55 protein-coding genes, 1 rRNA gene and 1 pseudogene (2 of these 57 only partly in view) are annotated in these 57,671 nt (G+C 54.8%); 45 read left to right on the top strand and 12 right to left on the bottom strand.

Annotation, left to right across the window (positions count from 1 at the left end):
- Window positions 1-2,242 carry the 3' portion of a S41 family peptidase gene (locus OLTU_RS29300; protein WP_141736274.1) on the top strand. The gene continues 314 nt to the left of window position 1, outside the view, so 2,242 of the gene's 2,556 nt are visible here — the last part of the coding sequence; its start codon lies beyond the left edge, outside the window; the stop codon is at window positions 2,240-2,242.
- Window positions 2,227-4,038 (top strand): glycosyltransferase, encoded by a 1,812-nt coding sequence (locus tag OLTU_RS29295; protein WP_141736273.1) that lies wholly within the window; start codon window positions 2,227-2,229, stop codon window positions 4,036-4,038. Before OLTU_RS29300 ends, OLTU_RS29295 begins: the two co-directional genes overlap by 16 nt.
- On the opposite strand, the gene dut is transcribed toward OLTU_RS29295, so the two are convergent.
- The 3 genes from dut to rpsO form a co-directional block, all read right to left on the bottom strand.
- Entirely contained in the window at window positions 4,024-4,449 is a 426-nt protein-coding gene (gene dut, locus OLTU_RS29290; RefSeq protein ID WP_141736272.1) for a dUTP diphosphatase, read from the bottom strand. The two genes, OLTU_RS29295 and dut, sit on opposite strands and share 15 nt — an antisense overlap.
- A gap of 12 nt (window positions 4,450-4,461) precedes the next feature.
- A complete protein-coding gene (pnp, locus tag OLTU_RS29285) occupies window positions 4,462-6,537 on the bottom strand; it encodes a polyribonucleotide nucleotidyltransferase (RefSeq protein WP_439956700.1) in 2,076 nt (691 codons plus the stop codon).
- Between the two features lie 124 nt (window positions 6,538-6,661).
- Window positions 6,662-6,931 (bottom strand): 30S ribosomal protein S15, encoded by a 270-nt coding sequence (gene rpsO, locus OLTU_RS29280; protein WP_141736270.1) that lies wholly within the window; start codon window positions 6,929-6,931, stop codon window positions 6,662-6,664.
- Between the two features lie 333 nt (window positions 6,932-7,264).
- On the opposite strand from rpsO, the gene OLTU_RS29275 reads away from it, so the two are divergent.
- The 16 genes from OLTU_RS29275 to fliW all read left to right on the top strand — a co-directional run bounded on the left by OLTU_RS29275 (window position 7,265) and on the right by fliW (window position 20,324).
- Complete coding sequence (locus OLTU_RS29275) at window positions 7,265-7,762, top strand: CarD family transcriptional regulator (protein ID WP_141736269.1); 498 nt, start codon at window positions 7,265-7,267, stop codon at window positions 7,760-7,762.
- 68 nt (window positions 7,763-7,830) lie between these two features.
- A complete protein-coding gene (locus OLTU_RS29270) occupies window positions 7,831-8,463 on the top strand; it encodes a RibD family protein (protein ID WP_141736268.1) in 633 nt (210 codons plus the stop codon).
- 37 nt (window positions 8,464-8,500) lie between these two features.
- Complete coding sequence (locus OLTU_RS29265) at window positions 8,501-9,433, top strand: flagellin N-terminal helical domain-containing protein (protein WP_141736267.1); 933 nt, start codon at window positions 8,501-8,503, stop codon at window positions 9,431-9,433.
- 98 nt (window positions 9,434-9,531) lie between these two features.
- Window positions 9,532-10,701, top strand: a complete 1,170-nt coding sequence (locus tag OLTU_RS29260) for a beta-ketoacyl synthase N-terminal-like domain-containing protein (RefSeq protein ID WP_141736266.1) — start codon at window positions 9,532-9,534, stop codon at window positions 10,699-10,701.
- Window positions 10,702-10,912: 211 nt separating this feature from the next.
- Complete coding sequence (locus tag OLTU_RS29255; RefSeq protein WP_141736265.1) at window positions 10,913-11,704, top strand: flagellar hook-basal body protein; 792 nt, start codon at window positions 10,913-10,915, stop codon at window positions 11,702-11,704.
- A 21-nt stretch (window positions 11,705-11,725) separates the two neighbouring features.
- Window positions 11,726-12,511, top strand: a complete 786-nt coding sequence (gene flgG / locus OLTU_RS29250) for a flagellar basal-body rod protein FlgG (protein WP_141736264.1) — start codon at window positions 11,726-11,728, stop codon at window positions 12,509-12,511.
- Between the two features lie 12 nt (window positions 12,512-12,523).
- Complete coding sequence (gene flgA, locus OLTU_RS29245; RefSeq protein ID WP_141736263.1) at window positions 12,524-13,561, top strand: flagellar basal body P-ring formation chaperone FlgA; 1,038 nt, start codon at window positions 12,524-12,526, stop codon at window positions 13,559-13,561.
- Between the two features lie 257 nt (window positions 13,562-13,818).
- The gene (locus OLTU_RS29240) at window positions 13,819-14,604 is read left to right on the top strand and encodes a hypothetical protein (protein WP_141736262.1); all 786 of its coding nucleotides are present in this window, start codon (window positions 13,819-13,821) and stop codon (window positions 14,602-14,604) included.
- Complete coding sequence (locus tag OLTU_RS29235) at window positions 14,601-15,614, top strand: flagellar basal body P-ring protein FlgI (RefSeq protein ID WP_141736261.1); 1,014 nt, start codon at window positions 14,601-14,603, stop codon at window positions 15,612-15,614. The genes OLTU_RS29240 and OLTU_RS29235 overlap by 4 nt, the downstream gene beginning before the upstream one ends.
- Window positions 15,615-15,621: 7 nt before the next feature.
- Complete coding sequence (locus OLTU_RS29230; RefSeq protein WP_141736260.1) at window positions 15,622-16,002, top strand: rod-binding protein; 381 nt, start codon at window positions 15,622-15,624, stop codon at window positions 16,000-16,002.
- 15 nt (window positions 16,003-16,017) lie between these two features.
- Window positions 16,018-16,371 carry a flagellar biosynthesis anti-sigma factor FlgM gene (gene flgM, locus OLTU_RS29225; RefSeq protein WP_141736259.1) on the top strand — a complete coding sequence of 118 codons (354 nt, stop codon included), beginning with the start codon at window positions 16,018-16,020 and terminating at the stop codon, window positions 16,369-16,371.
- 106 nt (window positions 16,372-16,477) lie between these two features.
- Window positions 16,478-17,020, top strand: a complete 543-nt coding sequence (gene flgN, locus OLTU_RS29220) for a flagellar export chaperone FlgN (RefSeq protein ID WP_141736258.1) — start codon at window positions 16,478-16,480, stop codon at window positions 17,018-17,020.
- A 2-nt stretch (window positions 17,021-17,022) separates the two neighbouring features.
- Window positions 17,023-18,447, top strand: coding sequence for a flagellar hook-associated protein FlgK (gene flgK / locus OLTU_RS29215; RefSeq protein ID WP_141736257.1), 1,425 nt, complete (start codon window positions 17,023-17,025; stop codon window positions 18,445-18,447).
- A gap of 10 nt (window positions 18,448-18,457) precedes the next feature.
- The gene (flgL, locus tag OLTU_RS29210) at window positions 18,458-19,357 is read left to right on the top strand and encodes a flagellar hook-associated protein FlgL (protein WP_141736256.1); all 900 of its coding nucleotides are present in this window, start codon (window positions 18,458-18,460) and stop codon (window positions 19,355-19,357) included.
- Window positions 19,358-19,400: 43 nt separating this feature from the next.
- Window positions 19,401-19,703: a carbon storage regulator CsrA gene (gene csrA / locus OLTU_RS33010; RefSeq protein ID WP_141736255.1), complete on the top strand. Its 303-nt coding sequence runs from the start codon at window positions 19,401-19,403 to the stop codon at window positions 19,701-19,703.
- Window positions 19,704-19,790: 87 nt separating this feature from the next.
- Window positions 19,791-20,324, top strand: coding sequence for a flagellar assembly protein FliW (gene fliW, locus OLTU_RS29200; protein ID WP_218110347.1), 534 nt, complete (start codon window positions 19,791-19,793; stop codon window positions 20,322-20,324).
- A gap of 3 nt (window positions 20,325-20,327) precedes the next feature.
- Here the strand turns inward: fliW and OLTU_RS29195 are convergent, their stop codons facing one another.
- Complete coding sequence (locus tag OLTU_RS29195; RefSeq protein ID WP_141736254.1) at window positions 20,328-21,224, bottom strand: aminotransferase class IV; 897 nt, start codon at window positions 21,222-21,224, stop codon at window positions 20,328-20,330.
- Window positions 21,225-21,322: 98 nt separating this feature from the next.
- Between OLTU_RS29195 and rimO the strand changes: the two genes are divergently transcribed.
- Together rimO and OLTU_RS29185 are read left to right on the top strand one after the other, a co-directional pair.
- Window positions 21,323-22,666, top strand: coding sequence for a 30S ribosomal protein S12 methylthiotransferase RimO (gene rimO, locus OLTU_RS29190; protein WP_141736253.1), 1,344 nt, complete (start codon window positions 21,323-21,325; stop codon window positions 22,664-22,666).
- 45 nt (window positions 22,667-22,711) lie between these two features.
- Entirely contained in the window at window positions 22,712-23,080 is a 369-nt protein-coding gene (locus OLTU_RS29185; protein WP_176737155.1) for a carboxymuconolactone decarboxylase family protein, read from the top strand.
- Here the strand turns inward: OLTU_RS29185 and OLTU_RS29180 are convergent, their stop codons facing one another.
- Window positions 23,081-23,464 (bottom strand): hypothetical protein, encoded by a 384-nt coding sequence (locus tag OLTU_RS29180; RefSeq protein WP_141736251.1) that lies wholly within the window; start codon window positions 23,462-23,464, stop codon window positions 23,081-23,083.
- A gap of 505 nt (window positions 23,465-23,969) precedes the next feature.
- Here OLTU_RS29180 and rho point away from each other — a divergent pair.
- The 5 genes from rho (at window position 23,970) to OLTU_RS29155 (ending at window position 28,679) form a co-directional block, all read left to right on the top strand.
- Window positions 23,970-25,217 carry a transcription termination factor Rho gene (gene rho / locus OLTU_RS29175; RefSeq protein WP_141736896.1) on the top strand — a complete coding sequence of 416 codons (1,248 nt, stop codon included), beginning with the start codon at window positions 23,970-23,972 and terminating at the stop codon, window positions 25,215-25,217.
- 73 nt (window positions 25,218-25,290) lie between these two features.
- Entirely contained in the window at window positions 25,291-25,491 is a 201-nt protein-coding gene (gene rpmE / locus OLTU_RS29170; RefSeq protein WP_141736250.1) for a 50S ribosomal protein L31, read from the top strand.
- A 112-nt stretch (window positions 25,492-25,603) separates the two neighbouring features.
- A complete protein-coding gene (gene prfA / locus OLTU_RS29165; RefSeq protein ID WP_141736249.1) occupies window positions 25,604-26,689 on the top strand; it encodes a peptide chain release factor 1 in 1,086 nt (361 codons plus the stop codon).
- Entirely contained in the window at window positions 26,686-27,558 is an 873-nt protein-coding gene (prmC, locus tag OLTU_RS29160) for a peptide chain release factor N(5)-glutamine methyltransferase (RefSeq protein ID WP_141736248.1), read from the top strand. Before prfA ends, prmC begins: the two co-directional genes overlap by 4 nt.
- A 29-nt stretch (window positions 27,559-27,587) precedes the next feature.
- Entirely contained in the window at window positions 27,588-28,679 is a 1,092-nt protein-coding gene (locus OLTU_RS29155; RefSeq protein WP_176737068.1) for an AI-2E family transporter, read from the top strand.
- Between the two features lie 70 nt (window positions 28,680-28,749).
- Here OLTU_RS29155 and OLTU_RS32795 read toward each other — a convergent pair.
- A pseudogene (locus tag OLTU_RS32795) lies at window positions 28,750-29,331 on the bottom strand (SAM-dependent methyltransferase); the annotation flags it as partial.
- Between the two features lie 193 nt (window positions 29,332-29,524).
- Between OLTU_RS32795 and uppS the strand changes: the two are divergent.
- The 11 genes from uppS (at window position 29,525) to murG (ending at window position 40,296) form a co-directional block, all read left to right on the top strand.
- Entirely contained in the window at window positions 29,525-30,262 is a 738-nt protein-coding gene (uppS, locus tag OLTU_RS29145) for an undecaprenyl pyrophosphate synthase (RefSeq protein ID WP_141736245.1), read from the top strand.
- Window positions 30,256-31,092 carry a phosphatidate cytidylyltransferase gene (locus OLTU_RS29140; RefSeq protein ID WP_141736244.1) on the top strand — a complete coding sequence of 279 codons (837 nt, stop codon included), beginning with the start codon at window positions 30,256-30,258 and terminating at the stop codon, window positions 31,090-31,092. The genes uppS and OLTU_RS29140 overlap by 7 nt, the downstream gene beginning before the upstream one ends.
- A gap of 17 nt (window positions 31,093-31,109) precedes the next feature.
- Window positions 31,110-32,792 (top strand): site-2 protease family protein, encoded by a 1,683-nt coding sequence (locus OLTU_RS29135; protein WP_141736243.1) that lies wholly within the window; start codon window positions 31,110-31,112, stop codon window positions 32,790-32,792.
- Between the two features lie 11 nt (window positions 32,793-32,803).
- Window positions 32,804-33,493 (top strand): tRNA threonylcarbamoyladenosine biosynthesis protein TsaB, encoded by a 690-nt coding sequence (locus tag OLTU_RS29130; RefSeq protein ID WP_176737067.1) that lies wholly within the window; start codon window positions 32,804-32,806, stop codon window positions 33,491-33,493.
- A 59-nt stretch (window positions 33,494-33,552) separates the two neighbouring features.
- On the top strand, window positions 33,553-34,380 hold the full coding sequence (gene pssA, locus OLTU_RS29125) for a CDP-diacylglycerol--serine O-phosphatidyltransferase (protein WP_141736241.1): 828 nt from the start codon (window positions 33,553-33,555) through the stop codon (window positions 34,378-34,380).
- A 14-nt stretch (window positions 34,381-34,394) separates the two neighbouring features.
- A complete protein-coding gene (locus tag OLTU_RS29120) occupies window positions 34,395-35,345 on the top strand; it encodes a hypothetical protein (protein WP_141736240.1) in 951 nt (316 codons plus the stop codon).
- A complete protein-coding gene (gene truA, locus OLTU_RS29115; RefSeq protein ID WP_141736239.1) occupies window positions 35,311-36,189 on the top strand; it encodes a tRNA pseudouridine(38-40) synthase TruA in 879 nt (292 codons plus the stop codon). The genes OLTU_RS29120 and truA overlap by 35 nt, the downstream gene beginning before the upstream one ends.
- A gap of 109 nt (window positions 36,190-36,298) precedes the next feature.
- On the top strand, window positions 36,299-38,074 hold the full coding sequence (locus OLTU_RS29110) for a tetratricopeptide repeat protein (RefSeq protein ID WP_141736238.1): 1,776 nt from the start codon (window positions 36,299-36,301) through the stop codon (window positions 38,072-38,074).
- On the top strand, window positions 38,052-38,762 hold the full coding sequence (locus OLTU_RS29105; protein WP_141736237.1) for a hypothetical protein: 711 nt from the start codon (window positions 38,052-38,054) through the stop codon (window positions 38,760-38,762). Before OLTU_RS29110 ends, OLTU_RS29105 begins: the two co-directional genes overlap by 23 nt.
- A 2-nt stretch (window positions 38,763-38,764) precedes the next feature.
- Window positions 38,765-39,220, top strand: coding sequence for a GspE/PulE/PilB domain-containing protein (locus OLTU_RS29100; protein WP_176737066.1), 456 nt, complete (start codon window positions 38,765-38,767; stop codon window positions 39,218-39,220).
- A gap of 14 nt (window positions 39,221-39,234) precedes the next feature.
- Window positions 39,235-40,296 (top strand): undecaprenyldiphospho-muramoylpentapeptide beta-N-acetylglucosaminyltransferase, encoded by a 1,062-nt coding sequence (murG, locus tag OLTU_RS29095; protein ID WP_141736235.1) that lies wholly within the window; start codon window positions 39,235-39,237, stop codon window positions 40,294-40,296.
- Here the strand turns inward: murG and OLTU_RS29090 are convergent.
- Window positions 40,288-41,091, bottom strand: coding sequence for an N-acetylmuramoyl-L-alanine amidase-like domain-containing protein (locus OLTU_RS29090; protein WP_141736234.1), 804 nt, complete (start codon window positions 41,089-41,091; stop codon window positions 40,288-40,290). The genes murG and OLTU_RS29090 overlap by 9 nt on opposite strands.
- 114 nt (window positions 41,092-41,205) lie before the next feature.
- Window positions 41,206-41,625: a hypothetical protein gene (locus tag OLTU_RS29085; protein WP_141736233.1), complete on the bottom strand. Its 420-nt coding sequence runs from the start codon at window positions 41,623-41,625 to the stop codon at window positions 41,206-41,208.
- 201 nt (window positions 41,626-41,826) lie between these two features.
- Between OLTU_RS29085 and OLTU_RS29080 the strand changes: the two genes are divergently transcribed.
- Window positions 41,827-42,915 carry a hemerythrin domain-containing protein gene (locus OLTU_RS29080; RefSeq protein ID WP_176737065.1) on the top strand — a complete coding sequence of 363 codons (1,089 nt, stop codon included), beginning with the start codon at window positions 41,827-41,829 and terminating at the stop codon, window positions 42,913-42,915.
- Window positions 42,916-42,960: 45 nt separating this feature from the next.
- Here the strand turns inward: OLTU_RS29080 and OLTU_RS29075 are convergent, their stop codons facing one another.
- Window positions 42,961-43,419, bottom strand: a complete 459-nt coding sequence (locus tag OLTU_RS29075; protein WP_141736231.1) for a hypothetical protein — start codon at window positions 43,417-43,419, stop codon at window positions 42,961-42,963.
- A 282-nt stretch (window positions 43,420-43,701) separates the two neighbouring features.
- Between OLTU_RS29075 and OLTU_RS29070 the strand changes: the two genes are divergently transcribed.
- Window positions 43,702-44,520, top strand: a complete 819-nt coding sequence (locus OLTU_RS29070; RefSeq protein WP_141736230.1) for a cyanophycinase — start codon at window positions 43,702-43,704, stop codon at window positions 44,518-44,520.
- An 18-nt stretch (window positions 44,521-44,538) separates the two neighbouring features.
- Window positions 44,539-47,229: a cyanophycin synthetase gene (gene cphA / locus OLTU_RS29065; RefSeq protein ID WP_141736229.1), complete on the top strand. Its 2,691-nt coding sequence runs from the start codon at window positions 44,539-44,541 to the stop codon at window positions 47,227-47,229.
- On the opposite strand, the gene OLTU_RS29060 is transcribed toward cphA, so the two are convergent.
- Complete coding sequence (locus OLTU_RS29060; protein ID WP_218110346.1) at window positions 47,226-47,984, bottom strand: hypothetical protein; 759 nt, start codon at window positions 47,982-47,984, stop codon at window positions 47,226-47,228. The two genes, cphA and OLTU_RS29060, sit on opposite strands and share 4 nt — an antisense overlap.
- Between OLTU_RS29060 and OLTU_RS29055 the strand changes: the two genes are divergently transcribed.
- Complete coding sequence (locus OLTU_RS29055; protein ID WP_176737063.1) at window positions 47,961-48,557, top strand: aminodeoxychorismate/anthranilate synthase component II; 597 nt, start codon at window positions 47,961-47,963, stop codon at window positions 48,555-48,557. The genes OLTU_RS29060 and OLTU_RS29055 overlap by 24 nt on opposite strands.
- 4 nt (window positions 48,558-48,561) lie before the next feature.
- On the opposite strand, the gene OLTU_RS29050 is transcribed toward OLTU_RS29055, so the two are convergent.
- On the bottom strand, window positions 48,562-49,506 hold the full coding sequence (locus OLTU_RS29050; RefSeq protein WP_141736226.1) for a 6-pyruvoyl trahydropterin synthase family protein: 945 nt from the start codon (window positions 49,504-49,506) through the stop codon (window positions 48,562-48,564).
- Window positions 49,507-49,675: 169 nt separating this feature from the next.
- On the opposite strand from OLTU_RS29050, the gene gltX reads away from it, so the two are divergent.
- Complete coding sequence (gltX, locus tag OLTU_RS29045; RefSeq protein ID WP_141736225.1) at window positions 49,676-51,109, top strand: glutamate--tRNA ligase; 1,434 nt, start codon at window positions 49,676-49,678, stop codon at window positions 51,107-51,109.
- Window positions 51,110-51,328: 219 nt separating this feature from the next.
- On the opposite strand, the gene OLTU_RS29040 is transcribed toward gltX, so the two are convergent.
- Entirely contained in the window at window positions 51,329-54,136 is a 2,808-nt protein-coding gene (locus tag OLTU_RS29040) for a DEAD/DEAH box helicase (protein WP_176737062.1), read from the bottom strand.
- 226 nt (window positions 54,137-54,362) lie between these two features.
- On the opposite strand from OLTU_RS29040, the gene OLTU_RS29035 reads away from it, so the two are divergent.
- The 4 genes from OLTU_RS29035 to OLTU_RS29020 form a co-directional block, all read left to right on the top strand.
- The gene (locus OLTU_RS29035) at window positions 54,363-55,016 is read left to right on the top strand and encodes a hypothetical protein (protein ID WP_141736223.1); all 654 of its coding nucleotides are present in this window, start codon (window positions 54,363-54,365) and stop codon (window positions 55,014-55,016) included.
- A gap of 24 nt (window positions 55,017-55,040) precedes the next feature.
- Window positions 55,041-55,403 (top strand): response regulator, encoded by a 363-nt coding sequence (locus OLTU_RS29030; protein WP_141736222.1) that lies wholly within the window; start codon window positions 55,041-55,043, stop codon window positions 55,401-55,403.
- A 16-nt stretch (window positions 55,404-55,419) separates the two neighbouring features.
- Window positions 55,420-56,097: a hypothetical protein gene (locus OLTU_RS29025; protein ID WP_141736221.1), complete on the top strand. Its 678-nt coding sequence runs from the start codon at window positions 55,420-55,422 to the stop codon at window positions 56,095-56,097.
- 372 nt (window positions 56,098-56,469) lie between these two features.
- Window positions 56,470-57,671 (top strand): 16S ribosomal RNA (locus OLTU_RS29020) (it continues 331 nt past the right edge of the window).

Genomic DNA, 57,671 nt, shown 5'->3' with positions numbered 1-57,671 from the left:
CCTGCATGAAAACGATGTCGCCGCTCTCAGTGCTTCCAGCGATCGTTCGCTGCGTCTGACCAAAGGTTCCGATTCCATCGCCTTCCGCTTCAGCATGCGCTATACGTATGATGACCTGATGCGGGATGCGCTGCGCACGAGTCAGTTTTTGGAACGGCATCGTTCCCGCGAGAAAGGCCGCAAATCGCCTTCCGGTGCCTTTCAATTCCTTTCCGCCATGCTCGCAAGTCTTGATCCGCACAGCAATCTCTTAACGCCGGATGAATACCGCGATCTGCGCCAGGGAACGGAAGGGTCCTTCGGTGGACTCGGTGTGGTGGTCGGCATTCAGGATGATGTTCTGACCGTGATCAAACCCCTGCCGAAGAGCCCTGCGGCCCGGGCGGGTGTTTCCAAGTTTGACCGCATCATGCAGATCGATGGCAAAAGCACCTTTGGAACCACGCTGGATGACCTCGTTCAATACATGCGCGGCGAACCAGGCACCAAGGTGAACCTTTTCGTGCTCCGCGAGGGCGATTTTGCTCCGCGCCGTCTGTCCTTAACCCGCGAGATCATTCAGGTGGATTCTGTGGAATCCAAACTCCTGCCCACCGACCAGGGCAAGATTCTCTACTCCTATATTGATAGCTTTTCCTCGCGCACGGCCGTCGAGCTGCGTGATGCCATGATCAAGGCGCAAAGGGATGCCGATCCCTTGGCTGGCGTAATCCTGGATATGCGCGGCAATCCTGGAGGACTGCTCGATCAGGCGGTGAAGGTTGCCGACCTTTTTATCGATGAAGGTCGCATCCTGTCCACTCAGGGTCGGACCCGTGAATATGAAATGGCACGCCACAACCTTTATCGCTTTGACTATCCGCTGGTGATACTGACCAACGGCGATACCGCATCGGCCAGCGAGATCGTGGCCGGAGCTTTGCGTGATCATGGGCGGGCTCTTGTGATCGGTGAGCCGAGCTTCGGCAAGGGATCGGTCCAGACCGTTTTTGAACTGCCGGGTGAGCAGGCGCTCAAGCTCACCATCGCCCGTTATTTCACACCCAAGGGCATTTCCATTCAAAACACCGGCATCATGCCTGATATCTGGCTCCAGCCCGTGCACAAGACCAAGGAAAACTGGAACCTGCTCGGCGACTATCGCTATAAGAGCGAGCGTTATCTCGATCACAGCCTTGATCCCGGTCGGGCGCGTGTGGCCAATCAGCATGAGGAGTTGAAGGCGTTTTACCTTCTGCCGGAAGTCAACCCGACCAACAGCAAGGTGCCGCCCAAGGATATCCCGCTCGATTTCGCCCAAAAGCTTTTGTCGGAACTCGCCAATCGCGACGGTGTGCCCATGCCCAAGGGACGAATGCGTTCCAGCTACTGGAAGGCGAGTGCCTCGCAGTTCCTGCGGGAAAATCTGGAACGACTCGACAGCAGCACTCAGCAGTGGCTGGAATCACGTTCCAATGTCGATTGGTCCGAAACGGCGAGGGAGCGCACAGCCTTTGATCCACGCCGTTTGAAATTTGCCATTGATCTGGATGAACGCTTTGAAATTCGGGAAGGTCAGCCGGCCCTTATTCCCTGGCGGGTCAAAAACGTGGGCAGGGAGGCCATCACACGCCTGTCCGTGTTTGTGACGAGCAATCGGAATAACCTGGGCACGTCTGAGGTTCTCATTGGCAAGGTGGAGCCGGGCCAGGAGCTGCGTGGTGTCATTCGTTATGAAATCAAAACCACTGCGAAGGATGGTCCTGTGCGTATCCGTGTGGGCCTCGCCCGCAGCGGCGGTCCTTTGCCCAGCCTCGAGCGGCCCATGATCGTCGAAATCAAGGAAGGGGAGGTGCCCCGTTTTGATATCGCCATGAAGCTGAGCCAGGAAACCGGCGGCCAGGCCATAGGTGTGCTGGAAGCGGGTGAGCAGGCACGCCTGGAAGTGACGATTCGCAACGATTCCCAGGTCACAGCCAGCATGGTCGAGGCTCGCGTGGCCAACCTTGCCGGCAAGCAGATCCGGGTGGATGAAAGAAAATTGAAAGTGGGTCAGGTGGAGCCAGGAGAGACACGTGTCATTCGCGTGCCGATTCATGCTTCCCTGGATCTGACGTCCGATCAATTGCAGGTCGGTGTTTCGGTGGTGAGTCGCGAGCAGATGGACGCGAGCAAGTCTCACTTCTTTATTAGTGGCAGCCCCGCGCCGCGGGTCTCCAAGTCGAACGTGAATACAGGAAGAAGTCCATGGACGGAAAATTGAACATTCTGCTGGTCATCGGCAAGAGTCAGAATCTGCGAGCCTTTGACCTCCTGGAGCCTCTGGCAGAAGTTCATAATATTCGTGCCGCCACCTTCCTTCATGCCCTGCGCAAGCCCATCTATACCTCAAAACTGGCCCTTCAAAGCTTTCTCGAGGATCAGCATCTTCCCGGTTATATGCTTGGGCTCGAGGATGAGCTGGCCCGGGCGGATCTGGTGATCGCCTCGGGATTTATCGATCAGTCCACGCAGCAGGCGCTGCGTTACTGCCATCAGCATCAGAAGGCGCTGCTGGTTTTTTCGAGCGATCCGATGGACCTGAAGTGGGCCATGGAGCATGATCAACCGGCGCTCGATGATCTTTTGAAGTTTGCCGCCGGCTTTCTTGTTTATGGCGAGGAGGCGGGCGAGTCGCTGCGTTTTGTGGGTGTTGAGAGTGAACGTATTCTTGAGCTCGCGCCACGCATTCACACGCGTCGCATGGATTTTCAGCCCCAGAATCGGGTGCGGTTCCGCTCGTATATCAAGATGCCGGATGAGATTTTTTTGGTGAGCTGCTGTGATCCGCTTGCGCATGACAGCGGGGCAAGGAATCTGCTGTTTGCCTTGAAGTATTTAACTGACCATAACCAGGACGTTGCCGGACAGATGCGGCTTCTCTTTACAGGGAGCGGCGAAAACAAGGAGGCGCTGAAATACCTGGCTGTGGATCTGGGGCTGGCGCGTCAGCTGCTCTTCATCTCCCAGGATATCAGTCCGTTCCAAAAGGATCTTTATAGCGCCTCGGATCTGGCGATTTCCTGGATTCATCAGTCGGATATGGAAAACGCCCATGCCTCCTTCTGGATTCTCGAAGCGATGGCCTGCGGCGCCCGGCCTTTGGTCAGTGCCCATCATCCTTTGGCGGAGGCTCTGGCTCCGGTTTTTACCGTCGAGCAGAACGATTATGTGACGCTGGCGCGGGAACTGCAGAAAGTCCATGAGGAACGCGATCTGCCGGCCTATGGCCGTCAGGCTCTGGTGGAACAGTGCCGTTATCAATTCGATGCCGCGGATACAGCGCCCCTGGTGGATGCCTTTATCGGCAGACTGGCCGCAAAAACCCCGCAGGGAACCTTTGGTGGCCTGAACCAGGACTTCTTTGTTCTGCTGGAACGCCTGAAGCGGGAAGCCAGCGACGTGCCGCTGGAGGAGCTTGTGCCGGTGATTGATGAGGGGCTGCAAACCTGGTCCTGGCATCCGGAATTCCGCTCGCAGCTGCAGCTTTTCAAAGGCCATCTTCTGCTTCGGAACAACGATCTCGATGGCGCCATGAACTGCTTTGAACTTTGCACCGCGGATGAATGCGTGCATCGGGAAGCCTATCTCGGACTGGCCCGCATTGCCTATCTCACCTATGCCACGGAAGAGGCGCTGTCCTTTTATCGGAAAGCCCTGGCGATCAAGCCCAACGATCCGGAATCCATGGCCGGTCTGGGTCAGGTCTACCGGAAATCGGGAATGCCGGACGACGCAGTCTACTGGCTCGGACGCAGTCTCAGTGTCGACATAGAAAATCAATCCACGCTCTATGCGTTGACGCAGGCCTGTCTGGAATGTGTGGACATGGATCGCGCCATCGACGTGCTGGAGCAGCTCATTGTCATAATGGGCGAAAAAGGACCGGTGGTGATGGCTTTGGGTCAGCTTTACTACAAGGTCGGGGAGTGTGAGAAGGGTCGGCTTCTGGTCGATCAGGCACTTCTGCTCAGCGATCAAAAGCCGTTCAAAACAGTGAAGGTCTCAAACGCTGGTTGAACCGAATCCACCCTGGCGTTGACCGCCGACGGAAAGATCCAGACGTCCCACCAGATTCAAAGCCATCTGAGCGATGCGATCGCCCTTTTGAATGACAAAGGGTTCGCGGCCAAGATTCAGCAGCAAAACTCCGATTTCCTCTCGATAATCCGCATCAATCGTGCCCACGCCGTTAGCGAGCGTGATGGAATGTTTGCGAGCCAGACCGGAACGCGCCCGAATCTGCAGCTCAGGAATAGAGCCCGCAGGAACCTTGGACCATTCCACTTCGGAGATCCAGACTCCGGTCGGGACACAGGCGACCGTCCCTGGTTCAATCACCAGACCTTCACGCGCCACCAGGTCGGCGGCAGCGCTGTGTTCGGTCATGTAACGCGGTGTGCAATCGTCATGAAAGCGAAACTGGAACATCAAACTTCACCCTTACACGGTGGGACGTTTGCCCAATGCATCCTTGCGACTCAGCTTGATCTTGCCCTGGCGATCGACGTCGATCACCTTCACAAGAACCTGCTCGCCTTCGTTCACGATATCGGTCACGCGATCAACCTTGCGGTTTTCCAGCTGCGAGATGTGCAGAAGACCTTCGAGACCTGGGCGCAACTCAACAAAGGCACCGAAGTCGACGACTTTCTTGATCGTACCGAGATAGATCGCGCCCACTTCCGGATCGGCCGTAATCGCCCGAATCGCTTGCTTGGCACGCTCTGCAGAAGCTCCATCGGGAGCCATGATGTTGACGATACCGTTGTCGCTGATATCGATCTTGACCTGCAGGTCCGCCACCAGTTTCTTGATGGTTTTGCCGCCGGGGCCGATGAGATCGCGGATCTTGTCTTCCTTGATCTTGATTTCGAAGATCTGCGGTGCGAACTGGCTCAGTTCAGCCGGTTCATTGATCGTCGCCACCAGTTTTTTCAGGATGAACTGACGACCTTCTTTCGCCTGGGCCAGAGCTTCGGCGAGGATCTTCTTGTTCAGACCCGAGATCTTGATATCCATCTGCAGCGCGGTGATACCTTCCTCGCCACCTGTGACTTTAAAGTCCATGTCGCCAAGGTGATCTTCGTCGCCGAGAATATCGGAAAGAACCGCGTATTTATCGCCTTCCATCACGAGGCCCATGGCAATACCCGCCACAGGTTGCTTGATGGGAACACCAGCGTCGAGCAGAGCCATGGTGCCCGCGCAAACAGTGGCCATGGAGGACGAACCGTTGGATTCCAGAACTTCGGAAACCAGACGGATGGTGTAATTAAACTTATTGGATTCGGGCAGAATGGCTTCCAGAGCTTTATAAGCCAAGGCACCATGACCAACTTCGCGGCGACCGGGGGCGCGCAAAGGCTTGGCTTCACCCACCGAGTAAGGCGGGAAGTTATAGTGCAGCATGAAGCTTTTCTTGAAGTTGGCTTGCAGAATGGAATCCATCCGCTGCTCATCATCAGCCGAGCCCAGCGTGACCGTCGCCAAAGCCTGGGTTTCACCGCGGGTGAAGAGAGCCGAACCGTGCGTTCTTTTCAGAAGCTTGGTTTCGCAGGTGATCTGGCGAATGTCGGTGAAGGAACGGCCATCGATCCGCTTGCGATCTTCCAAAATCATCTGCCGCATGGAAACGTAAATCAATTTCTCGTAGGCAGCGGCCAAAGCCTTGGCGCGTGCACTGTCGCCGTCAGGGTTGAGATCGGAAATGATCTTCTCTTTCAGCGCTCTCAGGCCTTTGACGCGGGCTTGTTTTTCACGAACCTGCAGAGCGTCGCGCGCGAGGCCTTCGAGATGCTGCACTTCGGAATAAACTGTATCGGCGAGCGAATGGCCGGTCAGAGTGCGTTTGGTCTTGCCGATTTCCTTCTGCACTTCCAACTGCATGTCGAAGAGCGGCTTCATGGCATCATGAGCGAACGTGATCGCTTCGATCATCTCGTCTTCGGACAGGAAATTGGCAGCGGCTTCCACCATCAAAACAGCGTCCGGGTTGGCGGCGATGTTCAGATCGAGGTCACCCTCTTCACCCAGAACAGGATCGATGACGAGTTGGCCGTCTTTTTTGCCAATGCGAATGGAAGCCACAGGACCATTAAAAGGAATATCGCTGATCATCAACGCTGTACTGGCACCGACCAACGCCAAAGGCGCAGGATGATGCAGAGGATCCACGGACATCACCGTGCAGACAACTTGAGTTTCGCAGAGATATTCTTCGGGAAAGCTGGGGCGGAGGGGGCGGTCGATCACGCGGGCTGTCAGGACTTCGGCTTCACTGGGCTTCGTTTCCCTTTTGACAAACCCGCCGGGAATTCGTCCGGCCGCATAAAACTTTTCAATATAGTCGACGCTTAGCGGGAAGAAGTCCTGTCCTTCCTTGGGAGTCTCTGAAGCGCATACGGTCACCAGGACCTGGGTGTCGCCACAGCTGACCATGACGGAGCCATTGGCTTGTTTCGCAAACTTTTGGAATTCGAAACATATGGTTTTGTCGCCGACTTTGGCTTCCTTAATTAGGGACATCTTAAACTAACTCCGAAAAAGATTGGCAGCCCGCCAAAATTAAAAACGTCTTTACACTTGCCAACAGTATCAAGTTACTGGCGAGAGATAAAGACGCTTTGTGATTTGATATGTATTATTTACGCAGGCCAAGTTCAGAAATGAGATTCTTGTAAGCGCTGGTATCTTTGTTCTTGAGATACGTGAGCAAACGTTTACGCTGACCAACAAGTTTCATCAAGCCCAGCCGGGAGTGATGATCCTTATCATGTACGCGGAAATGGTTATTAAGGACTTGCAGACGGCGGGTCAGCAAAGCGATTTGCACTTCTGGGGAAGCGGTATCGCCGGGTTTCTTGGCGAATTTTTGAACGATTTCAGAGGTTTCAGCTTTGCTCAAAGCCATGTCATATCCTTCCTAACTGAGAGCTTATACGCGGTAGATCAGCATAGCCCCGGTTTTCGGGCGATGTAAGCAGGCAAACTACCTATAATGTGCGCACATTGCAAGCTTCGTCTTATTAAGGGGGTCGGTTTTTCCAATTTCCTGACGATTGTAAGCGTATTTTTAATGATTTCTCACGAAATTCCGATACTATTTTAGGAATTGACAAAACTCCGTTGTTTTGTCATAAAACGCCACTGCTACACGGTAATGATGACTTCCTATTGATAAGCTGTTGTTCCCCGCTGCGCTGGTACCCTGACAAAATTTCTCGGTTTCGAGAAGGAGACGGTGATGACCTTTCCAGCCGGCTACAAAGTAGTCCACAAAACTCACGGGGTAGGCGAAATTCAAGGAGTCGAAAGTCTTTCCCTGGGTGGCCAATCGCAGGATTATTACATCTTGAAGATATTGGCTACGGGTATGATGGTACGATTTCCGAAGATCAATTCCGCCCATGTGATCCGCGAACTCGTGAGTGATGACGATATCGCCCGCATTTTCGCCATTCTCGGCCAACCGCCGAAGACGTATTCTGCTATCTGGAATCGCCGCAAGAAGGAATTTACCGACAAGATTCGTTCGGGTTCCCTCTTTGAAATTGCGGAAGTTCTGCGTGATCTCTCCGGCAAGGACCGTTTGCGCCAGCCTTCCTACGGGGAAAAGGAAATGATCGACCGCGCCAAGGCTCGGCTCGTCAGTGAAATCTCCGCCGCCAAGAGTCGCGTTCCGGATGATGTCGAGCACGAACTCGACGAGGCCCTGGAATCGAAATCCCGAGCAAGTTCTTGATACCTAGCCACCAACCGTAGTATTCCAAAAGCATGTCCGGAATGCTCGATCAGGTTGGGCCTTAAATTATGCAGATCATCAATGTGATGGCTTCCAGTCTCGACGGCCGTATCGGCCTTCACGATCGTGAGGGTGATGCGGAACGTCAGTCCGTGGGTCTTTCCGGTAACGCGGATCAGAAGCATCTGCGGGCGCAGATCGAAGCCGCTGACGCCATCATCGTCGGAGCAACCAGCATCCGGGCCAATGGTGAATGTCTCGATCATCCGGGACACCTGGGCCAGCCACCGGCCTGGTATATTTTCGCCCGGCATCCCTTGCCACTCGATATCGGCTTTTGGCAGCAGACGCATATCCCCCGTTTTTTGATTTCACCCACCGCTTTGCCTCTGGTTCCAGGCAGCGGCGTGCAGAATTTGATTTACGGCGCAGCGGATCCTGCTGTGTTTTTGCACCAGCACCTTTCCGCACAAAAATACGGGCAATGTCTCCTCTTTGGTGGCGGTATTATCAACAATTGGTTTTATCATCAAAATCTCGTGGATGAACTGCGCCTGACCCTGGCTCCGATTTTTATCGGGCAATCCGCAGCCCCTTTCCTTGTTGCGCCCGAGCTTCCACACAGGGTCAATTTTTCCCTGCTTGCTTCCCACAGCGAAGAAAGTTTTGTATTCTTAAGGTATAAAGTCACCTCATCCTGACTAAATTTTCGTTCTGTTGCGTCATGAAGGAGTCCTAATGGGCCTCAGGATTCGCACCAACGTCCAATCTCTGACTGCGCAAAGACATATGGGGCTTTCCAATCAAAAGGTGAGCAGCCATATGGAAAAACTCTCGTCAGGTTATCGCATCAACAAGGCTGCCGATGATGCTGCGGGTCTTGCGATTTCGGATGGTTTGAATGCGGACATTCGATCCCTGGCTCAGGCACGGCGCAACGCAAATGATGCCGTCTCGATGCTGCAGGTGGCGGAAGGCAGCCTGGAGGAAGTGACCGGTATCGTCACGCGTCTCAAGGAACTGTCCGTGCAGGCCGCCTCGGATACTGTCGGTGGCCAGGAGCGTGAATACCTGAACCGCGAATTCATGCAGCTGAAAGACGAGGTGGATCGTATCGTTCTTTCCACCGAATTCAACGGCACAAGGCTTTTGATCGGCAATGGCGATGTGGATCCCGCGCTGCTCGAAAGCCAAAACCAGTTTCCTTTGGAAATGCAGATTGGCAAGGACTACCTCACGCCACCTGACTCCCTGGAGAGCCGCAATCCTGTCAACATCATCCGCCTTGACTTCAGCAAAATGAACGCCGCCACCGAAGGGGAAAACTCCCTCGATCTCGGGAGCGCGGCCAATGAAGCCGGAACGCGGATTGATACGAAAGTTGATGCGCAACATTCAATGGCCAGGGTTGATGCGGCCCTCAACAAGGTCGCCGATTATCGTGCCACGATCGGTGCGGCTCAAAACCGCCTGGGATCGACGGAAAGAAACCTCGGTGTCGCCATCGAAAACCTGTCGGCTGCAAGGTCCCGAATCCGCGATGCGGACTTCGCCTATGAAACCGCGGAATTCACCCAGGGGAATATCCTGCTCCAGGCTGGTTCCTCGGTGCTTGCCCAGGCCAACAAACTGCCTCAGGTGGCCCTCGGTCTTCTGCAGAGCATGGGTTAATTCAACCTCCGGGTGGCTCTCATGGCCTGCCCGGGTCTCCCTTTTCTTGCGTCCTTCCCGGCCCCTGGTGTATAGGGCCAGTCAGGGAGGAAGCACCTATGGTCAAACCACGCCTCTATATCACAGCTGCCGATCTCATCAGCCCTGCCGGCTGGGGTCCTCACGTTCATTTGGACGGACTCCTCAGCGATCGCTGCTTTCTGCAAAATGAAGGCGGCTTCGTGCAGGGTCGGCTGCCGGCCAAGGTGCGCGAAGTCCTGGAGCAATCGGCTGCGGAAAAGACCCTGAAACATCAGGATCCCCTCACGCGTCTGGCCGTACTCCTGGTGCGTTCCCTTGCGGAAAAGAGTCGTGTGGCACCGGAGTTTGGTGTGATCTTCGGCTCCTCGCGTGGGCCCACCCACCTTCTCGAATCCAGTATCATCGACCATCATCAGGGCAAACGACTGCCGCCGCTGACCAGCCCAACCTCGACCGCCAGTTCCCTGCCCGCGGCTGTGGCGCGCGAGCTGGGTTTGGAAGGTCCCTCGCTCTCTGTGTCAGCAGCCTGTTCCACGGGACTTCATGCTGTGATTCAGGCGGCAGGTTCGGTTCAAATGGGATTGGCCAAGGGCATGGTCGCCGGTGGGGCCGAATATTCGAATACGCCCTACGTTCTGGAAATGTTGCAAGCCGCCAAGGTTTATGCCGACGCGGAGGGCTGCGAATACCCCTGCCGGCCGGGTGCGGAGGATCGCAGCGGAATGGTCCTGAGTGAAGGGGCTGCCGCTCTGGTGATCGATTCGGATCCGTGGTTTCCGCCTCTCGGTGAACTCGTCGGCTGGGGCGCGGCCACGGAAAAATCCACGCTCACCGGAATTTCCGCGGATGGTGCGGTGCTGGTCAAGGCGATGCAGAACGCCATGGATGTGGCCGGATTAAAGCCGGAGGACGTTGATCTCGTCGTCGGGCATGGCGCCGGCACCAAAAAAGGCGATGCGTCCGAACTTGCGGCCTACCGGCAGATGTTTTCCCATGATGTGCCCATCGTTTTTCATAAGTGGATGTTCGGACATATGCTCGGGGCCTCTGCCTGCGCGAGCCTGATTCTCGGCATGCATCATCTGATTCAGGGTCTTGTTCCTCCGCATCCCTATCGCGGTTTCGGCGAGCCCGAACGCAACGAACGCCGTTTGCCTCAGCAGCGTCATCTGCTCGTCACAGCCCTCGGTTTTGGCGGCAATGCTGCGGCCGTTATCGTCAAAAATCCTGCACTGAGTCAGGTTTAAGACGGCAAGGCTCTGACGCTGGGAAGTCAGGGCCTTGACAGCCGGCAAATTCAGCCCTGTGGAAGCGCTGACACAACGTTTGGTGCTTTTGACGAAGAACGGCTGAATTCCAAATTCTTCCTGTCACCCAGCGAAATCCTTAACTTCTGCGTCATTCCTGGTCCGGTTATTGCTTTTCACTCCCTGAGTGCAAAGTGCGAGGTGGACCGTTATGCTGAAGAACATTTACACGCCATTGGCCGGAGCGATCTCGCAGGAGCGTGCCCTCGAAATGATCGCCAACAACCTGGCGAACGTGAACACGGTTGGCTTTAAAGGTGACAACGTTACCTTTACACTCCAGGAACCGGAGCCCTTCAAAAACTATCCCAGTCCTTTGCCACCAGCCAATTTCAAACAGGATCTTGGTGATATTTTTCCCCTGCGCGGCAACGATATGTCGTATGTGGGCGTGGCTGCGATGCATAAGGATATGACCCAGGGTCCGGCGATCAACACCCAAAACCCCTATGATCTGATGATCGAAGGGCAGGGCTTTCTCACCGCGCAAACTTCGGAAGGTCCGCGCTACACCCGCGCCGGAAACCTGACCGTTTCCCAGGATGGTGTGCTCGTGACCAAACAGGGTGATCCTGTGCTGGGGGAAAAGGGCCTGATCTATATCCGCGGCACTCAGTTCGAAGTGAACAACCGCGGGGAGATTTTTCAGGACGGACAGATGCTCGACCGTCTGAAGCTCGTGAACTTTTCCAACCCGACGGACAACCTCGAACGCGTCGGGAACAACTACTACCACTATGCAGGCCGCGCTGAGGACATCCAGCCGGCCGGCTCGGCCAGTATCCGTCAGGGTTTTTTGGAAGGTTCGAATGTGAACGCCATCAAGAACCTGACCGGCATGATCATCGCGCACCGTTCCTATGAAGCCTATCAGAAGGCGGTGTCGAACTATGATCAGATCATGGAAAAATCATCCAACGCCATTGGCGACGTTAGAGCCTGATCCAGGCAAGGAGTATGAATCATGATGCGTTCCCTTTTCACAGCCGCCACGGGTATGGAATCCCAGCAGGTAACCATCGATACCATTTCCAACAACCTGGCCAACGTCAACACCACGGCGTTCAAACGTTCGCGTGCGAACTTTCATGATCTTCTGTATCAAACATTGAAAGCTCCCGGCCAGAACTCAACCGCGGGCACGGTGGTTCCTACGGGTATTCAAATCGGTGCCGGTTCCCGCATTTCGTCGGTGGAAAAAATGTTCAATGAAGGCGCCATCCGCGTCACGAACAAGACCACCGACCTTATGATCGAAGGGCAGGGTTTTTTCCGCGTGCAGAAGGATGATGGCACGGTCGCCTTCACCCGTGACGGCAGTTTCAAGATCGATAACACCGGCCGCCTTGTGACCTCGGAAGGTTTCCCACTGATTCCCGAGATCGTGGTTCCCGAAAACGTGACGAGCGACAAACTCCACGTGGGCCTCGATGGAACGGTGACTGTTCGCGTCGGCAACGAGTCACAGGATATTGGCCAGATCGTGCTGGCGAACTTTGTCAACCCAACCGGTCTCGAATCGCTGGGGCGCAATCTTTACGCCAACACCCCGGCCAGCGGCGAACCCCTGCAGGGTCAACCGAATACCCAGGGCTTTGGCCGCATCGGTCAGGGGGAACTCGAAGCCTCGAACGTGAACATCGTCGAGGAAATGGTCAACATGATCTCCGGTCAGCGCGCCTATGAAATCAATTCCAAGGTGATTCAGACCGGTGATCAGATGCTGCAGCAAACCAATAACATTCGCTGATACTGGATCGTCATGAGAGTGAGTCTTGCCATTTTACTTCTGACCTTCGCCTCAGCTGTCTGGGGCGCCGAACCCGTTGCGGTTTCGCAGCTTTATGGTCAGGAGTCCGCCGCGCCGCAGCCGACGCTGCCGCTCACCCTCGAAAGCACCCTGATCATGCGCGAGCAGACCGAAATCAGGCGTGCCCGTATCTATATGCAGGACATCGCCAGCTGCCAGGGCTCTGTGCTTCTGTGCCGCGATATCCTCGCCATCGATCTCGGCCCCAGTCCCAAGGCCGGTCACGAGAAATCCCTGACCGAAGCCGACCTGCGGAAAGCCCTCGATTTGGAGCTGCCGCAGCAAAAGGTGCTGATTCAGGCGCCATCCCGCATGCGTCTGATCGCGACCGCCCTGCCGGTGGACGCGGCGCGCATTCGCCAGCTGGTAGAGGCCCGGCTGCCCGAACTCGACGGTCCCTATCGCTTTACGCTGAACACCGTGCGCGTTCCTGTGGGCCTTCGTTTGCGGCACGGCAACTATCGTATCGAATTTCCCAGCTGGGAGCAGGATTTCAGTTTTATTCGGCAGAATCCACGCCGTTCCCTCGTGAATCTGATGGTCCGACTCATCGATCAGGAAGCGGGCAGCAGCGAACACTATGATCTGACGGTCCAGGTGGTTTTGCGCGCGGAAGTGAAGGCCGCTGTGGTCGTCCAGGCCATGGAACGCGGTCAATTATTGAATCCTGAGGCGGTGGACTTTCAGTGGGTGCCCTATCAGGAGAATGTGGTGCGTGACGCCAGCGCGCTCGAGAAACAGATTCTCCGCCTCACGGCGCGTCCCGGCCAGGTTCTGCGTAATTATGATTTGGTGCGCGATCCCGATGTGAAACGCGGCGAGCGTGTGGAAGCTTATGTTGTTTCAAACGGTGTCAAAATGAATAGCGCTGCCCAGGCGATGGAATCCGCCGCGATCGGACAGCGCATTCGCGTGAAGCTCGCTACGACTAAACGTCAGGTCATGGCCACTGTCACAGGCCCTTCAAAGGTCGAGGTACACATGCCATGAGAAGTTTGTGTATGATATTTCTTACAAGTTTATTGGGTGCCTGCCAGACAGGTGTGTTCCCGATCTCGCAAAGGGAGTATCTCAGTGAGAAGGAAGGAAAATCTCCCCATCTGGGTCATCGACGACCTGTTGAAGAGAAATCAGAATCAAGCCCAGAAATCTACATTAAAAGAGAAAGCCTTGCAGTTGTTCCTAAAGAGACCCAAAACTTCACAGGTTCTCTCTTATCACTGAATCGAGCTGAAAATTCTCTATTCATGGAGCCGCCGCGTGGCGCTGTCGGCGAGACTTTGGATGTTATTGTCAAAGTCAATCGCAGTGAAGGTGCGGCCACGCCCGCGCCTGCTGCACCTGCGGCCGGTGCGCCTGCCGGTGCTGCCGCCAAAGGTCCCCAGGATGAGTTGATCGCAGCCCTGCCGAAACTGGAACCCGACGATAAAACGCCGAAGGTTCCCTCGGTCATCAAGATGCGTGTTCTGCGCAAACTTGAAAATGGTGATGTCATTGTCGAAGCGACGCGTGCCAGTACGAACGAGTGGGATGCCAATTCCATTCGAGCGGTTTCCCGTATTCCGCGCGCCCGTCTCGCCACCAATCAACCGCTCACCACTTTGGATCTGGTGGATGTGGATTGGTATGAGCAGCAGGGTGCGAACACGATTGAACGCGAGTCGTCGGGCTGGGAGGACGAGTACACGCTGCGCTGGGCCGGCTTCGAAGAGGCGCGCTCCAAAACAGCCATCGAGCTTGAAAACAAGCGCAAGGATCTGCAGAAGGTCAAGGATCGCCTGCAGGATCGTATTGTCAACATGAGCAAGGAACGCGGACAGATTGCTCAGGAGCGCGAGCGTGTTCGGAAATTGCGTGAGGAAGCCGAACAGAAACTGAATGAACTCAATCGCAAGGTTTCAGAACAAAACGGTCTGATCGAGCAGCAGAAGGACACCATCCTCAAACAGCAGGCGCTCCTGAATGAAGTTGCCGGCAATCCGGAGAAGGCCAAACCGGGCAACACCACGCCGCCAGCGGAGGGTGACCAATGAAGAAAATGTTGCTGTTTCTGCAGCTTGTGATGCTCGCTGTCACCATGCCCGTAGCCATGGGTCAGGCGGTTCGTATCAAGGATCTCGCCAATCTTCGTGGGGATCGGACCAACAGTTTGATCGGCTTTGGCCTTGTGGTGGGTTTGAATCAAACCGGCGATTCGCCGGAATCTCTCACCACCAACAAGGCGATGGTGACACTTTTGAGTCGCCTCGGCATGACGCCGGATAATCCCCAAGTGGCCACGCAATCCGCGGCCGCGGTCATCGTCACGGCTGAGTTGCCTGCCTTTGCCAACATCGGTGATCGCATCGACGTCCGCTTGTCCACGGTTGCGGACGCCACGAGCCTCGCCGGTGGCACACTGCTCATGACCCATTTGCGAGCCGGTGATGGCGAAGTTTACGTCGTCGCGGAAGGGGCGATCGTGGTGGGCCAGGCGAGCGGCGAAGGTGCCAGAATTTTGACAGTGGCGCGCATTGCGGACGGTGGTACGATCGAGAAGGAATTCGCCCCGGCGTTGGTGAAGAACAATGCGATTGATCTGAATTTGCGCCAGCCTGATTTTACGACCAGTGCTCGGGTGAGCCACACGATCAATCAACACTTCCGCATGTTCATCGCCAAATCCGTGAATGCCGCGCACGTCACGGTCCAGGTGCCGGACGAATATCAAACGAAACTCACCTCATTCATCGCCGAGATCGAAGGCTTGACGGTGGAACCGGATCAGAAAGCGATCGTCATCGTCAACGAACGCACGGGAACGGTGGTCATGGGGGGGGATGTTAAAATCAGTGATGTTGTGGTATCCCATAATGGGCTGAGCATTGAAGTGGGGTCCGGGAAAAACGCCAAGAAGGAAAGCGTGGTTCCTGTTCAAGGCACAACCATCGCGGATTTGGTGAAGAGTTTGAACCAGATGGGTGTGAAGCCGGAGGATCTGGTGAGCATCCTGCAGTCGCTGCATGCGTCGGGCGCACTGAAAGCGGACATCAAACTGCTGTGAGGCAACGATGACGGCTATCGACAAGGCTGCCAGTTATGCGATGGAATCGGCTAATTTCGATCGATTTTCCCAGGTTAACCAGAAAAGCCCGGAAAACATCGAAGCCATCAAAAAATTAGCGGATGAGTTTGAAGGTATTTTTCTCGAAATCGTGTTAAAATCGATGCGGGAGACGGTCGACAAATCGCAGTTTATCGATGGCGGAAACGGCGAGCAGATCTTTCAATCGATGCTCGACTCAGAATATGCCAAGAATCTTGCGAGTCAAAGGACCACGGGGCTTGCGGCTTCCATTGAACAGCATCTCTTGGGGATGATGGGAGAAACCAAAGTCTCGGATGTCATGCAGAAAGCTGCAGGCATGGCCCAGTATCATAAGGCCAAGTAACGGGGAGGGAGTTTTATGGACAGTACAAAAGTCGGCCCAGGGATCGCTTCCGGTTTGACGAACAATGCTCCCGTACAGAAGTCCAAAGGGGTTCAGAAGGACCTCGATAAACTGGTCCAGAACAAGGAAGGCCAGGGCACGGCCGACTTCAATGTGAACGTTTCCGCCAAGGCCAAGGAAATGGCCGAAGCGCGGAAAAAAGCCATGGATATTGCCCGCAATACCTCGGATATTCGCGAAGACAAAGTCGCTGATCTTAAGGCCCGCATCGCCTCGGGTGAATATAAAGTGGATGCCGGCAATATCGCTGACGGCATGATGCGCGAAGCCATTCGCGATGAGCTTGCCAAAAATCCCCCGGAATTGTGAAATTTAATCGGAATGACGCCATAGGCTTGGCATGAGCGCCGGGCTACTTCGGTCAGAGTTCGCCGTTCATGGAGGATGTCCGGAACGCGGATGAATTGAGGGTGACATGACCCCGGACATTCTCGTCAAAAAAATGGAAGCGCTGGGGCGACTCTGCCTGCAGCTGCAGTCAGTTCTTTCCGCCTTTGATACCGTCCTCGATCGGGAAAACAGCGCGATCGCCCGTTCGGATATCCATGAGCTTGAAGCCATCACCCAGGAAAAGCTGGCCTTCGGCGCAGGCGTCGAAGACAAGGCCCAGAAGATTCGCAGGGCGATCGAGGACCTGGCCAGCCATCTGCAGCTTGAGCCTCAGAGCGAGCCCTTGCAGCTGGAAGCGATGCTCGATCAGCTGCAGAAAAATCTGCCCGGAGAACTGGATGAACCCCTCAGTAAGCTAGGGCATCAGATCAAGGCCCTGGCTGCCGAGCGACAGCACATCTTTCCCAAAATTGAATCCAATGCCTATCTGGTGAAGAAACTTCTGCAGTATCACCGTGAAACCTATGTGTTCTGGCAGGCTGTGGCCAGCGAATCGGAAGCCGTTTACGGCAAATCCGGCAAGGCCGTGACCGCTCCGAAAAAGTCCATCCTCACCGTAAGGACCTGACCATGGGCGGACTCTTTCACACTCTGAACCTGGGAGCGGAATCGCTCTATGCCAGCCGCCAGGGTGTGGACACGGCCGGTCATAACATTGCCAATGCACAGACGGAAGGTTTCTCGCGGCAAAGGGTGAACCTGGAGCAAAGGCAACCTTCGGAAACGCGCGGGGTTATGATCGGGAACGGGGTGTTTGTGAAAAACATCACCCGCGCCCATGATATGTATTTGGAAAAGCAGATCAACGACACCAACCAGAACCTTGGCCAGAGCCAGGCGCGCTTTGAGGCCATGAAACCGCTCGAAGGCATTTATAGCCCTGAGTTGAATAATACTCTGTCCAGTGAAATGGATCGTTTTTTCAACTCGCTCCAGGATCTCAGCAACTTCCCGGAAGAAATGACCGTCCGCACCTCGGTCCGCGAGACCGCTCAAAACCTCGTGAACTCCTTCCGTCGCATTGATTCCAGTTTGAAAATGCAACGCGATGATGTCAACCTAAGGATAGGCGGTGAAGTCGGCGAGGTTTCCACCATGCTCCAGGAAATCGCCAGACTCAACATCGCCATCAAGACTGCGGAAACGATCAACACTCCCGAAGTTCCCGATCTTATGGATCAGCAGGATCGCATGCTGCGGGATCTGACCAAGCGCATCGACATCAACTACTATCGCGGGGAGCACGGCATGGTCGTGGTCCGCGGACCCCAGGAAACCCTGCTCGTGGATCGCGGTCATCCGGCCCGTTTTGAAGTCGTCACCCGCGGAGATGGAACCAATCTTTATGATGTGGTCGTCATCGATGGATCCTCCCATCAGCCGACGGTCATCACGGAAGTCAATAAAAGAGGGCGTCTCGCCGGCCTCGTTCAGGTCCGCGATCATGTGATTCCTGATATGCTGGAACACAACAACGAAATGGCCCGTACCCTGGTCGATCACATGAATGCCATCCATCAGCAGGGTTTTGGTATCAAAGATTTTAAGGAAACAACCGGACGTAATTTCTTTGACTTGGGCGGCGATCGCAGGAATGCTGCCGCAAACATCCGTTTGGATGGTATGATCGAAGAGAGCACTGATGCGATTTCCGTTGCCTCCTCACCCAATGCGCCGGGTGATAACGTGATGGTCAACCACATGCTCCGCCTGAAGGAAAAAAAGCTGATGGGCGACGGCCGTTCCACGATGCAGGACTATTACGCAAGTTATGTCGGTGGTTTCGGTCTGGATCTGGTCCGCTCCGAGCAGATACAAAAGGCGGATGAAACGCTGACCCTGAATCTGAATTCACGCCGCGAAGCGATTTCCGGCGTGTCGATGGACGAGGAAGCCACCAACCTCCTCAAGTGGCAGGCAAACTTCACCGCCTCGTCCAAGGTGATTACCACGATTGATGAAATGCTGGATACCGTCTTGCAAATGAAACGCTAGGGTATAAACCATGCGTATTTCGGATCGACAGCGCTATGAGTTGGCCAACGCTCGCGTGGGAGTCGCGAAGAGCGATAATGCGTCCATGCTCGAACAGCTGTCGACGCAAAAACGGATCAACCGCGTTTCTGACGATCCGATCGGCATGGGCCAGGCGCTCAAGCGTAAGTCGCAGATCTCCAACTACGATCAGTTCATCAAAAATATCGAGTTCTCCAAAGGCTTTTTGGAACGCACCGAGGCGGCCCTGCAGGGCATTACGGAAAACCTGATGCGCGCCAAGGAACTGTCCGTCTCGCTCGCCAACGCCACCTATGGTCCGGCGAGTCGCGAGGCAGGGGCTTTGGAGGTTCGGGAAATGATCGAAGGGGTGGTTTCGCTGGCCAACTCCGCCTATGGCAACCGCTATCTTTTTGGGGGCTTCCGCACCCAGACTCCTCCCGTCACTCGCGAGGGCGGTTTCACGGGGGATGACGGGGCCATCTTTCTGCAGGTCGATGATGGGACCTTCCGGCAAATCAACCTCCAGGCCCGCAATCTGTTCGAGCCCAGTGCGGATGAACGTGAGGATGGCCACTTCGGAATGGTGCATACCCTTCAGATCCTGACCGATGCCCTGCAGACCAATGATATTCAGGGTATCCAGAAGGCGATGGCGGAGCTGGATTTTCAATTGGATAAGACGACGAGCTATCAGGCGACGCTCGGCGCCGTTTACAATGCAATCGACGAAACATCCCGGAAACTGGAGCTGAACCGCGAGCTGACGCAGGCTGACCTTTCACGCATCGAGGATGCCGACACCTACAGGGTGACCTCGGATTTTAAGAAAACAGAGAACGTGCTTCAAAGCACGCTCATGGCTTCGAATAAACTTTTGCAACCGTCATTGATGAATTTCTTGCAGTAAGTTCAGTCAAGGTATCGCGCCTCATGCCAGGGAGGGTTTAAAGGTGCTTGTTCTAACGCGAAAGGTCGGTGAGGGAATCTCGATCGGCGACGACATCAAGATTGTGGTCATGCAGATCAAAGGCAAACAGGTTCGTCTTGGCATCAAGGCCAGCCCCAGCACAGTGGTCCACCGCGAGGAAGTTTATCAGAGGATCCAGGATGAAAACCGCCAGGCCTCGACCACGGACGTCGAAAGTGTGGAGCAGGCTGCCGAAATGTTTGGGGAAACTGATGTACAGAACACGGCTTCGCCCCTCAAGAAAGTGACCCGCGTCGCCCGGAAGACCGATCCCAAAAAGTCCTAGGACTGAATCCTTGTTGACCCAGAAAACTTACGCTACACTAAAAGAACGACCCCTACGTGCGACGGCTACCAACCGAGGAGAAGAGCCTTGATCAAGGTTAAGACCACCAGGTTCGGTGATATAGAGATCGATGAGAAGGACGTGATCACCCTTCCCGCCGGCATCATCGGCTTCCCCGAATTGAAACAGTATGTGCTCCTGGATCACGATCAGGACTCGCCCTTCAAATGGTTGCAAGCGCTTGAAGACGGGTCAATCGCCTTTGTGCTGATCAACCCTATGCTCTTCAAGCCGGACTATCTGGTCGAGGTGAATGAGGCGGAAGTTGGGGATCTGGAGATCGAAGCCGAAGAGGACGCCGTGGTTTCGGTGATCATCACCATGCCGAGCGATCCGCAGAAGATGACGGCCAACCTCAAGGCTCCCGTGATTTTCAACCTGAAAAATCGCAAGGGTCGGCAGGTGATCCTCAACAATTCTGACTATACGACCCGTCACAATATTATGGAAGAGATGCGCAAGCACGCGGCCAACGCCGAGCAGCAGTCTCTCCAGAACGTGATCGACCAGGCCCGCGAACAAAAAGTCGAGCCTCAGGTCGGCAAAGTCGAAAAGAAATAAGTCTCAATTCAGGGGGGAGCTTTCCCCCTGACTGCCGCCTCCCTCATGACTCTCCCAACTTCGATATAGCCTGAGGATATGCTGAAACACAGCCTGTGGCCTTGTGCTATGCAGCCGGTGCTTGTCGATGCGGCTGATCGGGAAGGGTCCCCGCAGGCTGGATGTGACAAAGCCTTCATCAAAGCGTGGCAGCTCGTCAAGCGTGAGGCTGCGTTCGGTGACGGGAATCTGGCTCCGCTCGAGCAGCTCCATGACCCGCGCCCGGGTGATGCCGGGCAGAATGCCAGCGGTCAAAGGCGGTGTTGCAATCTCGACAAGGTCGCCGTCCCGACTGATCAGGAAAACATTGGCGGTGCCCGCCTCAGTGAATTCCGCATCCGCATTCATCCAAAGCACATCATCATAGCCCTCGGCCTGGATCTCGTCCTGAGCTGCCGCTGTATGGAGATAGGAAGGCGCCTTCAGCTGTTCCCCGCGTGGGTTCAAAGGATGCTTTTTGGATTTCAGCTGCAGCCCCTTTTCATACTGGGCCTGGGTAGGCAATGAAGACGGGAGACAGTAAATATACCGGTTCGGCTGCAGGCCGGCTTCCATCTTCAGGGTCGGGCTCGTGCCGCGGCTGATCATAATCCGCAGCGCACTGTGGGGAAATTTGGTCAAACTGAGCAGATGGTCACACTCGAAGCGCAGCTCCTGATCGGTCCACGGCATGGGAATCCGGCTTTTCGCAGCCGCCCGCCGCAAACGGGCCACATGGGCCGCAAAATCAATCAAGAGGTCGGCGCGCCCGGCGATCATTTCATGGATGGCATCACCGAACAGAAAACCCCGATCCTGAGCGGGGATAAGAGCCTCTGAAACGGCAGAGATGTGCCCATTCACCGAAACAAGTCCAGCCATACTTTATCCTTGCGGTTTTTGGGCTCTGGTGCTAGCTAAAGCAGGCCCCTGTCACTAAAGCCCTCCAGCATAGACTTGCCAAAAGGAGTCAGCAGAACATGGAAGTCATAACTTCCCAAAATCGGAAAGTCCATCTCATTTCACTAGGCTGCGCGCGCAACCGGGTCGATTCAGAAGTGATGTTGGGTTCCATGCTGGCCGACCAATGGTCGGTGACCGATGATGCCGAGGAAGCGGACACCATTATCGTCAATACCTGTGGTTTTATCGAAGCGGCGAAAGAGGAGAGTGTGCAAACCATTCTCGAAGCGGCTGAGATCAAAAAGACCAAACCCGATATGAAACTTGTGGTCGCAGGCTGTCTGACCCAGCGCTATAAAAAGCAGCTGGTCGAAGGGCTGCCTGAGGTTGACCTCTTCGTTGGCACGGATGAATTTCCGCAGATCTCCAACTTTCTTTCTGAGAATCTGCCGCAAGGAACGGTGAAGGCGAAGCGCACGCATTACCTTTACGATGGTTCCCTGCCCAAGAAAAACACCCTGTCCTCGTCTGCCGCTTATGTGAAAGTCGCTGAAGGCTGTCAGCACAACTGTGCCTTCTGCATTATCCCAGCCATTCGCGGCAAGCTGCGTTCCCGCCCCATTCCGAATGTGGTGCAGGAAGTGAAAAACCTCGCCACGCAAGGGGTGAAGGAGATCAATCTGATCGCCCAGGATCTGGCCGCTTATGGTCGCGACTGGGGTGAGTCCGATCTTCTGTCGCTGTTGCGTCAGCTGGTGGACATCGAAGGCATCGAGTGGATCCGTCTGCTCTATGTTTATCCGGAAAATATCAGTGAAGAATTCATCGAATTCTTCGCGGCGCATCCGAAAATCTGCAAGTATCTGGACATTCCTGTTCAGCATGCGAGCGATGAGATCTTGCAAAAGATGAATCGCGGCGTCACGCGCGATGAGCTGCGCTTGGCCTTTACCCGACTGCGGGAACGCGTGCCGGGGATCGCGATCCGCACCTCGGTCATGGTCGGTTTCCCGGGTGAAACGGAGGAGCAGTTCCTGGAGCTGAAGGACTTCGTCGAGGAAATGCGTTTTGAACACCTGGGTTGCTTCATTTACTCGCAGGAGGAAGGCACGGTCGCCGGCCGCATGCCGAATCAGGTTCCCGAGGAAGTCAAAGCCCGTCGTCAGGCGGAGATCATGGAACTTCAGAAGGAGCTTTCGCGGGAGAATATGCAGAAATTTGTCGGGCAGACCCTTCCTGTTCTGGTCAAAGGCCTGTCCGAGGAATCCGATCTGCTCGCCGAAGGCCGTCTGTCGATTCAGGCCCCTGAGGTGGATGGCGTTGTGTATATCAACGAAGGTGAATTCAAACCCGGCACGATCCAAATGGTCCGAATTACGGAAGCCCATGACTACGATCTGGTCGGAAAAATTGTGGATTGAGGGAAAAAGAAGCGCATGAAAAGTTCAGCATCTGAGCCGAATTTTATGTTTTCGGAGGCCGAAGCGAAGACAAAGAGTCCACTCGCGGCCGCGTTTTTGGACGAACGCAGCCGCTTGAATGGAATTGTTGACGAAGCGGACAACAAGCTGCTGAAGCGCATCTATAATGTTGACCACAATGCTTATTTGGAAGGCGCTCTGCCGGCCAGGACCAAGGAACTCATGGGTCTCGTGGCTTCGGCCACGCTGCGCTGTGATGATTGCATCAGCTATCACGTGATTCAGGCCTGGCGTCTCGGCTGCACACGGCAGGAGCAGGAGGAATCCATTAACGTTGCCACCGTGGTCAGTGGTACCATTGTGATTCCCCATCTGCGTCGCGCCTATGCACTTCTGCAGGAACTTTATAGCTGATTAGAAGCGCAGAACCGTCCATTCCGCTTGCAGACCACTCAGACGTGGAGTCTTCTGTTCCTGAGCCCAAAGGCTTGGGGAGATGGGCTGACTGTTCCGGGCCTCGCTGAAGACAGGCGAGAAAATTACATAGGACCCGATCAGACTGCCGCTGATGAAACCCACGGAGGCGCCGATGGCCACGAAGCGCAAATTCTGGTCCGGCTTGGCCTGGAAGCTCAAAAGTGCAGCGCCAAATGCGGCACCGAACGCGGTTCCGTAACCGGCGGTGACAAAGAGGTCATGGAATCGTTCTTCGGTGGAAACCATTTGAGCATGCGCTGGAGACGAAGCGGTGCTCCACGCTAGAACCGCTAAAGCGGTGAAGGGCACGATGCTTTTCATGGGGCTCTCATCGCTGAATGGAGGTTGTCTGAGCTGGGTATCATTTGCCTTGATTGTATCAAAGCTGGCGCTTTCTGCCTATCCAGGGTGAGCCAGGGCTTGGGCGGACGGCATTTGCAATTGACAAATGAGCAGGAATGGAATATCCAACATTATAAGGAAAAGGCATCTGTTTTCAAAATCGTTTAACCTGCCAATTTCCGTCTTTTTTTTTCTTCTCAAAAAAATGACTTATGCTGAATAAGTTTTCGATATCGCCTGGAGCTTTTCTCACGGCTTTTTTATCCAACCCATAGTTCAAGTTTCACTACCCACCTTTTTTTAGAGAGCTTATCCAATGACAGAAAGGGAAAAATCGGCAGCGGCGGCAGCTACGAAGAAACGTGCGACAGCTGCAAAAGTCGAAAAGAGCGAACCCGAACAAGCTCTGCCCGAGACTCAACCTGCATCGATCACTCCAAGCAGTTCGTCCAATGGTTCCGCTGTGAGCCAAGGACAGGTTGACATCAACCTCAAGGAGCTGAAAGAACGCAGGATTTCCGATCTGAATAAACTCGCACGTGAACTGGGCGTTGAAGGCTCCAGCAGCATGCGCAAACAGGACCTTATCTTCGCTTTGCTGCAGGCTCAGTCCGAGCGCGGTGGTGTGATTTATGGGGAAGGCGTCCTCGAAACCCTGCCAGATGGCTTCGGTTTCCTCCGCGCACCTGACTACAACTATCTGCCGGGTCCTGACGATATTTATGTATCGCCCTCGCAGATTCGCCGCTTCAACCTGAGAACCGGTGATACGGTTTCGGGTCAGATCCGTCCGCCCAAGGACAGCGAGCGTTACTTTGCTCTCTTGAAAGTGGAAGCCGTCAACGGCGCCGCTCCGGATCCAGGTTTTGACAAAATTCTTTTTGACAACCTGACCCCGCTCTATCCGATGGAAAAATTCAAGATGGAAGTGGGCGGTTCGAACTATTCGACCCGTATCATCGACATCATGTGTCCCATCGGCAAAGGCCAGCGCGCTCTGATCGTGGCGCCGCCCCGGACCGGTAAGACTGTTTTGCTGCAGAATATTGCTCACTCGATTGAGAAGAATCATCCGGAAGCCATCCTGATCGTCCTTCTGATCGACGAACGTCCCGAAGAGGTGACGGATATGGAGCGCTCGGTGAAAGGTGAGGTCATTTCCTCGACCTTCGACGAGCCCGCCCAACGCCACGTCCAAGTGGCCGAGATGGTCATCGAGAAGGCCAAACGTCTGGTGGAACACAAACATGACGTCGTGATCCTGCTCGATTCGATCACCCGTCTGGCCCGAGCCTATAACTCCGTTGTACCTCCCTCTGGAAAGATTCTTTCAGGTGGTGTAGATTCCAACGCGCTGCACAAACCAAAAAGATTTTTTGGCGCAGCCAGGAATATCGAGGACGGCGGTTCCTTGACCATTATCGCGACAGCCCTGGTCGATACCGGCTCGCGGATGGACGAGGTGATCTTCGAAGAATTCAAAGGTACGGGTAACATGGAACTCGTTTTGGACCGCAAGCTGGCGGAAAAACGCGTGTTCCCTGCGATGGACATCAACAAGTCCGGAACTCGTAAGGAAGAGCTGCTCCTGCCGAAGGACGTGCTCAACCGGATGTGGATTCTGCGGAAATTGCTGCAGCCTCTGAACACGGTGGATGCGATGGAATTCCTTCTGAACAAGATGGAAAAGACCAACACCAACCAGGATTTCCTGGAGTCCATGAACGGTTAAATGAAACCCAGCCCATGGGATGCCCGATTGGCGAGGCATCTAGGGCTGGCTTGATGCGCGGAAGGAAATCAGAATGAAAAAAGAGATTCACCCCAACTACCAACTTGCCAAAGTGACTTGCGCTTGCGGCAACACTTTTGACACCCGTTCGGTGAAAAAAGAAATCCATGTTGAGATCTGCAGCAGCTGCCACCCTTTCTTCACCGGCAAGCAGAAGCTGATGGATACCGCCGGCCGCATCGAGAAATTCAAGAAGAAATACGCTCGCAGCTAGTCTCTGCGTCGCGTTTTGGCAGCCCAAAGCCTCTCCAGGGAGACCCTCGTTGGTCGGAGAGGGTTTGGGCTTCGCTTTTTGAACCGACGGCACGCAGGAGGCTCAGTCCCCAATGTACGAAAAGCTCGAATCCATTGAACACCGCTTTGTGGAAATCGACTCCCTTATGTCCCGCGATGGATTGAGTGGAGCGGAGATTACCAAACTTTCCCGGGAACGCGCGGGCTATTCCGAAATTGTCTCAGCCTATCGCGAATACAAAAAACTCAAAAGTGATCGGGATGCCGCCCGGCAGATGCTGAATGATGAGCCGGATGCGGAATTGCGTGCCATGGCCAAGGAGGAGCTGGAAACACTCGAATTGCGCCTCGTGGAAGTGGAAAAGGAGCTCCAGATCCTCACGCTGCCCAAGGATCCCAATGACGATCGCAACGTGATTCTTGAGGTACGCGCCGGGACCGGCGGGGAGGAGGCTTCGCTGTTTGCCGCCGACCTGATGCGCATGTATACGCGTTTTGCCGATAAGAACGGCTGGAAGACCGAACTCATGTCGGTGACCGAATCGGCCACCGGGGGTTACAAGGAAGCCATCATACTTATCAAAGGCGACAAGGTGTTCCGCCGCTTGAAATTCGAAGCCGGTGTGCACCGCGTGCAGCGTGTGCCGGCCACGGAAGCCCAGGGTCGTATTCATACGAGCGCCTGTACCGTGGCTGTGTTGCCGGAAGCGGATGAGGTGGATGATGTGCCGATCGATTCCAAGGATCTGGAAATCACCCTCTGCCGCTCGTCAGGAGCCGGGGGCCAGCACGTGAACACCACGGACTCGGCCGTCCGTATTCTGCATAAGCCCTCGGGTCTTGTGGTGGAATGCCAGGATGAGCGTTCCCAGATCAAGAACCGGGAAAAGGCCATGAAGGTTCTGCGTTCCCGCCTTTTGGAAAAGGCCCAGCGGGAACAGCAGGAGGCGATCAGTGCCGACCGGAAAAGTCAGGTCGGGTCCGGTGACCGCAGTGAACGCATTCGCACCTATAACTTTCCACAAAGCCGCGTGACGGATCACCGCATCAACCTCACCCTTTATAAATTGGGTGAAGTGATGGAAGGAGATCTTGCCGAGATCGTCGATGCTCTGGCAGCTTATCATCAGACCGAACTCCTCAAGAATGAACTGGAAAGAGTGCAAGGCGTATCATGAGCGAACAGATCTGGACCATCAAGGATGTGATCGACTGGTCAATTCCCTTTCTCAAGGAAAAGGGTTCACCGAGCGCGCGGCTGGATGCCGAGCTCTTGCTCTGTGATGTCCTGGCCTGTCGGCGCCTTGATCTTTATCTGGATCATCATAAACCCTTGAACAATGACGAACGCAGTGCATTCCGCGACCGCATTCGCCGGCGTTCCCAGGGTGAGCCTGTGGCCTATATCCTGGGGCGCAAGGAATTCCACGGGCACGAGTTCAGGGTCGGCCCGGCGACTTTGATTCCCCGTCCGGAAACGGAGCATCTCGTGGAGCTCGTTCTGAACAGCTTCCCGGATGATACCGAAGTCACCGGCCTTGACGTCGGCACCGGCACCGGCTGCATAGCCATCAGTCTGAAAAAAGCCCGTCCGCACTGGAATCTCACCGCCTGGGATATCAGCCGCGACGCCCTGCAGGTGGCCGCGCAGAATGCCGAAAAACTTGAGGCCCCGATTACCCTCGAACACAAGGATGCGCTCAAGGATCAAAGTTGGGCCGAAGCGCGGCAGGCCTTTGATTTCATAGCCTCGAATCCCCCATACATCGCGCCCGCCGAGCGGACCGAACTGCCTGTTTCCGTGGTGCGGTTTGAACCGGCTCTGGCTCTTTTTGCCGATGAAAGCGGGCTGATTTTTTACCGAACGCTTGCTCAAAAGGCCGCGCAGAGTCTGCGGAAGGGCGGCAAAATTTTCCTTGAAATCGGCTCCAGCCAGGCTTCTGATGTATGCTTATTACTAGAGGAATCCGGCTGGCAGAACATCGCCGTGCATCAGGATCTGGCAGGCCTGGATCGGGTGGTCACCGCGACAGCACCTCTCACTTAAGCTCCAGTTTAGGAAGGCTGTTACGAGCGATGGTCGATCAGCATCAGTACTCCTGGCCACTCTTCCGTCGTTTTCTGACCCTGTGCCTTGGTGTGGGCACAGTGCTCGTGCTTTTGACCTATCTCTACCGCGCGGTGATGATCGGTCTTGTCGCCAGTGCCATCATCTCCTATATCTCCTCCCCCGGTATCAATTATCTCTGTGAGCGGCTGCCGTTCACACGCAAGACGCTGGTGGCCATTTTGATTTTTCTGGTCGTCACGATCTGCACCCTGGCTGCTGTGCTGGGCATCCCCTATATCTATCAGGAGCTGGTGAATATTGTGCAGATGATCCCGGCGGCCATGGCCTATGGGGAGCGTCTGGCCAAACCCTTGATCGACTGGGCCCGGCATTCGCAGATTGTGCCCGATGAAACCATCGAGGCCGGCTTTCGGAAGATGAATCTCGTTCAGCATTTGGTAGGTGCGTCGGATACCATGCAAGGCCTCTTCTCACGCACGCCCAAGGTGCTGGAAATTGCTTTCAACCTCGCGATGATCCCTCTCTTCACTTACATGATGCTGGCCGACAAGGATGATCTCAGAAGTCTTGTCAAAAACTGGACGCCGAAGGACCTGCACCCTTTGATACGCGTGTTCATTGCCCGGATCGATTCGGTGCTGCGCGCGGTGGTGAAGGGACAGTTTCTGGTCGCGTTTGTGCTCAGCATTTTTTATATGGCCGGCTTCAGCCTGATCGATCTGCCCTCCGGCATTGCCATCGGTGCCATCGCCGGGATCTGCCGCGTGGTGCCTTACTTTGATGTGCTGGTCGGTCTTATGCTCAGCTCGATCGTGATTCTGACCCAGGGCAGCGGCATCGCCGTCTTCATCGGTGTCTTGATTGTGATCGCCGTGGTGCAATCACTCGATGGAATGATTATCACCCCGCGCATCATCGGTGATCGCGCGGGGCTGCATCCTATCGTGGTGATCGCTTCTGTGTTTTCCTTTGGCCACTGGTTCGGCCTTTTGGGGGTCCTCCTCGCTGTCCCGGCTGTGGCGGCTTCCGTTGTGGCCTTGCAGATTTGTCTGCCTTACCTGCAAAACTCGCCATTTTATCGCCTGCCGCCCTCTTGAGGGCCGAACTTGGGGCGATGATCAGCACAAAATTAATTTTATCCTTCTCGATCCTGGCCAGGTTTTCCAGCTTGTCAAGATGCACGGCCTCATCCGGGCCGCTGATATCAAAGACCATCAGCGCCCGCCGATCCACACCTAATACTTTCATACAGCTGGCTATCAGCGACAGACGACGGTAAGGTGTATCCAGGATGACGAGAGGAAAATCCACATCGCTGTAATGGGCGAGCCAGGCGTCCCGCTCCTCGGGTTCACGCGGCGGAAAGCCCAGATACAGAAAGGGCCCGTTGAGAAATGGGCAGATGGAAAGTGCGGCCGTCACAGAACTGGGACCGGGGATGGGCGCAACCTGGGCGCCCACGATATAGGCGGCCTCGAGGAGCTTTTTGCCAGGATCAGCCAAAGTGGGTGTGCCCTGGTCGCTCATGAAAACCACGGTCTGTCCGGCTTTTAGAGCTTTTTTGACGGCATCAACGGTATCCTGTTCGAGATGCTCAGTCAAACGAAGGTAGTCACGATGGATGGAAGCGGCCTTGAGTGTCTGACGGGCGACCTTGTCCTCTTCAAAGACGATCAAGTCAGCCGCGCGAAGAGCCTCTAAACTGCGGGTTGGAATATCGTTTGGGTTTCCAAGTGCATTGGCTGCCATTATGAGCTTGCCGCTCGGGCTTTCGGAATGTGGTGCAATCACGGGGAGCGTCCTTTCCGGTTCAACTGAAGTCCAGCCTTGGGAAATTCCTGGGTTTATGGTAATGGAACTGTTTCCGCGTGTGTCGAGTAACATATTCTCGTGGAGTTGAAAAGCTCACGGGAATCAGCCAGAGATAGGGCTATATCGATCGATGAGTCGGCTGAGTCAAGCAAAAGTCCCTGAACATGTCGCCATCATTATGGATGGCAATGGCCGTTGGGCCCAAGGGCAGGGCAAAGCCCGGGTATACGGTCATCAAAGTGGCGCGCAGCGGGTGCGTGATGTGGTTGAAGCTGCTGGCAAGGCCGGCGTCAAAGTTTTGACACTTTATGCGTTTAGCGAGGAAAACTGGCGAAGACCGGTTGACGAAGTCAATGCGCTCTTCTCGCTGCTCGTTTCCTATCTCAAACAGGAAATCGATCAGTTGCACGAAAACAAGGTGCGTCTGCGCAGTATCGGTTTCACGGATAAGCTGCCAGACGATTGTCAGGAATGGCTCAAACTCGTGGAAGCCAAAACCCGTGACAATGATGGTCTGCAGCTTGTGCTCGCGCTCAGCTACAGCGGTCGTTCGGATCTTGTCCGCGCCATGCAAAAAATTGCGGCGGCGGTGCAGGAAGGTCGCCTGCAGCCCGATGCCATCGGCGAGCAGGTGATCAGCGAGAACTTGAGCACCCAGGGTTTGCCCGAGCCTGACCTTCTGATTCGCACCAGTGGTGAGCAGCGTCTCTCCAATTTCCTGCTTTGGGAAATGGCCTATACCGAATTCTATTTTACCAAAGTGCATTGGCCGGAATTCAGCCGTGAACACCTGACGGAAGCGCTGCGTGAGTATGCGGATCGGGATCGCCGATTCGGTGCGGTGCGAATGGATAAACCTGTATGCTGAAGACTCGTGTGATCACGGCCGTCGTCGCTCTGCTCGTCATGCTCTCTGTGTTCCTGCTCGGCAATGCTCATACCATGCGAATGTTCTTTACGCTGCTCGTGGGCATTGGCACCTTTGAAATCTCAGGAATGATTTTCCCGCGCATTTACACTCTTTTCAGCGCCAATCATGAAGCCACGCCGCCTCGTCTTCTGCAACCGCTCGTCATCGGCATGTCCTGCGTGCTCTTCGCAGCCAGCGCCTATACGCAGGGCTATGGGGTGAGCGTGATGATGCTGGGACTGCTCGGCAGTCTTCTGTTTGGAATTTTCATTGCACCCGAGATCGACCTTTCCTTCGGCGCTGGTGCCGGCATCCTGGTTTGCCTTGTCTATGGTGCTTTTCCCTGGCTCGCCATCTGGGAGCTTTACAAACTCGCACCAGATTCCCGCTATATTTTCCTGATGTGCACGATCGTCTGGTGTGGTGACACGGGGGCATATTTTGCGGGTCGATCGCTGGGCAAACATAAATTGGCACCAAGGATGTCGCCCAATAAAACCTGGGAAGGTTCCATTGGAGGCATTATCGCCAGTGTTGTGGGAGCCGCTGTTTTTAAAAGCTTTTATCCTGAACAGATGGTGGATTGGCCGATCATTCTGATTTGCGCTGTTTTGGGTGGAGCCCTTGGGCAGCTTGGTGACCTTGCAGAATCGACCTTTAAACGCTTTTCTGGAGTCAAAGACTCAGGCAAAATCTTTCCTGGGCATGGTGGCTTCCTCGATCGTGTTGACGGATTACTCTTTGCGGCCCCTGCCATCTGGTTTATACTGTATCAATTTGGCATTTAAAGCCTGGAGCAGGATCTATGGAGTTTTTATCGCAACCCGTGATCGCTGTGATCCTGTTGCTCGGAATACTGGTCGTAGTTCACGAAGCGGGACACTTTATCGTTGGCAAGCTGTGCAAAATCCCGGTTGAAATCTTTTCCATCGGCTTTGGTCCCACCATCATTGGTTTTCAGATTCGTGAAACTCATTATCGTTTGAGTCTGATTCCGCTCGGCGGCTTTGTGAAATTCTATGGTACGGTTCCCTCGGAGGAAGTGCCGGAAGCCTTGAAAGGCCGTGAATTTTACAATGCCTCGATTCCTGCCCGACTGGCGACTATCGCCGCGGGTCCGATCGCCAACCTCATCCTTGCGGTGGTGGCTTACGCGGGTTTGGTTTCCTATGGTTTAAAACTGCCGCCAGCCCTGGTCGGTGAAATCATTCCAGACAGTCCTGCAGAACGTGCCGGTCTTCAGTTTGGCGACATGATTACCGCCATCAACAATGAACCCATCGAATCCTGGCGCGATGTGCAGTCCTTGATCAGCGGCGCGGCCAATGAAACATTGAATCTGAAGATCAAGCGGGATCAGCAGGAGTTGGCTGTCACCGTTTCTCCGGAAAGCGTGAAAGAGGATGACATGCCTGGCACCAAGGGACGCATCGGCATCTCGCCGAATCTGGTCCCGAGCACGGTGACCCGCGTGAATGATGAGGGTGTGTTGAGCGGAGCCGGACTGCAAACCGGCGATCGTTTGCTGCGTGTGGAAATGAATGGCACCAGCACCGAAGTCAAATACTGGCGCCAGGTGCTCGGTTTCTTCGCGCAGTTCAAGGAACCTCTGGCGGCTCCGCAGGAACTGAATCTCATCGTTCGCACGGAAGATCCGACGAAGCCGGAGGATCCCATGCCGGAACGCAGCCTGAAGATCACGCTGCCTGCAGGCTTTCAGTGGGATGCCGGCAAGGTTGAGGACATTCTTGGTGTATCTCACGCACAGCTGACGATTTTCAAAAGTGAAGAGCCCGTGGCGCATCTGCAGCCCGGTGATATGATCCTCGAATGGGATGGCAAGCCGGTGCAGTCGGCCTTTGATTTAAGCGAGGTGATCAGCGACAACCGTCGTCCTCAGGCGGATCTGAAAATTCTGCGCAAGGGAGTCGTGGAGAATATCACGGTGCCTCTGAAAGGCGTGGAAGTCCAGCGGGTCGAAGGCAAGGTGACGCTTTATACCCTGCCTGTTCAATTCTGGGGCGGTCTCGAAAGTCCGGAATTTGTCGAGCAGCGCTATACCAATCCGGTCCAGGCCCTTTGGTACGGCTTGGAGGAGACCGGCGCCACGACCAAGGCGATCGCCAAAGGTATCGGCGCCCTCTTCACGGGTGAATTGCCTCTGGCCGCTCTGAGTGGACCCATTGGAATTGCCAAGGTTGCCTCCGATTCCGTGCGCCTCGGCTGGCAGATCTTTTTCAATTCCCTGGCCGTGATCAGCATCAACCTCGCGCTGATCAACCTGATCCCGATTCCTGTCCTGGACGGCGGACAGATGGTACTGATCGGAGCCGAGGCGGGACTCAGGCGCCGTGTCTCCGAAGCCGCGATCGAGAATTATCAGAAGCTGGGCTTTATGATGGTGCTGGCTTTGGTCGTGATTGCGACCTACAATGATCTCGGTCGCTTTTGGGCATCGATGCTCAAAGGCGTCAGTTCCATGTTTTAAGGACAGCGTCCGTGCTCACTCTTTTGCTTGACACCAGTCTGAAAGGACCACTCCTGGCTCTTGCTGATGCCGGCAGCGGTCGTCTTTTGGATGCGGAGATCAGAAATAATCCCCAGGAAGCCGCCGCGGACCTGCCACGTCTGGTCCAGGACCTTTTGACCCGGCAACACAAAAGCTGGAATCAAATTGAAGGCATCATCGTCGGAACCGGCCCGGGTTCCTTCACGGGGATTAAAATCGGTCTGGCCTTTGTCTATGGCCTTCATCGCGCCAATCCACACCTGGGACTTTACGCAAGTTCGGCCCTGGGTTGCTTTGCACGCGTGGCCCTGGAGGCCAATACCTGGATGCTGCCGGCCACCGCCACTCACGGATACTTCGCCACAAGGTCGGAAGTGGGCGTGGTCAATCTGGAATTGGAGCGCATCAGTCTCGAAGTGCCGGGACAGGAGCCACGTTCCCTGACGGAGCCAGGTGCGGCACGCGTCGGCTGTCTGGGAGATTGGCCACGTTTGAATGACTTGGGGCGTCGTACGGGTATTCTTATTCATGGCTCGCCCATTGAGGCCCGGGCTTATGAAATGCTCAACGCCATGCTCCAGGACTTCATTGCAAATTCGCGCCGGCTGAGCGATGTTTTACCGATGCCGCAGTATTTACGTAAGTCAGCTCCGGAAGAGAAGGCTGAAAAAAAAGCTTGAGGGGAACCGGAATGGATCAACTCGGTCGACTCGTGAATTTTCGTCTGATAGGTAGGCCTATGAAAACTCTTGGCGCCAAGCGCAAACTGGGGGGAGCGATTTATATCCTCCCGAATCTGATCACCACGGGCAATCTGTTCTTCGGTTTCTTTTCGATTGTCAAAGGGCTGCAGGGCAATTTCCTCTGGGCTTCCGGTGCCATTCTTCTGGCTGCCATCTTCGATGTCCTCGATGGTCGTGTGGCGCGCATCACCAACAGCACGAGTGAATTCGGTGTGCAGTACGATTCGCTCTGCGATTTGATTTCATTCGGTGCGGCTCCGGCTCTGCTGATGTATAAGGCGGGTCTCTCGGAAGCCGGGCGCCTCGGTTGGATCGTGTGTTTCATGTTCCTCGCCTGCGGGGCCCTGCGTCTCGCCCGTTTCAATGTTCAAAGCTCCATCGGCAAGGCCTCGGGTGATTTTACCGGTCTGCCGATTCCGATGGCGGCGGGCGTGGTGGCCTGTTTTGTGGCGCTTTGGATGGAATTTGAAACCAAGCCCAGTGATTTTCTCGTGCTTTTCTGGATTGAAAGCCTGATCCAGAACTCCGTGTTCCGTCAGTGGTTCTTTGCCATCACCGGCCTTTTGCTGGCCATGGCCATGGTCACCAACATTCCCTATCGATCTCATAAAACCCTTAACATCCGTGGGATAAAACCATTCAGACTCCTGGTATTGGCCGTGGCCATGGTCGCTTTGATTGCAACGCAACCCGAGATGTTTGGTTTTCTGATTTTCTTTGGTTATGCCCTGAGTGGTCCTTTGGAGTGGATCTTCGGGTGGACCAAAATTGTCGATGACGACGATATCTTTGAACAGGATGAACAAGGTTCCATTGAACCTTAAGTGAACGAGGACCCATGCGAAAGATCTGCCTGCTGGCCCTGCTGGCTCTGAATGCATTGGCGCCGCAGCTCCAAGCTCAGGATGATGATGCGGAACTTGGCAACCCGCCTCCGCCGGAGCCCGAGATTCCCGAATCCTCCATCATCGACGACAGCGATGATCCGGTTGAACCCGCTCAGCCCGAGCCATTGCCTCCCATACCGGCTCCGGCCCGTCCTCCGGTCGTGACGCAGGAGGTCCCTGAACCGCCGCCACCCCCGGCTGAACCCGCACCAGCGGAAGAATCCAGTTTCAGCCTGGTCGAAGGCCGGCGCCGTCCCGGGGCCACCTTTGGTTTTGGTGCCTTTCGGCCGGAAAGCATCGGCAAGTACAATCACTACGAATATCTGTATGGCAAGGAAAAGGTCGCGCCTTATTTCTACGGCGGTTACTACCTTTTCAGTTATTTCGTGGACATCGGTCTCGTGGGACGTGTCGGCTACTATCATGCCGAAGGTCATCCGCTGGCGGACCGCCCGGCCGAACTTCCGGTCAGCCGCGATCTTGAAACGGAGCGCAAGGACAATAACCAAAAGCTTGGGCTGACGCTTATTCCCACGCAGCTCTCCGCGGAGATCGCGATTTCACCTTTCAAAAAACGTTGGGTTGTCTTCCGTGGCTGGATGGGGATGGAATACCTTTACGTGCAGGAAACGGTCGAGCCCGATCTGCCTTCCACAGCCAAGACAAGCAGCGCCTCGACCTACACGAACTCCGGCTGGAATGAGGGGCTGGTCACAGGCGTCATGGCTTCCTTTAGTTTGACCGGCCTGGATTCACGTTCGGATAAGTCGCTGCGCTCGCTGGGCATCGACCGTTATTACCTCAGCCTTTTCGCCGAGAATATCACGACCACGAGCGACAAGTTCGGCAATTTCGACAGAAAGAATTATGGAATCGCCTTTAGCTTCGAAGGACTCCGCTGAAAGCGGGTCCCTCGCCCCATTCTTCACCTATCGCATGGACCTCGCCTACATCGGGAGTGCCTTTCAAGGCTGGCAAAGCCAGCCCAGTGGGCAGACTGTTCAGGACGTCCTGGAAAAGGCCCTGCGCACGGCTCTCAGGCAGGAGCTGCGGGTGATGGGCGCATCCCGCACGGATACGGGCGTTCATGCCGAACATCAGGTTGCGACCTTTCGCAGTCGTGAACCGATCAACTGCGAGCTGGTTCTGCGCTCGCTTCAGGCCCTCGTGCCCCCGACCATCGGCGTATTGGAACTCCGGCCCTGGGCCACTGATTTTCATCCGATCCTCTCGGCAAAAAGCAAGGTCTATCGTTATCGCATCTGGCTCGGAACGCCGCAAAATCCTTTTACCCGGCCTTATGTCTGGTCGATGCATCACGCGCTCGATCTTGCGGCTTTGGAAGAGGCGGCCCGGAATCTCCTCGGCACCCATGATTTTCGCAGTTTCTGCGCGAGCGATGCGAGTGTTGTCACTTATGATCGCACGATACTCGATGTGCGCTGGGTGCAGCGTGGTCCGCTTTTGGAATTTTACATCCTGGGTGACGGTTTTCTGAAGCAGATGGTGCGCAGTCTGGTGGGAACACTGGTTAAAGTTGGTCTTGGCAAGCTGAAGCCCGATGATATCAAAACCATCCTTTCAGCTCAGGATCGACGGCAGGCGGGGCAAACAGCGCCTGCGCATGGTCTCTCGCTGCTTCGCATCTTCTACGACGTGACGGAAAAGATTCCTGAGTCCCTGATCAGTTCGGGCTCTGAATTCGGCTTCTCTTTAAGTCTTTCTGAAAGTCCGGCTGGCGTCTGATCAAGGCCCTGCCTCGCCTCCTCCCGTTTTTCTCTTTTTTCCTGGTCCGCTTCCGGCCGCCTGCCCTTATAATGGTATATACCGATCCTTCGCAAACAAAGGGAGACTTATGGCCAAGAATAAGGGCTTGCTGGTGTTTTGGCTGTTTTTGCCAGGCATTCAGCTCCTGACCTCCTGCCAGCAGACCCATGCCGCAAAAGACCTGTCGCGCCACGATTCCGAAATTCGGCCGGGAGGCATGGAGGATGATAAGGTTCCCATGGACCTCTGGTCCCCCACAAGGCGCAAGGCGAATGCTTCATTTTACTACCTGACCGGGGAATATGAAGCGTTGAACCGCAATATGGGAAAAGCCCGCAAATTCCTGGAAAACGCCTATAATCTTGACCCCAATCCGTTTTTGGCCTCCAAGCTGATTGAGGCCAAAGCGAATGAAGACGTCGAGAGCGGACTGCATCTGGCCAGGAAAATGGTACTGCTCTATCCGAGTGATGGCGAAATTCAGCTGCTTTATGGTCGTCTGCTCTCGGCCGCGGGACAATTTGAAAAGGCTGAACAGCACATCCGTCTCGCCACCAAATACACGCCGCATCAGGTGGAAGCCTATGTCGTGCTTCTGCAGCTTCTTCAGGCTCAGCAGAAATACAAGGAAGCGGTCCCGATCGCCAAGGAAATGCTGCGCAATACTCCGGAATTTGCGGATGGCTGGATGCAGCTCGCGCGAATTTATCTGACCTTGAAACAAAAAAAGGAGGCGCTGGAACCCGCCCGACGTGCTTATGAACTGGATGGCAACGATCCGGAACGCGTGCATCTTTATGCGGTGGTCCTTGATGTCAATGGGGATTCAAAAAAGGCCATTGGACTCTATGAAGCGGTGCTGCGGCTCGATCCCACCAATGATGATCTGATCGCCCGGATGGTTGGTCACTACAAGCTGATCGGTTCCCTCGATGATGCTCTGAAGATGCTGCAAAAAGCGGAGAAAGAGGCCAAGCGTGAAGTGCCGGGCATCCGTCTGCAGATGGCTTTCATCTTTTGGGAAATGCAAAGATTCAAGGAAGCTTCCGAACTGCTTGATGAATTGGCTCAGCGCAACCCGCAGGCGGAACGCATCCTTTATATGTCAGGTCTTGGCCAGGAACGCACGCAGCAGTATGAACGGGCTCTCAAAACCTATCAGGGTTTTGACTCCAGCTCGGAATTTTACGTGCACTCCCGTTATCGCATGATTGAACTGCATCGCCGGGCCGGGCAAACGGAAGAGGCTTTGGCTGTGGTTCGCGAAGTGATCGACACCCAGGTGGATCGTTCGGTGGACTTCTATCCCCTGGGCGCCAACATCCTTGGCAATCGGCAGCGCTATGCGGAAGCCATCAAGCTGCTCGATGAAGGATTTCAAAAATATCCTGAACGCGTTGACCTGCTTTTTCTCAAGGCTGTGAATCTCGAGAAGACGGAGGAATTTGATGATTGCGTGGAAACGCTCAAACAGGTGATCAGCAAGGAGCCGGACCATGCGGCCGCGCACAATTACCTCGGCTACCTTTATGCAGAAAAAGGCATCAACCTTGAGGAAGCTGAATTCCACGTCAAGAAAGCGCTCGAAATCAAACCGGAGGACGGCTATTATCTGGACTCCCTGGGCTGGATCTATTTTCAGCAGGGGCATTACAAGAAGGCTCTGGACGTCCTTCTGCGGGCCAACGAGTTGGTGCCGGATGAGGCCGTGGTGCTCGAGCATCTGGGTGATACCTATGAGGTCCTTGGCGACATGAACAAAGCCCTGGAAATCTATGGCAAGGCGTCCAAAGCCAAAATGGAAGACAAGGATCGCCTTCGCATTCAGGAAAAGTATGAACGTGTCAAAAAGAAGATTTCATAGCCGTGCGGCCGCAGGGGCCTTGCTCCTGCTCGTTCCATCCTGTGCCACGACCCTGCCGAGCTACCGTGATGTCCAGCTGCCAGCCTACGCCAGCGCGATTTTTGTCGAGTGCGCCAGCACCAACGGGGCCCTGTCCTTTCAGGTGAACCGGGACGGCCAGATGCTGGAGGCCGCCGACCTGGAGTGGGCCGCGAAATCCAGCGGCGACTGGGGCCTGGCGAGTTACTCACCGTTCGGGCAGACCCTGTTTCAGATTCAATTCAATAAACAGAAGCAGACTTTCGAAACGACCGGACGCGGGGGGCCGTGGCTGGACGACGTGTCCATTAGCAAGGATGGTTTTCTGCGTTATAAAGGGCAAAAGCTCGGACTCAAGCCCGATGAATTTCCCTGTTTTTTCTCCGGACATTTGCCACGCAGTTGGTTACGCCAGGTGGTATCCTATACGACGGATACTGATAGTCTCCAGCTCACGATTCAGGACAAGGAACGCCTGACCAAGGTGCGCATTGCCAAACATGGCGGCTCGCTGCCCTGGACCTGGCAGGCGACGGCGACCTGGGACGTCTACTGGGGCCTGCGGCAGGAATCGGTGCAGCTGCAAAGCCACAAGGATGCCAGTGTGGTGTTAACGGCGGAAAATTTGCCGGGAATCGAATGCCGCTGGACACCGAAAGAGGAGGAGTGACATTGAAACTGCTCGAAGCTCTGGAAGATGCCGGCTATATCACCTCCACCAATGTGCGGATGCTCGGCATTTACGCGGAAAAATGGAAGGTCACGACCTACGAGGCTCTGCTCGAAACGCATATCATGGCCGAACATAGCCTGGCGGATGCCATCGCTGAAGTGTTCAAACTCGATCGGCTTTATAGTTTTGATGCCTCGGATGTCGACACCGAAGCTTTGGCCATGATCTCCTGGCCCGAGGCTCAGGAATACAAGTGCTTCATTCCCTATCGCGATGATGATGGAACGTTTCAGGTCTGCATGCTGGATCCCTGGGATGAAAAGGTCCTGCAATTTCTAGGGCAGCGCCTGCCGCGTTTTCGTCCTGTGATCATGGATCGGCGGATGATGTGTCGCTCGATTGAAGAGGCTTATCCTTTGGAACGCCAAATCCCAACACTCTTACAGCTCCCTTGAAAAGGAAGGATCCCATGGTAAAAGTCGCGCTGACAGGTGGTGGCACAGCCGGTCATGTCATGCCGCATATCGCCCTGCTCCCACAGTACCGCAAGCTCGGTTGGGAGGTTTTTTACATCGGCTCCCGCGGCATTGAAAAGGAACTGGCAACGAAGGCCGGCCTTACTTTTTATACGATCCAGACCGGCAAACTGCGGCGCTATTTTTCAGTGGAAAATTTCGTCGATATCTTCCGGCTGGTCATCGGCATTTTTCAGGCTCTCTTTCTGCTCTTTCGCAAGCGCCCGGATCTGGTGTTCAGCAAGGGCGGCTTTGTCAGTGTGCCCGTGGCCCTGGCCGCGTGGGTTCTCAGGATTCCGGTCGTATCGCATGAATCCGACCTGACCCCGGGTCTGGCCAATCGTCTGATCAAACCCTTCTGCCGTCTGATCTTCTACTGCTTTCCGGAAACTGAAAAATATCTGACCGGTGTGCGGTCGGTGGCAGCCGGCATTCCCGTGCGCGAACAACTCCTGCGTGGCGATCGTGAACAGGGCGCCCGCCTGTGTGGATTTGATGCGACCCGTCCCACCCTGCTGGTGATGGGTGGAAGTTCCGGAGCGGAGCGCATCAACGCTGCCTTGCGCACCCTTCTGCCGGAACTGGTGACCACCTGGCAGATCATTCATCTGACCGGAAAAGGCAAGGCCATCGACTTCAAACATCCTTCCTATGCGCCTTTTGAATATGTGAACGAGGGCCTTGAACATCTGTTTGCTCTCGCCGACCTCGTGGTCACCCGCGCCGGGGCCAATTCCCTGTTTGAACTCAAAGCCCTGGCCAAACCCATGCTGCTCATCCCGCTGGAAATCGCCAGCCGTGGGGATCAGGTGGACAACGCCAAATCCTTTGCCGCTCAGGGCTGGGCTCAGGTCCTGCGGGAAACGGACTTGACGCCGGACACGCTGCGGGCGGCCATCGAAAAAACCCGGGCGGAAGCGCCTGCCATACAGGAACGCCTGCGCAAAAGTGGAAGCGGGGAAGGGATCGCCAAGGTGATCTTTGATTATCTGCACAAGGTTTTGGAACTAAAGTAAACGAACGAGCTGCAGACCCTTAAGGGTGGGGTGATGACGATAGAACGTCATGTAATCCATGAAGTCCTCATCCCCCACCTTGAGCAGGCTGAGTGAGGCATGCCGCAGAATGATCTTCCCATCCTGCAGGAGCAAAAATCCCTGATGGGAAATATCAATCGCCGTCCCGAGCGCCGCCACCGTATCAAAGTTCGGTCGCACGAAGTTCGCCAGCAAGGGTCCCTTCCTTAACTCCGCCCGCAGTTTCTCCAGACCGCCCGCACTGTCCAGCAGCGCTCCAAACGTCAGATACTTCACCGTGGCCCATTCAGGTTGAACCTTGGGAAAACGGCTCAGAAAATCCAGAAGATGAGTCGGGTGCTTTTTTTGATACCAGCCGCGTCGATCAATCAGAGTCCTGGACTCCTTCAGAGGCAGTCCCAGGGCCGCCGTCACCTCCTGCGCGCGACCTCTTTTTTGATGATAAGGCAGCCAATCCACTGAAATAAAATGCAGGCGCTCGGTGAAATGCACCTGGCCTTCGCGATAGCGCAGGTCCTGCAGCGTTCGCGTCCAATCCTCTCCGGGTCGCGTGCGATGCATGGCCCAGACCGTTTCCACATAGGTGGTGCAATCAAAAGCATCCAAGCGGTGGAGGGGATCGCTGTCCGCTGAGCCGGGTCCTTCGCCCAGCGCATCGGTCTTGAATTTTCGATCCAAAAGAAACGCGCTGATCGTCTCCATGTTCTGCCCAAGAGGCAAGGAAGACGTGCTGGCCAGAAGCATTGTGAAGAGAGTTTCTTTCAAAAACGGCATGAGGCGGAACCATTCCCGACGTGAGTTGTCTGGTTTGCAACGCCTTCAGTTTAAACAGAACCTGAAAAGAAAGGAAGGGAATCCCTCGCCGGAGCGAGGGATGATGAGCCTGTTTCAAGGATTGTCCGTGCCTGGGCTTTCCGGACGGATGGTGTCCTGGCCTGTTCCGGTGGAATTCTCATGATCCGATGAGGCCCGTGGAACGCAGACCATCCGATCCCCCTGCCGGACGTAATTTTCGTTGTCCGCGCATTGACGGGCGGATCGCGTCGTGTCCTGCCGGTTGCCCGTGTTCGTGGTGCCACCACTTGTATCCGAGTGGTTCCCGACACTGGTTCCTGTTGCGGTATCGCGGTTGGTGCCCCTGTTGGTATTGGTGTCAGTTCCTGTCGCTGTTCCCGTACCGGCTGGGGTGCGGGTTCCTGCGCCCTGTGGTGCTTCGGTGTCCTTGCCGCTGGTTTGAGCCAGTGACGGTTGTGTTAACGCCAAAAGCAAGGAACCTGTCATGAGTGGAATTTTAAGGAAACGTTTCATAAGGATCTCCTTCCTTCAGTGTAACGGACGAAGCTTGCAATTTGTTCTCCAAAGCCATGAATCCTTTTCCCTTCAGCATAAAATTAAGCAAAAGCTGTGGGGAAAATTCTGCTATTCCATTTGAGGATGGAGTCGGCGATGTTAAGGAGTGTGAGAGGACTGGACTTTCAACTTTTGACAATCAGACGCGAGGAATCAAATATGCAAATCTCAGAACAGGATATGCGGGAAGCTATAGGTTTTGAATTAGCTGACATCCTGCATCGGCAAAAGACGATATTGTCCTGCAACGAAGCCTTGAACCTCATGGACGCAGAAGCCCATGAAAGCCTCCGTACCATGGCGGAAGAGGATGACAAAAACCTTCGCATGCTGGAAACCGTCATCGGCAGCTATGGAATCCGGGTGGAACCACGCTATGCCGCGGTTCAACTGTCTGATGTCGTCAGCGACATTGTGACGAATGAAGCGGCGATTCCCTTGGAAAAGCTCGGCGCCTATATCCTTCTGAAACAGAACCAGATGATGTGCAGCCACCTTGTGCACAAGTCCGTCCAGGCCACTGATCTTGATATCAAGATCGCGCTGGGTGCCTTTGATGGCGTTTATGCGACGTTCACACGTCATGTCACGGAATTGACCAAATTGATGGAAACCGCCGGTGTGGAATGGATCACTGGCAAACCGCCTGTCACAGGTATCTTCGGACGTGCCAGGGATGCCGTTTCCACGGTGGCCGGCATGGTCATCAGCAAGGTCGCCAAGCCCGCGGATGAAATGAGTGTTCTGCCGATTCTGACCATGGATCATCGCAAGGTGGAGGTCCTCTTTCGGGAGATCACGGACAACGCAGACCCACAGAAAGACGCTGGTATTTTCCATCAGCTGAAAGCGGACCTCACCGCCCACTCCATCGCGGAAGAGGAAACCGTCTACAGTCGCTTCCAAAACCTCAGCGACATGAAGCAGCAGATGATCGATGCCCGGCAGGAACATGAGGATATTCGCACACTGCTCGATGAAATCACCGATGTGCTCGACGATGATCGCGAGGCCTTCCTGGATAAGATCGATGACCTGCAGCAGCTGGTGAAACATCACGTGGATGAAGAGGAAAACAAGGTCTTCCCCTTGATCAAGAAAAACAGCAGCGAGGAGGTCCTCGTGGCGATGTCACAGGATTTCATGGAAGCCAAGAAGCGCGTTCAGGAAAATGTCGGAGTGGATGAAATCATCGCCTCCGCAGCCAATGAAGATTCGGATATGGCCGCCACTCACGGGGGTGCCTGATTCCAAAGGACCGCGGCCTCACCGCGGTCCATTCCGGCTTTCCATTCAAACGGAATGACTGCGGCCGGAACTCATGCTTCGGCCTAACATGAGACCCAAACCCAGGGCTCCCGCGATGTAAGCATAAGGGTTCTGGCGGATCTTTTGATCCACGACCTTCACCTGTTTCTGCCACATCGTTTCTTCAGATGCCATCATGTCGTCGTCCTGCTGGCTGAGGCTCGCGGTTTGCCGCAGATCGCTCTGTTCAGCTGCCAAAGTTTCACGGGGCATCATCATGCTTTCATTAATGGAGGCGCCCACGGATGTGGCTACGTCAAAGTCCTCTGTCTCGGCCTCACCAGCCGCCAGGGATTGATCGCCCAGGATCCCCTGGGAATTCAGGGGCTGCGGAATCATGTCCTCAGAGGAATCCGGACGCAGATGGGTGGGGATGTCGGTGGAACTTTGTGATGTGGCCGTGAGAGACCCACGTGGGGTCTCCTGTGGATTCAACTCGGTCATATTTAATCCTCCAAAATTGATAAGAGTCTGCTGACCCCTCCCGCATTCAAGATACAGTCCAAAACGCTGCCGACACTTTCCTTATGTAGAGGAAATTCCCTTCATGTCAGGAGCCATAGACAGAACAACGATTCAGTAGCCTCCTGTAGTCATCCACAAAGGACTCAGTGGACTCGAACACACGTGGTTTTGATTGCAAGGAAACGGGCAGCATTCGCCTGGCAAACTCATTGCATTCCTGCACAAACTGCACCCCATCATCGAGGGTCTGGAAGGTCGAATATGCTTGCACAAAACACAGGTCCGCTTCTGGTTATCGGAGGTGCTGAAGACAAGAAGGGTGAACAGGTCATCCTTAAGGAATTCATACGCCTCGCAGGCGGTGATGCCGCGCGTATCGTCATCATGACTGTTGCGACCGAGCACCCTTACGAGGTGGGTGAAGATTATACACAGATTTTTCGAAAGCTCATGGGTGACTCCGGAGAGGATCAGGTTCAATGCGTTCATATCGAATCGCGTGAGGAGGCTCAGCATGAGAAGAGCCTGGCAGCGATCGAGTCCGCTTCCGGTGTTTTCTTTACGGGTGGGGATCAGTTTCGAATCACTTCGCTGCTGGGAGGCACACGCGTTGATGCCCTTCTGCATGCTAGGCATGAAGATGGTTTGGTGCTGGCGGGAACCAGCGCCGGCGCCTCCATGATGTCCACCACCATGATTATCGAGGGCTCAGCCCATGACACGGCAAGGGTCGGGATGGTTCGACTGGGAGCCGGTTTGGAATTTCTTCCAGGGGTGCTGATCGATCAGCATTTTGCACAGCGGGGGCGGATCAATCGCCTGCTGTCGGCAATCGCTGAATACCCACACCATCTTGGAATCGGTATTGATGAAAATACAGCATTGGTCGTACACGGCCATGAATTTGAAGTTATCGGCACAGGTTCGGTCACGGTGATCGATGCTGCGGATGTGACAGATACGAATGTCCATCTTTTGGACCAGCACGAGCATCTGGCCATTTGTAACGTAAAGCTCCACATTCTGACCCCAGGTTACGGCTTTAATCTAAGGGATCGTATTCCCCGCAAAACAAACTGAATCGTCTAAGGAAGATCTATGAATATCCTGAAGGTTCTCCCCATACGGGGTCCGAACGTTTTTACTCATCGTCCCGTCATGACCATGAAGCTGGACCTTGGCCCCTTTACTGACGTGGAAAGCAAGGATTGTCCCGGGTTCAATGAACGTTTGCTGGCGCTGCTGCCCGGTCTCCATAGTCATCGATGTTCGCGTGGTCATCCCGGTGGTTTTGTGGAACGCCTCCAGGAAGGCACTTACTTCGGTCATATTATCGAGCATGTGGCTCTGGAACTGTCCGGACCTGCAGGTCGTGAGGCCTCCTATGGAAAGACAGTTTATGCCGGTGAGCCCGGTGTCTATCGGGTCGTGATTGAATGTGAAATCGAGGAGCTTTCCGAATTTCTCCTGCGCACGGCCGTGGACCTGGTCCAGGCTCTTCTGCAGGGCGAACGTTATTCCCTCGAGGAAAAATTTCAGGAAGGCCAGGCGATCGTGAAGGATTACGCTCTGGGTCCCAGCACGCAGGCCATAGCGAATGCCGCCAAACGTCGTGGCATTCCGGTGCAAAGACTCAATGACGGCAATCTTCTGCAGCTGGGTTATGGCCGGCATCGGCAATACGTCCAGGCCACAGAGGGTTGGAGTACCCGGGCGATTGCAGTGGACATCGCCTGCGACAAAGCCCTGACCAAAAAATTTCTGCGTGACGCGCATCTCCCCGTTCCTTCAGGAACGGTGGTGCGCACGGTTCACGAGGCGCTTCAGACCTTGAAGGAATTCACGAGTCCTTTGGTCGTGAAACCTTTGGATGGGCGGCAGGGCAAGGGTGTTTCGCTCCAGGTCCGGACACCCGAGGAATTGATCAAGGCCTTTACAGCGGCCAGTGATTACGCTTCCGCCGTGGTGATTGAGGAAATGTTTCAGGGCCATGACTATCGGGTTCTCGTGATCAATGGGAAGATGGTTGCGGCCAGCCAGCGTCTGCCGCCCCGCGTCTTCGGCGATGGCGTGCATACCGTGGCGGAACTGGTGGTCATCGAAAACCAAAATCCGCTGCGTGGGGAAGGGCACGAAAAACCTTTGACTCAGATCATCTGTGATGCGATCGCCCTCAACTGTCTGCAGCGGCAGGGTTATGAACTCGATTCCATACCGGCGGTCGGATCCCTGGTCTGGATGCGGGACAGCCATAATCTGTCCACAGGCGGCACGGCCCGTGATGTCACCGATGAGGTCCATCCTCAAACCCGGCGCATTTGCGAACGAGCCGCTGCGACCATTGGCCTTGATATCTGTGGCATCGATCTGATTGCGGATGATATCAGTCAGCCTCTGACAGCACAGAATGGGATCATTGAAATAAATGCGGCGCCCGGAATTCGCATGCATCTCTTTCCCAGTGAGGGCAAGTCACGCGACGTCGGCCAGGCGATCGTTGCCATGATGTTTCCCGAGGGACATCAGGGCCGCATCCCAATTATTGCTGTGACAGGCACCAATGGCAAAACCACCACGAGCCGCATGATTTCCCAGATCTTTTGCAAGCAGGGTCTGAATGTGGGACGCACGACCACGGGCGGCATCTGGATCGGCAACGACAAGATTGCGAGCGGTGATACCACCGGCCCTCACTCGGCTCGTTCTGTTCTGTCGGATCCCACCGTGGACCTTGCGGTTTTGGAATGCGCCCGCGGTGGCCTGATGCGTGAAGGCCTGGCCTATGACTGGTCGGATGTCGGTGTGATCACCAATATCCAGTGCGATCATTTTGGGCAGGACGGCATCGAGGACGAGGAGGACATCCTTCATGTCAAATCCCTGATTGCCGATCGCGTGAAGGCCGGCGGGACTGTGGTCCTGAATGCTGCGGACCCTTATCTGATCCGAATTCAGGATCACCCTCGCTTTCAAAAAATTCCGCGTTCTTTGGTGTACTTTGCGCTCGATGCCGCCAATCCCGTGATTCGCCAACACTTGCGGCAGGGAGGAACGGCCTATTATGTCAAACATAATTGGGTCATCGAAGCCCGCGGCCCGGGATTGGATGAAGCCCGTCTGGTGGCTCTCGCCGATCTGCCCTGCACCTGGGGCGGGAGGGCCGGCTTCCAGGTGGAAAATGTGCTGGCCGCCATTGCCGTTGCCCGCAGCCAGGGAGTGGAACGCGACGTGATCGCCAGTGCCCTGCGCGAATTCCGGAGCGATCGTGACAATCCTGGACGTATGAACTGCTTTCGAATCGGGACCGGGCAGGTACTGCTTGATTTCGGGCATAATCCAGCGGCCATCACGGCCCTGGGTCGTGCCGCGCGGCATGGGTGCAGTCGCCTGACGGGTATTGTGGGCGTGCCGGGCGACCGCATCAATTCCCTGATCGAACAATCAGGTGAAGCCGCAGGTCGGGAATTCGACCGCTTGATTCTGCGCGAGGATCAGGATCGTCGTGGACGGGAACCCGGACATGTGGCTGAAATTTTGCTGCGGGCGGTCAGGCGTGTGGCACCGGAAAAGGACTGTCGCATCATGCTTGATGAGCTGCAGGCTCTTGAATTCGCACTGGACGCGATGATTCCAGGGGAAACGATCGTGGTCTTCTTTGAACACATGGAAGCGGTCACGAAGCGTTTGTTCGAGCTGGGTGCGGTGCCGATGGAGGTCCCGCTGCCCCAGATCGAAGTGGACAGCCCACGCGAGGTCGACGAATGGCGTCAGGTGCCGATGAGTGTCTAGAGCATGTAGGATAATTTTACGATCGTCAGGGCCTGCCGGGGGTGCGTGTAGACACGCTCGATGCCAAGGCTGGCAAAGGGTGTGAACAGATGAGTTTTCAGGCAGAGCGTCCAGACGCTCTCGGTTTTCTCAATCTGTTCGCGCCAGCCGGCACTCAGACCAAACGCATTGTTTTCATCCACGGGTCTAATATCCAGTCGATGACGCTGCTGTCCGATTCCAAAGGCGAAGTTGAAATACCGCAGAAATCCATAACTCAGGCCCAGCATCGCACTGTCCGTTTGTAAAAGCTCCAGACCACTCAGCCCATCCGTCTGCATGCGTGAAACACGAATGGCGAGGGCGGGCTTTTGAAAACCTTCAAAGAGCGTCCACTGCAGATGGCCTCCCAATTGTCGTCCCTTGCCCTCATCCAGGCGCGCGAAGCTCACTCCAAAATCGAGAGGCCAGGGCGTGCCATGGGTCAGGAAAAGCCTTGGAACCTGGGTCGGAGCGGTCCGGCTCGGTAAATTCTCAGCCTTGTCCTGGGCTCCTGCTGTTTGAATGGCGCCTACACCCAGATGCCAGCCATACGAGCCATGGGACTCAAAGCCTTCCACGGGGCTGTATTGGTTGATTTTCAGCCAGCCTTCGTCATAATACGCGGGACGGTCGAGGGCCGCCGCCGCAAGAGGCAGGGCGACCAGAGCAAGCGCGCCAGTCAATATTTTGCGAATCACAAGGACCTCGCCATGCAGGTGTGTTTCCTCGATCATTATGACAGCTTTAGCTTCAATCTTATAGACTGGCTGTTTTCTGACACCGGGCTGGAGCTGGTTTACAAAGCTTATGACACCCCGGGCGTGGCTGAGGCATTGCGCGCGCAGCCCATGCCCCTCGTCCTTTCCCCGGGACCCAAGGATCCTTTGGTGCTTCCGGAAACCATGAGCATCGTGCGGGAACAGTTGGGTAAAGTGCCGATTTTTGGCATTTGCCTCGGGCATCAGTGTCTGGGTTTGGCTTTGGGCGGATGCATCGCGCGGGCCCGGCATCCCTTTCATGGTTCGGCTCAGAGGATTGATATCGCAGGTCATTCCCAATTTTTAAACGAACTGCCGGCCGATGCCCAGGTCGCCCGGTACAATTCCCTGGTGGTCAAGGATCTGCCGGGTACGCTGGCCACAGCCTGGAATGCGGATCAGGAAATCGAGGCACTGGAAGATTTTACAGGCCGGCAGCCGGTCATCGGCGTGCAGTTTCATCCGGAATCGTTTTTGAGTGTGGGCGTGGAGAGTTTGAAGAGGAAGTGGACGGAGCTGGTGCGCGCTTACTATCACCCACCAGCCTGACCTTTTACAATTCGGCGACCGCGCCTTTGCCGATGCCTTCAAAGCATTTCACTTTGATCGGGGCACCCAGATCCACGCCTTCGCTTCCGATCAAGCGGGCCAATTCCTGGGTAATCGATTCAATGCTGGTTTCGCATTCGACCAGGAAAACGCGGTTGGCGGGAACCGTGGCTTCGTAACGACCCTTGGATGCGACATAAGCGATGGTCAGCGGGGTTTGATTTTCCGAACGCACACCAGGGCGCAGATCGGCCGCTGGATTCACGAGCTGGGACATCGAAGCGATGTGCACGATGGAACCAAGCACTTCGTGGGCCAGCCACTGCTCCAGATCGTGACGGCGTTCGTCGGCGACATAGACTTCGATTCGGCTGCGATGACCGTGGAAGAGTCTTTGGCAAAGACCTTCGTGGCCGGTAATGCCATGGCTATAGCGGAAGAAGGACTGACCCGCCCGCTCCTCCTCTTTGCGCAGATGGATTTCCACGGAGTGGATTTCCTCGGGCAGACGATGGCGCACGAGGCGTGAACATTCCTGCTCCACGATTTCGCGGGTCACCTGCACGGACCGGATAGGGTAAACGGCACCCTTGGGGCAGAGATAACTCCACTCCGAGTTGACACCCGTCAGACGACTCTTGGCCTGGAGACGCCAAAGTTCCCCGCGGTCCGTATCCTGGTAATGCACCAGCTTGGACTGCACCGGAATAATAAGAGTATGGTCGAGCGAGGCCTTGAGGACCTGTTTCACCAGTTTCTTCAAATGGCTGAAATCATAAACAAAGCCATTGGAGTCCAGCTGCCCGGACACCGTAATGTCCACATACCAGGACTGACCGACCACACCGACCGAAGGGTCAAAGATTGCACAGTCGATTTTGTCGACGTCGTTAATGAAGAGACGTCCAAATCGTTCTTTGCCACTCTGGGGGGCAGTTTTTTCTTCCATCGAGTACCGCCAAATTTTAAAGGTATTCAAGACGATAGAGACCTAAACAAAGGTTGCGGACAAACGTTCAGCCCACTATAACTTTTGCTGTCTCCAGCACCCTTGACGGGGGAGAGTCCTGTATAAAGAATCTCCTCTCCAGTTTCAAGTTGTATGAAGGAAATTCATCATGAGTCGTGAGATTCGCGTTCGCATCGCTCCGTCCCCCACTGGTGATCCGCATGTAGGCACCGCCTACACCGCCCTATTTAACTATGTTTTCGCCAAAAAACACGGTGGAAAATTTATTTTGCGGATCGAGGACACCGACCAGACCCGCGCGCGGGCGTCGAGCGAGGAGCAGATTTTTTCATCACTGAAGTGGCTTGGCCTCAACTGGGATGAGGGACCTGATTGCGGTGGGCCCTATGGTCCGTATCGGCAGTCTGAACGGCTCGACATCTACCGGGAATATACACAAAAGCTGGTGGACTCCGGTCATGCCTATCCCTGCTTCTGTACAGCCGAGCGTCTGGACAGGGTGCGTGCGGAGCAAAAGGCACAGAATCTCACCACCCGCTACGACGGACATTGTCGCAATCTGAGCCCGGATGAAGTCGCGAAGCAAAAGGCAGCCGGCACACCGCATGTGATTCGTCTGCGGGTGCCGACGGATGGCGTCACGCGATTTATGGATCTGTTGCGTGATGAGCTGCAATTCGACAATGAGCGGATCGACGATCAGGTGCTGATGAAAACTGATGGGTTTCCCACCTATCACCTCGCCAACGTGGTCGATGATCATCTGATGAAGATCACGCATGTGATCCGGGCCGAGGAGTGGATTTCCTCGACACCCAAGCATGCTCTTCTGTATCGGGCCTTCGGCTGGGAGGAGCCTGTGTTCTGTCACCTGCCGCTGCTCCGGAATTCGGATCGGTCGAAGATTTCCAAACGGAAAAATCCGGTGTCGCTCACCTATTACCGCCGCGCGGGGATGCTGCCTGAGGCGATCGTGAACTTCCTCGCCCTCATGGGCTGGAGCTATGGCGAGGACCGGGAAATCTTTACGTTGAATGAAATGATTGAAGTCTTCGACCTCAAGAAGATTTCGATCGGTGGTCCCGTTTTCGATATGGTGAAGCTCACCTGGCTCAACCAGCATTACATGCATAAGATGGATGAGGACGCTTTCATTCATTATATCCGTGAAGAGATCTTCACCAAGGATTTCCTGCGACGCTTGAAGCCTCTGGCGCTGGAGCGGATGTCACGATTCGAGCAATTCGTCGACAACAACGCCTTCTTCTTCAATGGCGCGCTCGACTATAAGCATATCGAAGTCCTACCCGCGAGCAAGGACAAGGATGCCGTGCGTACGATGCTGTACCAGCTGCTCGAACAGCTCGATGAGCTCTACGATTGGCAGAATAAGCCATTGCACGATGTACTGAATGCCCATCGGGAAAAGATCGGCTGGAAACCGAAAGACTATTTCATGACCATCCGCCTGATCGTGACGGGCCGCAAGGACTCGCCACCTCTGACGGAAAGCATGGAGTTGATTGGTCGGGAAATGGTGCGGTTCCGTATTCGGAATTTTGTGGATACGGTGTTGGCTTAAGCCGCTCCCCACGCATTACGCCCGCAGGGGCCCTCCACGTTGGGTTCCAACACGTGCCCGAACAGGGCCGGGTCTGCCCCCCCCCACGTTGCCCGAGCGGGGCCGGGTCTGCCCCCCCACGCACGTTACCCGAGCGGGGCCGGGTCTGCCCCCCCACGCACGTTACCCGAGCGGGGCCGGGTCTGCCCCCCCACGCACGTTACCCCCGAAGGGGGCCGATCACTGCAGAAGGTCGATCAACTGACTCCGCGTCAACGTCTTGAAGATCTCCTCATCCCGATCCATGAACTTCTCAAACAGCTCTTTCTTGACATTGATCAGGGCATCAATTTTCTCTTCCAAAGTCCCGCGCGTCACCAGTTTGAGCACCTGAACGTTCTTGTTCTGCCCAATTCGGTAAACCCGGTCGGTCGCCTGGTTTTCCTTGCTCGCATTCCACCAGCGATCGTAATGAACGACGACCGAAGCAGCGGTCAAATCAATACCAATCCCGCCCGCCAGCAAGGACCCGACAAAGATCTTGCAGTTTGGATCCGTCTGGAATCTCTCGATGACCTTCCCGCGATTCTTGGTCTGTCCGGTCAGGATCGCGTGTTGAATCGCCTGCTGCTCCAGATACATGCTGATGAGGCGAATCATCTCCACGTACTGGCTATAGATCACGATCTTGTGCCCGCTATCCAGAGCCTCGGTGAGGATTTCCTTCAGCACCTCAAACTTCCCGCTCTCATACTGATCCAATTTCCCGGGATGAACCAGCAGAGGATGGTCGCAGACCTGCTTGAGCAGGGTCAGAACTGCAAACACGTGAAGGTAAGGCACAGGCGCATTCTCATCCTTCAAGGTCTCCAGGATCGGCCGCGCCTTCAGCTCCAGCACCTCGCGATAGATCTTGATCTGATCATTCGATAGCGTGCAATGCCGAATATCCTCGACCTTTTCCGGCAGATCATGAAGGACATTCGCCTTGTTCCGGCGCATCTTGAAGGGGTGAATCAGCTTCTGCAGGGCCAGCTCGGTCTCGGGCTCCCCACTCTTTTCAATCGGCTGCATGAAGTTCCGGCGGAAGTATTCATCCGATCCGAGATACCCCGGCACGAGGAAATCGAAGAGGTTCTTCATCTCCCCAAGGTGATTCTCGATCGGCGTACCGGTCAAACAAATCCGAATATCGCCCGTCAGGGTACAAACCGCCTGGTAGGTGGCCGTATCCTGGTTCTTCACAAAGTGAGCTTCATCCAGAATGATGGAATCCCAGGTGATCGCCTGCAACTGCTTGGCATCCCGTAGAAGGACGCCATAGCTGGTGATCATCAGATCATGGTTTTCCATCATCTTCTTAATATTCTGGCTGCGCTTGGGCCCGTGGTGCTTGAAAACCTTGAGGTTCGGACAGAACGCCAGAACCTTGTCCTCCCAGTGATCCAGAACCGTGGTCGGGGCGATGACGATGAAATACGATTTTTCCTTGCGCGACTGAATCGCCGACATCAGACCCATGGCCTGATGCGTTTTCCCAAGACCCATTTCATCGGCAAGCAGGCCATGCAGCTTGTTTTCATAGAGCCACCACATCCACTGCACGCCGGTAAACTGATATTCCCGCAGTTTAAGGCGGGTATGAGTCAGGCTTGGAACCTTGATATTGTTCTTGAATTCAAGCTGGTTGCGGATCTGATTCAAAACCTTCTTGGAGCCGACGAACTGATCGAAATCGCCAACGGCAGCTTTCAGGCGCATCAGCCCGAGGGAACTCACTTTCAGGAATTTGCCGGACTCATCCGTTTCCCAGTTATGGTCCTTCACAAAGTCCGGGATCTTGATCCACTTCTCACCCTGGCGAATGTAATTGCGCTTTTTCTTTTTGAACTGGGTCACCAGATCGAGCATGGAAATCGATTCCTGGCCACTCTGATAACGTGGGTCCAGGAAGAACCAGCCATCGGCGGCCTTGTGAATGCGAATTTCCTTCAGCTGCGGAGCGCCCTCGATGGCGGCACCCTTAAGATTCTGATCCAGCCAGATCGGGCCTTCGTTGATATATTCAAAGAAATTGTCCTGAATGAAATTCGCGGACGCATCCTCCTTGAAAACCTTGCGGATCGGCAGATCGTTCCAGAGCGAGCTGACATCCCCATCCGTCAGTTTCCAGAATCCGCGCTCCGGCAAATAAAAATATTCCTTGCCCAGAAACTTGTGTCCGGCCTTCAGGGAAACAAATTCAAAGTGCCCATCCTTGCCTTTGGGCTCCATCCGGGTGAGCATCTTATGGCTGGCGGGGAAAATGGAATGCGGATGTTCCTTTTCCGCGAGTCGGCTAAAGGCGGCCGGCGGATGGGGGATCACGACCACGCGCTCGGCCACGACCTTTTCATCGTCTTCCTGATAGATGCGCGTGCCACGAATGGCCATGACATTAAAGACCTTGAGAAGCTTCACCTCATCACTGGCCGTCGTCAGCTTGGGATGGCTCTGCAAAAATTTCGCTGCGTCATCCAATTCAAGATGGTAGTTCGTATACTCGCCCGGTTTGATTTCCAGACGCACCTTCATGGTGGGACCGTTGGCCAGAAGGCGCACGCTCTGAATGTTGCCTTTGAGATGGCTCAGGATCGTTTGAGCCGCGCCTTCGCCCCGGTCGCGCTTTTCGCCTTCGATCTGGGCTTTGATATTTTTTCGGCGCACCGCCACGGGATGCTTCAGGGGCATGCGTGTATCGAGGGAAGCGAGCAGCTCCGGCTTCTCCCGATCGATGGAAATCATGAAGGATGCCAGGTGTTCACAGTACTGGCCGCCGCTTCGATTTTTCTTGCAGGTACATTCGATCCATTGAATGCAATGACCGTTGGGATGAATTTTCAGCCGGGTTTCTTCACCGCGTCCGCCGTTTGAGCTGATACGCGCCGTAATCAAGCCGTGCATGGCTTTGATTTGTTCCACTTTTCCCGAGGTATAGAGGTCGAGGCCCGTGAGCCAGTCGTCTTCATCCACATGTTCGTAAAAGAATTCAAGAATATTGGTCTTCACTCTTGGGAACTCGCAGCAGTAGGGGGATAGGAGTCGCATCATACCTGAGTATATCACGAACAATTTGAGGGTGCGGCCTTGTCAAAAACCTGACACCGCGGCCGATGCAGGCGGGATGTCGGGTAAATTTTACCATCTTATCATCTTTTTAGCCGAATTTCCGGCTTCATTTATTCAAGCCGCTTTGTGGTTGGCCGATACATCCTGGGTCAGATGGAGACCAAACGTGGTTGAAAGCAAGGATAGTTTCGTCGCTTCCAAAATTCTCGTGGATTTCCTACGGGATTTCACCTTGCTGAGTGAACAGCAGCTGGTGTCCATTCGGATGCTTATGGAGACGACCGTTGCCGAAGTGATGAACTCGGTGACTTCCATGAGCCAGGTGGCTGATGAAAAGAAGATGAAAGCCAATGAAGTCCTGATCAAAGATAAGAAATCGCAGGGTTTCGTCAGCTCCTCGAGTACGGAGCTGGAGAAAGACGAAAAGTCGATCCTCTCGGCCGATTCAACTGATTCGCAGCGTAAGGATTATCTGGAAAACAAACTGATGCGGACCGGCGGCCTCTTTTCCAAACATATGGAAGCCATCAGCGGTCTGGATCGTGACCTTCAGGACCTGATCGCCCACATCATTGGGGCGGTTTCGGTTGATGATGTGATTGCCCAGAGACTGAGTCACATCATTGACGGGATGAATCATCTGCAGGTGGAGCTCGCAACGCTTCTGGCCAACTACAAACAGAATGCCAGAGCCGATGCGATCAAGCTCTTCCGCAATCGGGTCCTGACTCAAGTCTATTTGAGCTATACGAGTGAAGATGAACGACTGATCTTTCACAAGATCTTCGGTCATCCGAAAGAAATGAAGCGTGTCAGCTAAGGATCGCCCCCTAAGGAGGATTTCATGGGTAAGAAGATCATGATCGTGGACGACTCGAAAACCATTCGCCAGCAAGTCAGCTTCACGTTGACCAAAGGCGGTTACGAAGTCATCGAGGCCGAAGACGGCGCCGACGGCATCGAGAAGCTGAAAGCCAATGCAGATGTGGCCATGGTGATCAGCGACGTGAACATGCCCAACATGAATGGTTTGGAAATGGTCGAAAAACTCAAGGCGGATGGCAACACGGTTCCCGTGATCATGCTCACCACCGAAGGGGCTTCGGATCTGATTCAAAGAGCCAAAGCTGCTGGGGCCAAAGGTTGGCTGGTGAAACCCTTTCAGCCAGATCAATTGGTCGCCGCTGTGACCAAAATCGCAGGCTAAGACTCCGGGGGCGTCGATGTCGGATAAAGAGGACGCAAGTGCCTACCTCGTAAGTTTTCTGGCGCAGTATACGCGGCTGCTCGAAGGGCAGCTGCTGAATATTCGCGAGACGATGGTCAGCACGGTTGAGACTGTCATGCAGGGTGTGGCTGGTATCAGCAACACCACGGAAGACAGGCGTCAGCATGCTGAAAAGGTCCTGGAGTCCACTTATGTGAACCCGGACATGGAAACAGAAATTCTGATTCAGGACATGCAAAAGGTCGTGGATGAGATTTTTGAAGAAATGTCCGAGCGTCACGCCAAAGGCCAGGACATCGGTCAGCTGGTTTCAGCTGAGCCGGAGGTTCTGGTCCGCAACCGCATCAATCGCTTTGCTGGCCGGTTTAAAACAGAAATGAACACGCTCAATACCATGGATGATGAACTGAAGAACATCATCTTTGGTATTATTGGCGCACTCTCCTCAGAAGATGTCATCGCCCAGAAGTTGGAACATGTGGTGATGTCCCTCAAGATTCTGCAGACGGGTTTGAACTACGTTCTCATCGATTATGACCAGCGCTGCTCAATCGAAGAGCTGGAGAAGGTCACATCGGACATAAAAAGTTATACGTTCCGGCAGTATACAGCCGAAGATGAGAAGAAAAGATTCCTCGCCATCTTCCCGGATTCCCGCAAAAAAACCGCCTGAATTGCTCGGTCATTCGCGACTCGAAACTCACGAATTTTCCGAAGGCAAGTTTGGCGCTACCATCAAAATCATGCAACGCAAGGCTTCTGCGCTTTCTAAAATTCCATTTAAAAAAAACTGCAATGGGTGTTGACGAGCACAGGGCGTTCCCGTATAACCCTTTCTCACGTCGCTGATGACGAAAATGAAGCGAAGATAAGACGAGAAAATCCTTGACGAATCCAGCTTCAAAGTAGTACAAAGCGAATGGTTCTTTGAAAACTGAATAGAAGACAGAAAGAAGAAGCGCGAACGTCAATTCTGATGGTTCATCTTCGGATGGATTGTCGAGTTAAAATAAAAAAAAGCGAGCTTCGGCTCGTGTCAGGTTTTAAACTGTAGAGTTTGATCCTGGCTCAGAGTGAACGCTGGCGGCGTGCCTAATACATGCAAGTCGAACGTGAAAGTCCTTCGGGATGAGTAAAGTGGCGCACGGGTGAGTAATACATGGGAACATGCCCTTGAATGGGGAATAACTGTTGGAAACGACAGCTAATACCGCATAATCTCGCGAGAGTAAAGGTGGCGCCGCAAGGGCTACCGTTCAAGGATTGGCCCATGTCCCATTAGCTAGTTGGCGGGGTAATGGCCCACCAAGGCAACGATGGGTAACTGGTCTGAGAGGATGATCAGTCACACTGGAACTGAGACACGGTCCAGACTCCTACGGGAGGCAGCAGTAGGGAATATTGCACAATGGGGGAAACCCTGATGCAGCAACGCCGCGTGAGTGAAGAAGGCCCTTGGGTCGTAAAGCTCTTTAGCGAGGGAAGAAGGTTGGCAGGGTGAACAATCCGGTCAGCTGACGGTACCTCGAGAATAAGCACCGGCTAATTTCGTGCCAGCAGCCGCGGTAATACGAAAGGTGCAAGCGTTACTCGGAATCACTGGGCGTAAAGCGCACGTAGGCGGACTCGCAGGTCAATTGTGAAATACCTGGGCTCAACCCGGGAACTGCAGTTGAAACCGCTTGTCTTGAATACCTGAGAGGGTGGGGGAATACCTGGTGGAGAAGTGAAATTCGTAGAGATCAGGTGGAACACCGGAGGCGAAGGCGCCTGCCTGGCAGTGTATTGACGCTGAGGTGCGAAAGTGCGGGGAGCAAACAGGATTAGATACCCTGGTAGTCCGCACCGTAAACGATGGATACTAGGCGTTCGGAGAGTTAACCCTCTGAGTGCCAAAGTTCACACATTAAGTATCCCGCCTGGGAAGTACGGTCGCAAGACTAAAACTCAAAGGAATTGACGGGGGCCCGCACAAGCGGTGGAGTATGTGGTTTAATTCGAAGCAACGCGCAGAACCTTACCTGGCCTTGACATCGCGAGACCGGTACAGAGATGTACCTTTCCCTTCGGGGACTCGTGGACAGGTGCTGCATGGCTGTCGTCAGCTCGTGTTGTGAAATGTTCGGTTAAGTCCGGCAACGAGCGCAACCCCTGTTCTCAGTTACCAGCATTAAGTTGGGGACTCTGGGAAGACCGCCGGTGTTAAACCGGAGGAAGGCGGGGATGACGTCAAGTCCTCATGGCCCT

The sequence above is a fragment of the Oligoflexus tunisiensis genome (assembly GCF_001748245.1).
GTDB classification, from domain to species: Bacteria; Bdellovibrionota_B; Oligoflexia; order Oligoflexales; family Oligoflexaceae; genus Oligoflexus; species Oligoflexus tunisiensis.
This window is presented reverse-complemented; position numbering and strand designations above follow the sequence as displayed.

Bases quoted from the DNA above. Each gene is read 5' to 3' on its own strand.
- OLTU_RS29295 (WP_141736273.1), top strand. From the start codon at position 2,227: ATGGACGGAAAATTGAACATTCTGCTGGTCATCGGCAAGAGTCAGAAT.
- dut (WP_141736272.1), bottom strand. From the start codon at position 4,449: ATGTTCCAGTTTCGCTTTCATGACGATTGCACACCGCGTTACATGACC.
- rpsO (WP_141736270.1), bottom strand. From the start codon at position 6,931: ATGGCTTTGAGCAAAGCTGAAACCTCTGAAATCGTTCAAAAATTCGCC.
- OLTU_RS29275 (WP_141736269.1), top strand. From the start codon at position 7,265: ATGACCTTTCCAGCCGGCTACAAAGTAGTCCACAAAACTCACGGGGTA.
- OLTU_RS29270 (WP_141736268.1), top strand. From the start codon at position 7,831: ATGCAGATCATCAATGTGATGGCTTCCAGTCTCGACGGCCGTATCGGC.
- OLTU_RS29265 (WP_141736267.1), top strand. From the start codon at position 8,501: ATGGGCCTCAGGATTCGCACCAACGTCCAATCTCTGACTGCGCAAAGA.
- OLTU_RS29260 (WP_141736266.1), top strand. From the start codon at position 9,532: ATGGTCAAACCACGCCTCTATATCACAGCTGCCGATCTCATCAGCCCT.
- OLTU_RS29255 (WP_141736265.1), top strand. From the start codon at position 10,913: ATGCTGAAGAACATTTACACGCCATTGGCCGGAGCGATCTCGCAGGAG.
- flgG (WP_141736264.1), top strand. From the start codon at position 11,726: ATGATGCGTTCCCTTTTCACAGCCGCCACGGGTATGGAATCCCAGCAG.
- flgA (WP_141736263.1), top strand. From the start codon at position 12,524: ATGAGAGTGAGTCTTGCCATTTTACTTCTGACCTTCGCCTCAGCTGTC.
- OLTU_RS29240 (WP_141736262.1), top strand. From the start codon at position 13,819: ATGGAGCCGCCGCGTGGCGCTGTCGGCGAGACTTTGGATGTTATTGTC.
- OLTU_RS29235 (WP_141736261.1), top strand. From the start codon at position 14,601: ATGAAGAAAATGTTGCTGTTTCTGCAGCTTGTGATGCTCGCTGTCACC.
- OLTU_RS29230 (WP_141736260.1), top strand. From the start codon at position 15,622: ATGACGGCTATCGACAAGGCTGCCAGTTATGCGATGGAATCGGCTAAT.
- flgM (WP_141736259.1), top strand. From the start codon at position 16,018: ATGGACAGTACAAAAGTCGGCCCAGGGATCGCTTCCGGTTTGACGAAC.
- flgN (WP_141736258.1), top strand. From the start codon at position 16,478: ATGACCCCGGACATTCTCGTCAAAAAAATGGAAGCGCTGGGGCGACTC.
- flgK (WP_141736257.1), top strand. From the start codon at position 17,023: ATGGGCGGACTCTTTCACACTCTGAACCTGGGAGCGGAATCGCTCTAT.
- flgL (WP_141736256.1), top strand. From the start codon at position 18,458: ATGCGTATTTCGGATCGACAGCGCTATGAGTTGGCCAACGCTCGCGTG.
- OLTU_RS29195 (WP_141736254.1), bottom strand. From the start codon at position 21,224: ATGGCTGGACTTGTTTCGGTGAATGGGCACATCTCTGCCGTTTCAGAG.
- rimO (WP_141736253.1), top strand. From the start codon at position 21,323: ATGGAAGTCATAACTTCCCAAAATCGGAAAGTCCATCTCATTTCACTA.
- OLTU_RS29185 (WP_176737155.1), top strand. From the start codon at position 22,712: ATGTTTTCGGAGGCCGAAGCGAAGACAAAGAGTCCACTCGCGGCCGCG.
- OLTU_RS29180 (WP_141736251.1), bottom strand. From the start codon at position 23,464: ATGAAAAGCATCGTGCCCTTCACCGCTTTAGCGGTTCTAGCGTGGAGC.
- rpmE (WP_141736250.1), top strand. From the start codon at position 25,291: ATGAAAAAAGAGATTCACCCCAACTACCAACTTGCCAAAGTGACTTGC.
- prfA (WP_141736249.1), top strand. From the start codon at position 25,604: ATGTACGAAAAGCTCGAATCCATTGAACACCGCTTTGTGGAAATCGAC.
- prmC (WP_141736248.1), top strand. From the start codon at position 26,686: ATGAGCGAACAGATCTGGACCATCAAGGATGTGATCGACTGGTCAATT.
- OLTU_RS29155 (WP_176737068.1), top strand. From the start codon at position 27,588: ATGGTCGATCAGCATCAGTACTCCTGGCCACTCTTCCGTCGTTTTCTG.
- uppS (WP_141736245.1), top strand. From the start codon at position 29,525: ATGAGTCGGCTGAGTCAAGCAAAAGTCCCTGAACATGTCGCCATCATT.
- OLTU_RS29140 (WP_141736244.1), top strand. From the start codon at position 30,256: ATGCTGAAGACTCGTGTGATCACGGCCGTCGTCGCTCTGCTCGTCATG.
- OLTU_RS29135 (WP_141736243.1), top strand. From the start codon at position 31,110: ATGGAGTTTTTATCGCAACCCGTGATCGCTGTGATCCTGTTGCTCGGA.
- pssA (WP_141736241.1), top strand. From the start codon at position 33,553: ATGAAAACTCTTGGCGCCAAGCGCAAACTGGGGGGAGCGATTTATATC.
- OLTU_RS29120 (WP_141736240.1), top strand. From the start codon at position 34,395: ATGCGAAAGATCTGCCTGCTGGCCCTGCTGGCTCTGAATGCATTGGCG.
- truA (WP_141736239.1), top strand. From the start codon at position 35,311: ATGGAATCGCCTTTAGCTTCGAAGGACTCCGCTGAAAGCGGGTCCCTC.
- OLTU_RS29110 (WP_141736238.1), top strand. From the start codon at position 36,299: ATGGCCAAGAATAAGGGCTTGCTGGTGTTTTGGCTGTTTTTGCCAGGC.
- murG (WP_141736235.1), top strand. From the start codon at position 39,235: ATGGTAAAAGTCGCGCTGACAGGTGGTGGCACAGCCGGTCATGTCATG.
- OLTU_RS29090 (WP_141736234.1), bottom strand. From the start codon at position 41,091: ATGCCGTTTTTGAAAGAAACTCTCTTCACAATGCTTCTGGCCAGCACG.
- OLTU_RS29085 (WP_141736233.1), bottom strand. From the start codon at position 41,625: ATGAAACGTTTCCTTAAAATTCCACTCATGACAGGTTCCTTGCTTTTG.
- OLTU_RS29080 (WP_176737065.1), top strand. From the start codon at position 41,827: ATGCAAATCTCAGAACAGGATATGCGGGAAGCTATAGGTTTTGAATTA.
- OLTU_RS29075 (WP_141736231.1), bottom strand. From the start codon at position 43,419: ATGACCGAGTTGAATCCACAGGAGACCCCACGTGGGTCTCTCACGGCC.
- OLTU_RS29070 (WP_141736230.1), top strand. From the start codon at position 43,702: ATGCTTGCACAAAACACAGGTCCGCTTCTGGTTATCGGAGGTGCTGAA.
- cphA (WP_141736229.1), top strand. From the start codon at position 44,539: ATGAATATCCTGAAGGTTCTCCCCATACGGGGTCCGAACGTTTTTACT.
- OLTU_RS29055 (WP_176737063.1), top strand. From the start codon at position 47,961: ATGCAGGTGTGTTTCCTCGATCATTATGACAGCTTTAGCTTCAATCTT.
- OLTU_RS29060 (WP_218110346.1), bottom strand. From the start codon at position 47,984: ATGATCGAGGAAACACACCTGCATGGCGAGGTCCTTGTGATTCGCAAA.
- OLTU_RS29050 (WP_141736226.1), bottom strand. From the start codon at position 49,506: ATGGAAGAAAAAACTGCCCCCCAGAGTGGCAAAGAACGATTTGGACGT.
- gltX (WP_141736225.1), top strand. From the start codon at position 49,676: ATGAGTCGTGAGATTCGCGTTCGCATCGCTCCGTCCCCCACTGGTGAT.
- OLTU_RS29030 (WP_141736222.1), top strand. From the start codon at position 55,041: ATGGGTAAGAAGATCATGATCGTGGACGACTCGAAAACCATTCGCCAG.
- OLTU_RS29025 (WP_141736221.1), top strand. From the start codon at position 55,420: ATGTCGGATAAAGAGGACGCAAGTGCCTACCTCGTAAGTTTTCTGGCG.